At 71.1% G+C, this 57,671-nt stretch carries 44 protein-coding genes and 1 pseudogene (2 of these 45 cut by a window edge); 18 read left to right on the top strand and 27 right to left on the bottom strand.

The features are described from left to right. Nucleotides 1-842, top strand: partial view of an NAD(P)-dependent oxidoreductase gene (locus tag LN251_RS23800; protein ID WP_458246152.1) — the 3' portion only. Its footprint begins 49 nt before the window's first position; 842 of the gene's 891 nt are visible here — the last part of the coding sequence; its start codon lies off the left edge, out of view; it ends in the stop codon at nucleotides 840-842. A gap of 59 nt (nucleotides 843-901) precedes the next feature. Continuing rightward, the gene (locus tag LN251_RS23795) at nucleotides 902-1,273 is read left to right on the top strand and encodes an NTP pyrophosphohydrolase (RefSeq protein WP_458246151.1); all 372 of its coding nucleotides are present in this window, start codon (nucleotides 902-904) and stop codon (nucleotides 1,271-1,273) included. Here the strand turns inward: LN251_RS23795 and LN251_RS23790 are convergent. The 9 genes from LN251_RS23790 to ngcE all read right to left on the bottom strand — a co-directional run bounded on the left by LN251_RS23790 (nucleotide 1,263) and on the right by ngcE (nucleotide 13,506). Then, nucleotides 1,263-2,768, bottom strand: coding sequence for an amino acid permease (locus LN251_RS23790; RefSeq protein WP_458246150.1), 1,506 nt, complete (start codon nucleotides 2,766-2,768; stop codon nucleotides 1,263-1,265). The genes LN251_RS23795 and LN251_RS23790 overlap by 11 nt on opposite strands. Nucleotides 2,769-2,911: 143 nt before the next feature. Next, nucleotides 2,912-4,834 (bottom strand): 1-deoxy-D-xylulose-5-phosphate synthase, encoded by a 1,923-nt coding sequence (gene dxs / locus LN251_RS23785; RefSeq protein ID WP_458246783.1) that lies wholly within the window; start codon nucleotides 4,832-4,834, stop codon nucleotides 2,912-2,914. A gap of 192 nt (nucleotides 4,835-5,026) precedes the next feature. Further along, on the bottom strand, nucleotides 5,027-6,343 hold the full coding sequence (locus LN251_RS23780; protein ID WP_458246149.1) for a sugar ABC transporter permease: 1,317 nt from the start codon (nucleotides 6,341-6,343) through the stop codon (nucleotides 5,027-5,029). After that, nucleotides 6,340-7,131, bottom strand: a complete 792-nt coding sequence (locus LN251_RS23775) for an ATP-binding cassette domain-containing protein (RefSeq protein ID WP_079077881.1) — start codon at nucleotides 7,129-7,131, stop codon at nucleotides 6,340-6,342. The genes LN251_RS23780 and LN251_RS23775 overlap by 4 nt, the downstream gene beginning before the upstream one ends. A gap of 302 nt (nucleotides 7,132-7,433) precedes the next feature. Continuing rightward, a complete protein-coding gene (locus tag LN251_RS23770) occupies nucleotides 7,434-8,528 on the bottom strand; it encodes a sugar ABC transporter substrate-binding protein (RefSeq protein WP_249838521.1) in 1,095 nt (364 codons plus the stop codon). Between the two features lie 133 nt (nucleotides 8,529-8,661). Then, the gene (locus tag LN251_RS23765) at nucleotides 8,662-9,861 is read right to left on the bottom strand and encodes an ROK family transcriptional regulator (protein ID WP_458246148.1); all 1,200 of its coding nucleotides are present in this window, start codon (nucleotides 9,859-9,861) and stop codon (nucleotides 8,662-8,664) included. Nucleotides 9,862-10,055: 194 nt separating this feature from the next. Continuing rightward, entirely contained in the window at nucleotides 10,056-10,979 is a 924-nt protein-coding gene (locus LN251_RS23760) for a carbohydrate ABC transporter permease (RefSeq protein WP_058928088.1), read from the bottom strand. A gap of 15 nt (nucleotides 10,980-10,994) precedes the next feature. Continuing rightward, the gene (locus LN251_RS23755; protein ID WP_458246147.1) at nucleotides 10,995-11,930 is read right to left on the bottom strand and encodes a carbohydrate ABC transporter permease; all 936 of its coding nucleotides are present in this window, start codon (nucleotides 11,928-11,930) and stop codon (nucleotides 10,995-10,997) included. A gap of 121 nt (nucleotides 11,931-12,051) precedes the next feature. Further along, nucleotides 12,052-13,506 (bottom strand): N-acetylglucosamine/diacetylchitobiose ABC transporter substrate-binding protein, encoded by a 1,455-nt coding sequence (gene ngcE, locus LN251_RS23750; RefSeq protein ID WP_458246146.1) that lies wholly within the window; start codon nucleotides 13,504-13,506, stop codon nucleotides 12,052-12,054. Between the two features lie 376 nt (nucleotides 13,507-13,882). On the opposite strand from ngcE, the gene LN251_RS23745 reads away from it, so the two are divergent. The 3 genes and pseudogenes from LN251_RS23745 (at nucleotide 13,883) to LN251_RS23735 (ending at nucleotide 18,155) form a co-directional block, all read left to right on the top strand. After that, nucleotides 13,883-17,686: a GH92 family glycosyl hydrolase gene (locus tag LN251_RS23745; RefSeq protein WP_458246145.1), complete on the top strand. Its 3,804-nt coding sequence runs from the start codon at nucleotides 13,883-13,885 to the stop codon at nucleotides 17,684-17,686. After that, nucleotides 17,575-17,994: pseudogene (locus LN251_RS23740) on the top strand (alpha-glucuronidase); the annotation flags it as partial. The gene LN251_RS23745 and the pseudogene LN251_RS23740, both read left to right, overlap by 112 nt. A 26-nt stretch (nucleotides 17,995-18,020) precedes the next feature. Next, nucleotides 18,021-18,155 (top strand): hypothetical protein, encoded by a 135-nt coding sequence (locus LN251_RS23735; RefSeq protein WP_458246144.1) that lies wholly within the window; start codon nucleotides 18,021-18,023, stop codon nucleotides 18,153-18,155. Here the strand turns inward: LN251_RS23735 and LN251_RS23730 are convergent. The 5 genes from LN251_RS23730 to LN251_RS23710 form a co-directional block, all read right to left on the bottom strand. Continuing rightward, a complete protein-coding gene (locus tag LN251_RS23730) occupies nucleotides 18,136-21,408 on the bottom strand; it encodes a GH92 family glycosyl hydrolase (protein ID WP_458246143.1) in 3,273 nt (1,090 codons plus the stop codon). The two genes, LN251_RS23735 and LN251_RS23730, sit on opposite strands and share 20 nt — an antisense overlap. Nucleotides 21,409-21,750: 342 nt before the next feature. Next, nucleotides 21,751-22,830 (bottom strand): lytic polysaccharide monooxygenase, encoded by a 1,080-nt coding sequence (locus LN251_RS23725; RefSeq protein ID WP_458246142.1) that lies wholly within the window; start codon nucleotides 22,828-22,830, stop codon nucleotides 21,751-21,753. Nucleotides 22,831-23,154: 324 nt separating this feature from the next. Then, nucleotides 23,155-23,757 carry an HD domain-containing protein gene (locus LN251_RS23720; RefSeq protein ID WP_458246141.1) on the bottom strand — a complete coding sequence of 201 codons (603 nt, stop codon included), beginning with the start codon at nucleotides 23,755-23,757 and terminating at the stop codon, nucleotides 23,155-23,157. A gap of 74 nt (nucleotides 23,758-23,831) precedes the next feature. Next, nucleotides 23,832-25,328 carry a sensor histidine kinase gene (locus LN251_RS23715; RefSeq protein ID WP_458246140.1) on the bottom strand — a complete coding sequence of 499 codons (1,497 nt, stop codon included), beginning with the start codon at nucleotides 25,326-25,328 and terminating at the stop codon, nucleotides 23,832-23,834. A gap of 249 nt (nucleotides 25,329-25,577) precedes the next feature. Then, nucleotides 25,578-28,388 carry an aconitate hydratase gene (locus LN251_RS23710; RefSeq protein WP_458246139.1) on the bottom strand — a complete coding sequence of 937 codons (2,811 nt, stop codon included), beginning with the start codon at nucleotides 28,386-28,388 and terminating at the stop codon, nucleotides 25,578-25,580. 276 nt (nucleotides 28,389-28,664) lie between these two features. Between LN251_RS23710 and LN251_RS23705 the strand changes: the two genes are divergently transcribed. The 4 genes from LN251_RS23705 to LN251_RS23690 all read left to right on the top strand — a co-directional run bounded on the left by LN251_RS23705 (nucleotide 28,665) and on the right by LN251_RS23690 (nucleotide 32,380). Next, complete coding sequence (locus tag LN251_RS23705) at nucleotides 28,665-28,862, top strand: DUF4236 domain-containing protein (protein WP_351476984.1); 198 nt, start codon at nucleotides 28,665-28,667, stop codon at nucleotides 28,860-28,862. A gap of 64 nt (nucleotides 28,863-28,926) precedes the next feature. After that, nucleotides 28,927-30,456, top strand: a complete 1,530-nt coding sequence (locus tag LN251_RS23700) for a helix-turn-helix domain-containing protein (protein WP_458246138.1) — start codon at nucleotides 28,927-28,929, stop codon at nucleotides 30,454-30,456. Nucleotides 30,457-30,849: 393 nt separating this feature from the next. Then, the gene (locus LN251_RS23695) at nucleotides 30,850-31,434 is read left to right on the top strand and encodes a lamin tail domain-containing protein (protein ID WP_458246137.1); all 585 of its coding nucleotides are present in this window, start codon (nucleotides 30,850-30,852) and stop codon (nucleotides 31,432-31,434) included. Nucleotides 31,435-31,609: 175 nt separating this feature from the next. Beyond that, complete coding sequence (locus LN251_RS23690; RefSeq protein ID WP_458246136.1) at nucleotides 31,610-32,380, top strand: hypothetical protein; 771 nt, start codon at nucleotides 31,610-31,612, stop codon at nucleotides 32,378-32,380. A gap of 338 nt (nucleotides 32,381-32,718) precedes the next feature. On the opposite strand, the gene LN251_RS23685 is transcribed toward LN251_RS23690, so the two are convergent. Continuing rightward, nucleotides 32,719-34,140 carry a hypothetical protein gene (locus LN251_RS23685; protein WP_458246135.1) on the bottom strand — a complete coding sequence of 474 codons (1,422 nt, stop codon included), beginning with the start codon at nucleotides 34,138-34,140 and terminating at the stop codon, nucleotides 32,719-32,721. A gap of 109 nt (nucleotides 34,141-34,249) precedes the next feature. Next, a complete protein-coding gene (locus LN251_RS23680; RefSeq protein WP_458246134.1) occupies nucleotides 34,250-34,675 on the bottom strand; it encodes a DUF6299 family protein in 426 nt (141 codons plus the stop codon). Between the two features lie 227 nt (nucleotides 34,676-34,902). On the opposite strand from LN251_RS23680, the gene LN251_RS23675 reads away from it, so the two are divergent. Beyond that, on the top strand, nucleotides 34,903-35,097 hold the full coding sequence (locus LN251_RS23675; RefSeq protein WP_058922454.1) for a DUF5999 family protein: 195 nt from the start codon (nucleotides 34,903-34,905) through the stop codon (nucleotides 35,095-35,097). Between the two features lie 24 nt (nucleotides 35,098-35,121). On the opposite strand, the gene LN251_RS23670 is transcribed toward LN251_RS23675, so the two are convergent. Together LN251_RS23670 and LN251_RS23665 are read right to left on the bottom strand one after the other, a co-directional pair. Further along, entirely contained in the window at nucleotides 35,122-35,520 is a 399-nt protein-coding gene (locus LN251_RS23670; RefSeq protein ID WP_458246133.1) for a RidA family protein, read from the bottom strand. Then, a complete protein-coding gene (locus LN251_RS23665) occupies nucleotides 35,517-36,641 on the bottom strand; it encodes an acyl-CoA dehydrogenase family protein (RefSeq protein WP_458246132.1) in 1,125 nt (374 codons plus the stop codon). Before LN251_RS23665 ends, LN251_RS23670 begins: the two co-directional genes overlap by 4 nt. A gap of 127 nt (nucleotides 36,642-36,768) precedes the next feature. Between LN251_RS23665 and LN251_RS23660 the strand changes: the two genes are divergently transcribed. The 5 genes from LN251_RS23660 to LN251_RS23640 all read left to right on the top strand — a co-directional run bounded on the left by LN251_RS23660 (nucleotide 36,769) and on the right by LN251_RS23640 (nucleotide 42,014). After that, nucleotides 36,769-38,361: an AMP-binding protein gene (locus LN251_RS23660; RefSeq protein WP_458246131.1), complete on the top strand. Its 1,593-nt coding sequence runs from the start codon at nucleotides 36,769-36,771 to the stop codon at nucleotides 38,359-38,361. A 15-nt stretch (nucleotides 38,362-38,376) separates the two neighbouring features. Beyond that, nucleotides 38,377-39,189 (top strand): PaaX family transcriptional regulator, encoded by an 813-nt coding sequence (locus LN251_RS23655; RefSeq protein WP_458246130.1) that lies wholly within the window; start codon nucleotides 38,377-38,379, stop codon nucleotides 39,187-39,189. 148 nt (nucleotides 39,190-39,337) lie between these two features. After that, complete coding sequence (cysC, locus tag LN251_RS23650) at nucleotides 39,338-39,895, top strand: adenylyl-sulfate kinase (RefSeq protein ID WP_458246129.1); 558 nt, start codon at nucleotides 39,338-39,340, stop codon at nucleotides 39,893-39,895. Then, nucleotides 39,892-40,791, top strand: coding sequence for a sulfate adenylyltransferase subunit CysD (cysD, locus tag LN251_RS23645; RefSeq protein WP_458246128.1), 900 nt, complete (start codon nucleotides 39,892-39,894; stop codon nucleotides 40,789-40,791). The genes cysC and cysD overlap by 4 nt, the downstream gene beginning before the upstream one ends. 2 nt (nucleotides 40,792-40,793) lie before the next feature. Next, complete coding sequence (locus LN251_RS23640; RefSeq protein ID WP_458246127.1) at nucleotides 40,794-42,014, top strand: sulfate adenylyltransferase subunit 1; 1,221 nt, start codon at nucleotides 40,794-40,796, stop codon at nucleotides 42,012-42,014. Here the strand turns inward: LN251_RS23640 and LN251_RS23635 are convergent. Together LN251_RS23635 and LN251_RS23630 are read right to left on the bottom strand one after the other, a co-directional pair. Beyond that, nucleotides 41,998-44,385: a bifunctional salicylyl-CoA 5-hydroxylase/oxidoreductase gene (locus tag LN251_RS23635; protein ID WP_458246126.1), complete on the bottom strand. Its 2,388-nt coding sequence runs from the start codon at nucleotides 44,383-44,385 to the stop codon at nucleotides 41,998-42,000. The genes LN251_RS23640 and LN251_RS23635 overlap by 17 nt on opposite strands. A gap of 2 nt (nucleotides 44,386-44,387) precedes the next feature. Continuing rightward, complete coding sequence (locus LN251_RS23630; protein WP_458246125.1) at nucleotides 44,388-45,215, bottom strand: enoyl-CoA hydratase family protein; 828 nt, start codon at nucleotides 45,213-45,215, stop codon at nucleotides 44,388-44,390. A gap of 299 nt (nucleotides 45,216-45,514) precedes the next feature. On the opposite strand from LN251_RS23630, the gene LN251_RS23625 reads away from it, so the two are divergent. Beyond that, nucleotides 45,515-45,967, top strand: coding sequence for an ATP-binding protein (locus tag LN251_RS23625; RefSeq protein WP_458246124.1), 453 nt, complete (start codon nucleotides 45,515-45,517; stop codon nucleotides 45,965-45,967). A 48-nt stretch (nucleotides 45,968-46,015) separates the two neighbouring features. On the opposite strand, the gene argF is transcribed toward LN251_RS23625, so the two are convergent. Further along, on the bottom strand, nucleotides 46,016-47,023 hold the full coding sequence (gene argF, locus LN251_RS23620) for an ornithine carbamoyltransferase (protein ID WP_458246123.1): 1,008 nt from the start codon (nucleotides 47,021-47,023) through the stop codon (nucleotides 46,016-46,018). Nucleotides 47,024-47,103: 80 nt separating this feature from the next. Then, a complete protein-coding gene (locus LN251_RS23615; protein ID WP_458246122.1) occupies nucleotides 47,104-48,324 on the bottom strand; it encodes an arginine deiminase in 1,221 nt (406 codons plus the stop codon). Nucleotides 48,325-48,454: 130 nt separating this feature from the next. Between LN251_RS23615 and LN251_RS23610 the strand changes: the two genes are divergently transcribed. Both LN251_RS23610 and LN251_RS23605 read left to right on the top strand, forming a co-directional pair. Further along, nucleotides 48,455-49,564, top strand: a complete 1,110-nt coding sequence (locus tag LN251_RS23610; RefSeq protein WP_458246121.1) for an SPFH domain-containing protein — start codon at nucleotides 48,455-48,457, stop codon at nucleotides 49,562-49,564. Beyond that, the gene (locus LN251_RS23605) at nucleotides 49,561-50,451 is read left to right on the top strand and encodes a hypothetical protein (RefSeq protein ID WP_458246120.1); all 891 of its coding nucleotides are present in this window, start codon (nucleotides 49,561-49,563) and stop codon (nucleotides 50,449-50,451) included. Before LN251_RS23610 ends, LN251_RS23605 begins: the two co-directional genes overlap by 4 nt. Here the strand turns inward: LN251_RS23605 and LN251_RS23600 are convergent. From LN251_RS23600 to LN251_RS23580, 5 genes are all read right to left on the bottom strand, one after another. After that, complete coding sequence (locus LN251_RS23600) at nucleotides 50,431-51,702, bottom strand: MFS transporter (RefSeq protein ID WP_458246119.1); 1,272 nt, start codon at nucleotides 51,700-51,702, stop codon at nucleotides 50,431-50,433. The two genes, LN251_RS23605 and LN251_RS23600, sit on opposite strands and share 21 nt — an antisense overlap. A 4-nt stretch (nucleotides 51,703-51,706) precedes the next feature. Beyond that, on the bottom strand, nucleotides 51,707-53,815 hold the full coding sequence (locus LN251_RS23595) for a RiPP maturation radical SAM C-methyltransferase (RefSeq protein WP_458246782.1): 2,109 nt from the start codon (nucleotides 53,813-53,815) through the stop codon (nucleotides 51,707-51,709). A 20-nt stretch (nucleotides 53,816-53,835) separates the two neighbouring features. Continuing rightward, the gene (locus LN251_RS23590; protein WP_458246118.1) at nucleotides 53,836-53,967 is read right to left on the bottom strand and encodes a hypothetical protein; all 132 of its coding nucleotides are present in this window, start codon (nucleotides 53,965-53,967) and stop codon (nucleotides 53,836-53,838) included. A gap of 68 nt (nucleotides 53,968-54,035) precedes the next feature. Then, on the bottom strand, nucleotides 54,036-56,582 hold the full coding sequence (locus LN251_RS23585) for a polynucleotide kinase-phosphatase (RefSeq protein ID WP_458246117.1): 2,547 nt from the start codon (nucleotides 56,580-56,582) through the stop codon (nucleotides 54,036-54,038). Then, nucleotides 56,579-57,671: the 3' portion of a 3' terminal RNA ribose 2'-O-methyltransferase Hen1 gene (locus LN251_RS23580; RefSeq protein WP_458246116.1), read on the bottom strand. It continues 377 nt past the right edge of the window; 1,093 of the gene's 1,470 nt are visible here — the last part of the coding sequence; its start codon lies beyond the right edge, outside the window; its stop codon occupies nucleotides 56,579-56,581. The genes LN251_RS23585 and LN251_RS23580 overlap by 4 nt, the downstream gene beginning before the upstream one ends.

Raw genomic sequence — 57,671 nt, 5'->3', positions numbered from 1 at the left:
CCGCCATGGCCCGCAACATCGCCCGCGCCGGACACACCGTCCGCGCCTGGAACCGCACCCGCGCGAAGGCCGAGCCGCTGGCCGCCGACGGCGCGCACATCGCCGACACGCCCGCCGAGGCGGTGCGGGGCGCCGATGTCGTCGTCACCATGCTCTACGACGGCCCGGCCGCCCTGGAGGTGATGCGCGAGGCGGCCCCCGCGCTGCGCTCCGGCGCCGCCTGGGTGCAGGCGACCACCGCCGGCATCGAGGCGATCGGTGGACTCGCCGCCTTCGCCGCCGAGCACGGGCTGGTCTTCTACGACGCCCCGGTGCTCGGCACCCGCCAGCCCGCCGAGGCCGGACAGCTGACGGTGCTGGCCGCCGGGCCGGCCGAGGCACGCGCGGTCGTGGAGCCGGTGTTCGACGCGGTCGGCGCCCGCACCCTGTGGACCGGCGAGGACGGCGCGGCCGGCAGCGCCACCCGGCTGAAGCTGGTCGCCAACAGCTGGGTGCTCGCCGCCACCGCGGCGGCCGGCGAGGTCCTCGCCCTGTCGCGGGCGCTCGACGTGGACCCGGCGCAGTTCTTCGACCTCATCGCGGGCGGCCCGCTGGACATGGGCTATCTGAAGGCGAAGGCGGGGATGGTCCTGGAGGACCGCCTCTCCCCCGCCCAGTTCGCGGTGACCACGGCCGCCAAGGACGCCCGCCTCATCGTGGCGGCCGGCCGGGACAACGGGGTCCGCCTCGACGTGGCCACCGCGACCGCCGAGCGGCTGGAACGTGCGGCCGCGCAGGGTCACGGCGACGAGGACATGGCCGCCGCCTACTTCGCCAGCTTCGACGAGAAAACGGCGGACTGAGCGGCTCCTTCGCGGGACTGTGCGAACGCCCTTTCGCGGGACTGTGCGAACCTGGCCGCATGAGTGACAGCGACCCCCTGCTGGTGATCGTCGACGCCGCGAACGTCGTCGGGTCGGTGCCCGACGGATGGTGGCGGGACCGGCGGGGGGCCGCCGAGCGGCTGCGGGACCGGCTGGCGGCGGACGGGCTCCCCGGGCATGCCGGGCCGCTGGAGATCGTGCTGGTGGTCGAGGGGGCCGCGCGGGGGGTGGAGTCCGTCCCCGGGGTCCGGGTGGAGGCGGCTTCGGGGAGCGGGGACGACCGGATGGTGGAACTGGTCGCCGCGGAGGACGGCCGCGCCGTCCTGGTCGTGACGGCGGACCGGGAACTACGGCGCCGGGTGCGGGAGTTGGGCGCCGATGTCACCGGTCCGCGGACGGTCAGGCCCTGACGTCGGGGCTGCCGGCCGGCTGCTCCTGGCGAGCCAGGCGGCTGTGCGTGCGGCCGTAGAAGAAGTACACGGCGAAGCCGATGACCATCCAGATGGCGAACCGCAGCCAGGTCTCGGCCGGCAGGTTCAGCATCAGCCACAGTGAGGCCAGCACCGACACGATCGGCAGCGCCGGGACCCACGGGGTGCGGAAGGAGCGCTCCAGGTCGGGGCGGCTCCTGCGCAGGATGATCACGCTGATCGCGACGACGATGAACGCGAAGAGCGTGCCGATGTTCACCAGTTCGGCGAGTTCGCTGAGGCTGGTGAAGCCGGCGACGATCGCGATGATCACGCCGAGCAGGATCGTGGGCCGGTAGGGCGTGCGGAACTTCGGGTGGGTGTGGGAGAAGAAGCGGGGCAGCAGGCCGTCGCGGCTCATCGCGAAGAAGACCCGGGACTGGCCGAGCAGCAGGATCATGCAGACCGTGGTCAGGCCGATCGCGGCGCCGAAGCTGATCAGGCCCGCGAACCAGGGGTGGCCGGTGGCCTTGAAGGCGTCGGCGAGCGGGGCGTCCACGGACAGCTTGCTGTACTTCTGCATGCCGGTCACCACGATCGACACGGCGACGTACAGCGCGGTGCAGATGATCAGGGAGCCGATGATGCCGCGCGGCACGTCACGCTGCGGGTTGCGGGTCTCCTCGGCGGCGGTGGCGACGACGTCGAAGCCGATGAAGGCGAAGAAGACCACGGACGCGGCGGTGAAGATGCCCATCACGCCGAAGTTGGAGGGCGCCCAGCCGAACATCAGCTGGATCAGCGGGGCCTTGAGGTTCCCGCCCGCCTCCACCGACTGCGCCTTGGGGATGAACGGGTCGTAGTTGCCGCTCTTGATGAAGAAGGCACCCGCGATGATGACGACCAGGACGACGGCGACCTTGATGGCGACGACGACCGAGGTGACGCGCGCGGAGAGCTTCATGCCGACGACGAGGATCGCCGTGAGCAGCAGCACCAGGGCGGCGGCGAGGATGTCGAAGCCGAACCCGGAGGCGCCGTCGCGCCCGCTGAGCGCCTCGGGCAGATGCCAGCCGGCGTTGTCCAGCAGGGAGTGGATGTAGCCGGACCAGCCGACGGCGACCACCGCCGTGCCGAGCGCGAGTTCCAGTACCAGGTCCCAGCCGATGATCCAGGCGGGTAGTTCACCGAGGGAGGCGTAGGAGAAGGTGTACGCGGAGCCCGCCACGGGGACCGTGGAGGCGAACTCGGCGTAGCACAGCGCGGCCAGCGCGCAGACGACACCGGCGACGACGAAGGACAGGGAGACGGCCGGGCCCGCGGTGTTCTTGGCGGCCGTGCCGGTCAGGACGAAGATGCCGGTGCCGATGATGACGCCGACGCCGAAGACCGTCAGGTCGAGCGCGGACAGGGATTTCTTGAGCGCGTGTTCCGGTTCCTCGGTGTCCCGGATGGAGTGTTCGACGTTCTTCGTCCTGAAAAGGGTGCTGCTCACGGCGTACCTCCCACGCTGTCTCGTCCTCGCCATGATCGAGAGGGGGCTCAAGTCGTATGCCCCGACGCGCGCGGATTCACGCGGATGGGCCGCTTCCACCACCCTCGGCGGGGGAAAAGCGGCCCATCCGGTCGTACGGCGTGTCAGTCGCGCGCGGGCTCCACCTCGGAGGCGGCGCTGCGGTCGTAGCGGCCGTCCAGCTTGGAGACCAGGCCGGTGACCTGGCGGGCGATGTCCGGGGCGGTGAGGCCGATCTCCGTCATCACCTCGGCGCGGGAGGCGTGGTCGAGGAAGCGCGGCGGGATGCCGAAGTCGCGCAGCGGCACGTCGACGCCCGCGTCGCGCAGGGCCTGCGCGATCGCCGAGCCGACACCGCCGACGCGGGAGTTGTCCTCGACGGTGACGACCACGCGGTGCCGCTCCGCGAGCGGGGCCATGGCCTCGTCGACGGGCTTGACCCAGCGCGGGTCGACGACGGTGGTGGAGATGCCCTGCCGGTCGAGCAGGGCGGCGATCTCCAGGCACATCGGGGCCAGGGCGCCCACGGAGACCAGCAGCACGTCCGGGCGGTCCGTGCCGGGCTCGCGCAGCACGTCCATGCCGCCGACGCGGCCCACGGCCGGTACGGCGGGGCCGACGGCGCCCTTGGAGAAGCGCACCACGGTCGGCGCGTCCTCGACGGCCACGGCCTCGCGGAGCTGGGCGCGGACCTGGTCGGCGTCGCGCGGGGCGGCGAGCCTGAGGCCCGGCACCACCTGGAGGATCGACATGTCCCACATGCCGTTGTGGGAGGCGCCGTCGGTGCCGGTGACGCCCGCCCGGTCGAGCACGAACGTGACACCGCACTTGTGCAGGGCGACGTCCATCAGCACCTGGTCGAAGGCGCGGTTGAGGAAGGTGGCGTAGACGGCGAAGACGGGGTGCAGACCGCCGTGCGCGAGGCCGGCGGCGGAGACGGCGCCGTGCTGCTCGGCGATGCCGACGTCGTAGATCCGGTCCGGGAAGGTGTCCGCGAACTTCTTCAGGCCGACCGGCTGGAGCATCGCCGCGGTGATCGCCACGATGTCCTCGCGCTCCTTGCCCAGCTCGACCATCTCGTCACCGAAGACGGAGGTCCAGTCGGCGCCGGAAGCCTTGATCGGCAGGCCGGTGTCGGGGTGGATGGGGCCGATGCCGTGGAAGCGGTCGGCCTCGTCCTGGAGGGCGGGCTGGTAGCCGCGGCCCTTCTCGGTGAGGCAGTGGACGATGACGGGGCCGCCGAACCGCTTGGCGCGGGCCAGAGCGGACTCCAGGGCCTCGATGTCGTGGCCGTCGATGGGGCCGACGTACTTCAGGCCCAGGTCCTCGAACATGCCCTGGGGGGCGATGAAGTCCTTCAGGCCCTTCTTGGCGCCGTGCAGGGTCTCGTACAGCGGCCTGCCGACGACCGGGGTGCGGTCGAGGATGTCCTTCGTCCGGGCGAGGAAGCGCTCGTAGCCGTCGGTCGTCCGCAGGGTCGCCAGGTGGTTGGCGAGGCCGCCGATGGTCGGGGCGTAGGAGCGCTCGTTGTCGTTGACGACGATGACGAGCGGGCGGTCCTTGGCCTCGGCGATGTTGTTCAGCGCCTCCCAGGCCATACCGCCGGTGAGCGCGCCGTCACCGATGACCGCGACCACGTGGTCGTCGCGCCTGCGGACCTGGTTGGCCTTCGCGAGGCCGTCGGCCCAGCCCAGCACGGTGGAGGCGTGGCTGTTCTCGATGACGTCGTGCTCGGACTCGGCCTGCGAGGGGTAGCCGGACAGGCCGCCCTTCATCTTCAGCCGGCTGAAGTCCTGGCGGCCGGTGAGCAGCTTGTGCACGTAGGACTGGTGGCCGGTGTCCCACAGCACCTTGTCCTTGGGCGAGTCGAAGACGCGGTGCAGGGCGATGGTGAGCTCGACGACGCCCAGGTTTGGGCCGAGGTGGCCGCCGGTCTTGGAGACGGCGTCGACGAGGAAGGTCCGGATCTCCTCTGCCAGCTGGTCCAGCTCCTCCAGGCTGAGCCGGTCCAGATCGCGCGGTCCCCTGATGCGGGTCAGCAGCGGCACCCGTGCCTCCTTGCAGTAAAAGCTGATCGAGCTGTTGCCGGGCTTGTCGAGTCTAATGTTCCGCCGTTGCGGACGACGCCCGGGCGTCGCGTCGTAGGTCACGCGATCGGCTCTACCCACGATCGCACTTTTCTACGACATGACTGTGCCCGGCACCGCCGTTGGTGCCGGGCACAGGTCTCGGGAGGGGTGTTACGCCCGGCCCGCCGCCTTCTGGCTCCTGCGGGAGACGGAGTCGATGACAACGGCGCCCAGCAGCACCGCACCGGTGATCATGTACTGGATGGACGTGTTCATGTTGAGCAGGTCCAGGCCGGTCTGGATGGACTGGATGACCAGCATGCCCAGGAGGGCGGACCAGACCGAGCCGCGGCCACCGAACAGCGAGGTACCACCGATGACGGCCGCCGCGATGGCGAGCATCAGGGTGTTGCCGCCACCGGCGCTCAACGTGGCGCTCGCGGTCTGGCCGGCGAAGAACATACCGCCGATCGCCGCGAAGCCGCCGGAGATGGCGAACACGGTGATCCGGATCAGCGGCACGTTGATACCGGCACGGCGGGCCGCCTCGATGCCGCCGCCGACCGCGAAGACCTTGCGGCCGTAGGTCGTACGGCGCAGCACGAAGTCCACGATCACCAGGGCGGCGAGGAAGATCACCAGCGCGTTGGAGACACCGGCGGCGTCGTTCAGCACGAAGGCGGCCAGGAAGGACGCCACCGCGAGCACGCCGACGCGCAGCAGGATCTCGGCGGTCGGCCGGAACGGCACGCCCGCGGCCTTGCGGCGGCGCTGCTCACCGAAGTTGCCGACCAGCGCCAGCACGACCCCGAGGCCGGCCAGCAGGTAGGCGCCGATGATGGCCTGGTCCATGAAGAACGAGCTCTGGCCGAGCAGGTGGACCGGGCCGGTGTCGGACGGGATGTTGATGGTGCCGCTGGAGCCCAGCAGCCACAGCATCAGGCCGTTCCAGCCGAGGAAGCCGGCCAGGGTGACCACGAACGCGGGCACGCCGATCTTGGCGAAGAACCAGCCGTGCAGCGCGCCGATGCCGAGGCCGGTGAGGACGGCCAGGACGAGCGACAGCCAGGGATTCATGCCGTGCTGGACGACGAACACGGCGAACAGGGTCGAGGCCAGACCGCTGACCGAACCGACCGACAGGTCGATCTCGCCGAGCAGCAGGACGAACACCAGGCCGATGGCCAGCATGCCGGTGGCCGACATGTAGTAGCTGATGTTCGAGACGTTGTCGGCGCTGAGGAACCGGCTGTTCTGGAACTGGAAGATAGTCCAGATGATGATCAGACCGATCACCACGGGCAGCGAGCCCAGCTCACCGCCCTTGACCTTGCGGGTGAACTCGGTCCAGTAGCCCTTGAGGCCCTCTTCGCGGATCAGCAGACGCGGGTCGACGACCGAGACGGGGGCGGCGGTGGGGTCGTCCGCGGGCGCGACGGTGTCCTGCGCCTCGGGGTCCACCTTGGAAACCTTGGATGTGTCGCTCACTGGGTCGCCTCCGCGCCGCGCCGCCCCGCACGACGGGTCACGGCGTTGTCCGTGGCACCGGTGATCGCGGAGATGATTTCTTCCTGACTGGTGTCCTTCACCGAGAAGGAACCGTTGTTCCTGCCCAGCCGCAGCACGGCGACGGTGTCGGCGACCGCCTTCACGTCGGCCATGTTGTGGCTGATGAGGATGACGGCGAGGTTCTGCTCGCGCAGCCGCTCGACGAGGTCGAGGACCTGGGCGGTCTGCTCGACGCCGAGGGCGGCGGTGGGCTCGTCGAGGATGACGACCTTCGGCTCGCCGATCAGGGCGCGCGCGATGGCGACGACCTGGCGCTGACCACCGGAGAGGCTCGCGATCGGGATGCGAACGCTCGGGATGCGGATGGAGAGCGTGCTCAGCAGCTCGCGGGCCTTCTTCTCCATCGTGACCTCGTCGATGACGCCGCGGTGCAGCAGCTCGCGTCCGAGGTAGAGGTTGCCGACCACGTCGAGGTTGTCGCACAGCGCGAGGTCCTGGTAGACCGTCGCGACGCCGAGTCCCTGGGCGTCGTGCGGCTTGTTGATGCTGACCGGCTTGCCCTCCCACTCGATGACGCCCTCATCGATGGGGTGGACTCCGGCGATCGTCTTGACGAGCGTCGACTTTCCGGCGCCGTTGTCGCCGACCAGGGCGACCACTTCGCCGGCGTGGACCTCCAGTTCGACATCGGTGAGGGCCTGCACCGCACCGAATCGCTTGGAGACTCCGCGCAACGCCAGCACGGGCGTAGCGGACACGTGAACCATCTCCTTCGCCGCCTGACCGGCGGGGATGCCGCGCTTGGGGTAAGGCGCGGAGGGGTGTGCCGTAAGCACTGATTTACAAGGGGGTGTGCCGTTGGCACTGATTTACAAGTCGAACATGCGCGCGGTCCGTGCCTCTTGGCAACGGTTGCGTCCACCATGCTTCCGTCCGGCACCCGCCCCGCAGCGGGGTATGAAGGCGGCGCGGGTGCCGGACAGGTTCGGTGCCTGCCGTCGGGGCGCGTTCCGTTCAGGACCGCGCCCCGGGGCTCGGGCCCGTCCGCCGGACGGGCCCTGGGCGGCTCTTACTGCAGGCCGGCCTTCTTGCACGCGGCGGCGAAGTCGGCGGTGCAGATCTGCGAGACGGTGTAGAGACCGTCCTTGACGACCGTGTCCTTGATGTTCTTGACGGTCACCGAGACCGGGGTCAGCAGCTTGGCCTGGACCTTGTCGCCCGAGCCGCTGGTGACGGTGGTGTCGGCCAGGGACTTGATGTCCTTGCCCTGGAGCAGGTTGACCGCGAGCTCGGCGGCGGTGTCGGCCTCCGGCTTGTAGGCCTTGTAGACCGTGGAGGACTGCGTACCGGCGACGATGCGCTGGATGCCCGCGAGCTCGGCGTCCTGGCCCGTCAGCGGGATGCCGCTGATGCCGGCGCCCTTGAGGGTGTTGGCGATGCCACCGGCCATGCCGTCGTTGGCGGCGTAGACGCCGGCGATGTTCTTGGCGCCGAGCTGGGTGATGGCGGCGGACATCTTCTGCGCGGCGACGGTGTCCTTCCACAGACCCGACTGCTCGTAGGCGATGTTCACCTTGCCGTCGAGGGCCTCGTGCGCGCCCTTCTTGAACTGACCGGCGTTCGGGTCGGCGTCGTCACCGTTGATCATGACGATCTTCGAGGACTTCTTCGCCTTGGAGCCGAGGGCGTCCAGCAGGGCCTGGCCCTGGAGCTGGCCGACCTTGACGTTGTCGAAGGAGACGTACGCGGAGACCGGACCCTGGGCCAGACGGTCGTACGCGACGACCTTGACGCCCTTGTCCACCGCGGACTGGATGGAGGACTTGATGGCGGCGGAGTCCTGGGCGGAGACCACGATGACCTTGACGCCCTTGGTGACCATGCTGCTCATCTGCTGAGCCTGCTTGGCCGGGTCGGCGGCGGCGTTGGCGTAGGAGACGGTGCAGTCGCCGCACAGCTCCTTGACCTTGGCCTCGAAGTACGGCTTGTCGAACTTCTCGTACCGCGCGGTGACGTTGTCGGGCAGGAGCAGGCCGATCGACTTGCCGCCGCCGCCCGAGCTCGAGCTGCTGTTGTCGCTGCTCTTCTTGTCACCGGCCTTGCCACAGGCGGCGACCGAGACGGCGAGCGCCGAGATCGCTACGGTCACGGCTGCACGACGCATGAGCGTGTTCACTTGAGAAACCTCCCTGACGAGGCCGCGTCGTTGCGGCCGAGGTGGCTGGAAGTCAACTCGGCCGCACGTGCGACGTCAAGAAGTAAATACTTAACGAGATGGCAACGACGTCCTGCGTTCTCTAAGTGAAGGCAGGCGCGGTTGCATGCAGCGTGCTGTCCAAAAGGGTCGAATCACCCATCTCGCTGAGGGCGAGGGCGAGCGCTCCGAGCACCTCCGCCCGACCTCCAAGTGCCCCTGGAAGCACGGACAGTTGACGTGCCGCACTGGGGATCGCATAGCGGCCGACGGACTCCCTGATCGGCCCGAGCACCAGCTCACCGGCCTCGGCGAGATCACCACCGAGGACCACCCGGCTCGGGTTCAACAGATTGCAGAGATTGGCGACTCCAGAGCCGATATGACGACCGACGTCGGCGATCACCCGACGGCAGCCCGGGTCTCCGTCCCTGGCCAGCCGCACAACGCCTTCCATCGTCAGATCGGTGCCGTGACTGGACTGGAGCAGCGGCAGCACATAGCGCGCGGCAGCGAAGGTCTCCAGGCAGCCGCGGTTTCCACAGCGGCAGACGGGGCCGGATTCATCAAGAGTAATATGACCGATTTCTCCCGCTGTGCCACCCGGGCCGCGGTAGATCTTGCCGTTGATCACCAATCCGGCGCCGACACCGCTGGCGACCTTGATGTAGGCGAGGTCGCGCACACCCCTGCCGCTGCCCCAGACCAGCTCACCGAGGGCGCCGAGGTTGGCGTCGTTGTCCACGTGCACGGGCACGCCGAGCCGCCCCCGCAGCTCCTCGGCGGGCTTCGTGCCGGTCCAGCCCGGCAGGATGGCGGTGGAGCCGAGGGTGCCGGACTCGACGTCGATCGGACCGGGCACGCCGAGGCCCACTCCGGCGATCTTCGACCGGTCCACGCCCGTTGCGCTGATCAGGCGATTGACCAGCTCCTCCGCCCGGTCGAAGCCCTCCGTCGAGGACGCGTCCACGTCCAGCGGCTCGGACTCCTCCGCCAGCACCTGATGGGCGAGGTTGCCGACCGCCACGCGCAGATGCGTGTGCCCGAAGTCGACGCCGATGACGATGCCGGCGTCCCCGCTCAGGGAGACGCTGCGGGCCCTGCGGCCACCGGCCGAGGTGGGCGTGACCTCGACCGTTCCGCCGTCCTTGAGTTCACGGACGATGTTGGAGACCGTGGCGGCGGACAGCCCCGTGGTCCTCGCGATCTCCGCCTGCGTGAGGGACCCGGCCAGCCGGACGGCCCGGACGACCCGCTCCAGGTTGGCTCGGTGCAGCGACGACTGCGACCCCGGAGTCTCCACGACGACCTCCTGCGCGCGGGACCGCTTCGATGAGGCCCCGTCTATGTCCAACTAGTGAACTCTAAGCTGAGCCGTTAGGGTCGCCTCCCGTCAAGAGGTTGAACCGTTTCCGGGTACGTGGCCGCAGGCACATACACGTTCGCGCGCCATGCCCGAAATGCGGGAACGGCGCGCGATCGGGCGGTTTCGGAGCGCTACTTCAGCGTGGCCGAGGTGAGGCCCGCCTGAACCTGGCGCTGGAACGACAGGTACACCACGAGCATCGGGATCATGGCGATCGTGACGCCCGCGAAGAGCACGGGCAGATCGGAGGCGTACCCCTGCTGCTGCTGCAGCTGGATGAGCCCCTGGGTGAGCACGTAGCGCTCCGGGTCGCCGCCGCTCTGCGGCTGCATCAGGACCGTCGGCAGGATGAACTGGTTCCACTGGCCGAGCGTGTTGAAGATGCCGACGCTGATCAGGCCCGGCTTCGCCATCGGCAGCATCACCTGGAAGAAGGTCCGGGTGTGCGAGGCCCCGTCCAGGACCGCCGCCTCGAAGACGGCCGTGGGCAGGGTGCGGAAGAAGGCGTGCATGAAGAACACCGTGAAGGGCATCGAGTAGGCGATGTAGACCAGGATGAGCCCCTGGTAGGTGTTCAGCATGTCCAGCCGTTTGACCATGAAGAACAGCGGGACGAGGGCGAGGAAGACCGGGAACATCGCGCCGGCGACGAAGAAGTAGTACAGCAGCCGGTTGCCCCAGAACTGGTACCGGGCCAGGACGTAGGCGGCCATGGAGCCGAACAGCATGGTCAGCGGCACCGAGAAGACCAGCACGATGACCGTGTTGAGGAAGTAGTCGCCGATGCCCTTGTTCCAGGCCCGGTGGAAGACGTCCAGGGACCAGTTGTGCGGCCAGCCGAAGGCGGAGCCGCCGATCTGGGCGTCGGTCTTGAAGGAGCTGATCACCAGCCACAGCAGCGGCAGCACGATCAGCAGGGCCCACAGGGCGAGGAAGCCGTGGGAGAAGACGTTCAGCACGACGCCCTCGCCGCGCTGCTCGTCGGGGCGGTCGGGCCGCGGGGCGACGGGCCGCGGGGCGGGGGCGGCGGGGGTTTCCTTGATGGGGGCGCTCATCGTCATGTCTCCCGCTCAGAACTCGATGCGCTCGCGGCGGGTGACGCGCAGCGTGAAGACGGACAGGATCAGGGTGAGCAGCAGCATGATCACGCCCATGGCGCAGGCGTAGCCGCTCTTGCCGTAGTAGAGGAAGTTGCGCATCATCACGGTCGCCATGACGTCGCTGTGGTGGTCGGGTCCGCCGCCGTAGGCACCCATGTTCTGGGTCATCGAGGAGACCAGGACGAACATGTCCATCGCGATGATGCCGAGGTACACCCAGGCCGTCTGCACGGTGTCCCACAGCAGCGGCAGGGTGATGCGGAAGAACGACTGGTTGCGGTTCGCGCCGTCGATGAGCGCGGCCTCGTAGATGTCCTTCGGAATGGACTGCATGGCCGCCGAGAACAGCACCAGATAGAAGCCGACACCCTGCCAGACGACGGCGACCATCAGCGCCCACAGCACCACGTTCGGCTCATTGAGCCATTCGATGGGATTGTTGGGGTCGACGAGATGGATTTTGATCAGGACGCCGTTGAGCAGGCCGCCGCCGTCACTGCGGTACACCGCGTTGAACAGCACGGCGAGAATCGCCAGCGACAGCACCTGCGGGAAGAAGTAGACCACCTTGTAGAACTTCGATCCGGCGACGCCCTGGACCCCGCCGGCCCTGCTGCGTCCGCCCGCGTTCAGCATGAAGGCGAAGAACAGGGCGAGCAGGATCGTGATCACCGGGATGAAGACCAGGAACTGCAGGTTGTGCCAGATGGCCGCCATGAAGACGTCGTCCTGGAACAACGTCTTGTAGTTGTCCAGCCCGACGAAGTTGAAGGTCTGCGACTGCCCCTTCCAGTCGGTCAGCGAATAGCCGAACGTCTGGATGTACGGCCAGATCACGAAGACCACGTAGAGCAACACGGGAATGAAGAGAAACCCCGCTACGAACCTGTACTGCCCTTTGCGCATACCTGCCCCTGACATTCCGGTCTGTGCGGCGCCCCGAAAAGGGGCGCGGGGAACTGCGCGACAAGCCACGGACGATCCGCGGCCACCCTACGACGCGCAGTCCCCACGGCGTCCCCGTGAACTACTCGTGCCGGTTCTTCTTGGAGGCCGGGTCCTTCGCCTGCTTGTCGACGGCCGCCTGACAGCGCTTCAGCCATTCCTTCGGCTGGATGCGCTTGGCCATGAGCTCGTTGGAGGCGTTCTGGATGGCGGTGTCCATCTCGCTGTACCAGTCCGGGTACAGGTAGCGGAAGGTGTTGTCACCGGCCGCCTTCGACGCCTCGACCGTGGACTGCGTGCCGGGCCGCAGCTTCACGCTCGCGTCGACGCCGTCCTTGAGGATGGTGAGCGAGTTGGCCTCCTTGGCGAAGAGCGTCGACCACTCCTTGGAGAGCATGTGGCGCATGAACTCCTTGGCGCCGGGGAGGTTCTTGGCCTTGGCCGGGATGATGAAGGGCTCGCCGGAGCCGGCCCGGATCGCCTCGAAGGGCATCTTGCTGCCGGGCAGCAGGGGCATCGGCAGGAACTTCATGTCGAAGTCGGAGGGCGTCTGCTTCAGCTGCTCGTTCTCCAGCCAGGAGCCGCAGGTGATGAAGGCGGCCTTGTACTGGTTCCAGCGGGTCTGCGACTCGGTGTGGGTCAGGCCGTTGGTGCCCGGCATCAGCAGGCCCTTCTCCACGACCTCGTAGATCGCCTCGACGCCCGCCTGGGCCGCGTCGGAGCCGACGAACGCCTTCGGGTCGAGGTTGTCGATCGCCTTGACGGCGTCCAGGCCGCCCTTCTTGGCGATCATGTCCATGATGGCGACATTGATGTAGTACGGGTACTTGCCCTGGTGGGCGAGGCCCCCGATGCCGTCCTTCTTGGCCGCCTGGCAGACCTTGATGAAGTCGTCCCAGGTCTTGGGCGGCTCCCAGCCCTTGTCCTTGAAGAGCTTGCCGGAGTACCACAGGCCCCACACCGTGTAGATGTAGTTGAGGGCGACGACCTTGCCCTCCTGGATGCCCGGGTCGAGGGTGCCGGGGATGAGCATGTCCCGGACCTTCTTGCCCGGGTCGTCCACGGACGGCGCGTCGAGGACCGGGGCGAGGTCGAGGAGCTGGCCGTTCTTGTACAGGACGTCGACCTTGATCTGCTGGGCGCCGGAGTCGTCGACGATGTCCGGCGGGTTCCCGGCGTTGAAGCGGGGCTGGAGCTTGCCAGTGATCTCCTGGGTGCCGGTGTGGGTGGAGGTGACGCCGAGCTTCTGCTTGAAGTTCGCCTCCCACGCCTTGGCGTAGTCGTCGCCGTAACCACCCTTGAAGATGACGACGTCGAGCTTGCCGTTCTTCTCGACGCCGAAGGGGTTCGACTTGGAGGTCTTGCCCTGGTTGTTGTCGTTCGAGTTGTCGTCGCTCCCGCCACCGCTCGCGCACGCCGACAGAAAGCCCATCGCCGGTACGGAGATCAGGCCGAGCGCGGCCGAACGCTTGATCAGATCGCGGCGGCCGACGTCCGCGGTGCCGTTGTGCTCGTTCTCGCCGGAAGTGGATCCCATGCTCAAGTCCTCGCCTTCTCCAGGACTCAGGCGGTGAACCGGATCCTCCCCGGCACCGCGGTCAGGTCAAGCAGGGTCGTGCAGGAAGTGCGGACAGCAAAGTACGGATCGTGTGAATCGCCGACAGGTATAGTCCACTTCCCGCCAACGGAGCAAGATCGAATGCAAGGTTGGCCATGGGTCTTTTCCGAGTTGAGACCTCGCGGAAATATGAGCGCCCTGTGTGCCGCATGCCGGAAAAGTCCGCGACATAGGCCCCGAATGCCGCAGGCAACACCCTTGACATCACTGGCCACTTGACCCACTACTGGTCCTTGCGCGTCGAAGTTGACAACGTTGTCCAGTGCGAGCCACAAGACAGGGAGGGTGCTGGCGTATGCGGCACAGAGCTCGGCACAGATACGGACCGGCGGTCGTGATCACGACCGCCTTTGTCATGGCGGTGGGCTCGCAGGGGGCGGCGGTCGCGCTGCCCGGCGCTCCCGCCAAGGCCGACCAGGAGTTCGCGTCGTCGTTCGAGACCGGCGATCCGGCCCCGGACTGGCTGAACACGGTCGACACCGGTGCGGACGGCGCCAAGCGGGCCTCGGGCGTCGACGGGGGCTACAGCAGCGGCATTCCGGGCAATGTCAACGACCATGTCACGGACGTCCGCGCGAGCGCCGAGAACACCGGCGGCGGCGAGGTGAAGGAGAACCTCGCCGACGGCGAGGCGGTCACCAAGTGGCTGACGTTCGAACCGGCCGGCTGGGCCGAGTTCGACCTCGACAAGCCCATGAAGATCGTGACGTACGCCCTCACCTCGGCCAACGACTACGACGAGCGCGACCCGCGGGACTGGACCCTGCAGGGCTCCACGGACGGCAAGGACTGGAAGACCCTCGACTCCCGCGCCGGTGAGACCTTCTCCGAACGGTTCCAGACGAAGTCCTACGACCTCGCGGAGCCGGCCGAATACCAGCACTACCGGCTGGACATCACCAAGAACAACGGCGCCGACATCCTGCAGCTCGCCGACCTTCAGCTGTCCACGGGCGGGGGCGGCGGCCCGGTGCCGCAGGACATGCTGTCACTGGTCGACCACGGGCCCAGCGGTTCGCCCACGGCCAAGGCGGCGGCCGGGTTCACCGGAAGAAGGGCCCTGCGTTACGCCGGGCGACACACGGCCGACGGCCGGGCGTACTCGTACAACAAGGTCTTCGACGTGAACGTGGCCGTCGGCCGGGACACCGAGCTGTCGTACCGGATCTACCCGTCGATGGCGGACGGCGACCGTGACTACGACGCCACGAACGTGTCGGTGGACCTGGCGTTCACCGACGGCACCTACCTCAGCGACCTCGGCGCGAGGGACCGGCACGGGTTCGCGCTCTCGCCGCAGGGGCAGGGTGCCGCGAAGGTGCTGTACGTCAACCAGTGGAACGACGTCGCCTCCCGGATCGGGTCGGTCGCGGCCGGCAAGACGGTCGACCGGATACTGGTGGCGTACGACTCCGCGAAGGGCCCGGCGAAGTTCCGGGGCTGGCTGGACGACATCGCACTGCGGCGGGTGGCGCCCGAGAAGCCGAAGGCGCACCTCGCCGACTACGCCCTCACCACGCGCGGCACCAACTCCAGCGGCAGCTTCTCGCGCGGCAACGACTTCCCCGCGACCGCGCTGCCGCACGGCTTCAACTTCTGGACGCCGGTGACCAACGCGTCCTCGCTGAGCTGGCTGTACGACTACGCGCGGGCCAACAACGACGACAACCTGCCCACGATCCAGGCGTTCAGCGCGAGCCACGAGCCGAGCCCGTGGATGGGCGACCGGCAGACCTTCCAGCTGATGCCGTCCGCCCAGTCGGGCACCCCGGACACCGGGCGGGAGGCGCGTGAGCTGGCGTTCCGGCACGAGAACGAGACCGCGCGGCCGTACTACTACGGGGTGCGGTTCGAGAACGGGCTGAAGGCCGAGATGGCCCCGACCGACCACGCGGCGGCGCTGCGCTTCACCTATCCCGGCGACGACGCGAGCGTGGTCTTCGACAACGTCACCGAGCAGGCGGGGCTGACGCTGGACAAGGACAACGGGATCGTCACCGGCTACTCGGACGTGAAGTCGGGGCTGTCGACGGGGGCCACCCGGCTGTTCGTCTACGGCGTGTTCGACAAGAAGGCCATCGACGGCTCCTCCAGCGGCGTCAAGGGCTACCTGCGGTTCGACGCCGGCGACGACCACACCGTCACCCTGCGCCTGGCCACCTCGCTCATCAGCGTCGACCAGGCCAAGGACAACCTCCGTCAGGAGATCCCGGACGGCACCTCCTTCGACACGGTGAAGAACCGCGCCCGGCAGGTCTGGGACCGGCTGCTGGGCAAGGTGGAGGTCGAGGGGGCGACGCCCGACCAGCTCACCACCCTGTACTCCAGCATGTACCGGCTCTACCTGTACCCCAACTCCGGCTTCGAAAAGGTGGGTTCGACCTACCAGTACGCCTCGCCGTTCTCGCCGATGCCCGGGCCGGACACCCCGACCCACACCGGCGCGAAGATCGTGGACGGCAAGGTGTACGTCAACAACGGCTTCTGGGACACCTACCGGACCACCTGGCCGGCGTACTCCTTCCTCACGCCCTCCCAGGCGGGCGAGATGGTCGACGGGTTCGTGCAGCAGTACAAGGACGGCGGCTGGACCTCCCGTTGGTCCTCGCCCGGTTACGCGGACCTGATGACCGGCACCTCCTCGGACGTGGCCTTCGCCGACGCGTACGTCAAGGGCGTGAAGTTCGACGCGAAGGCGGCCTACGACGCGGCCGTGAAGAACGCCACCGTGGTGCCCCCGGCCTCGGGCGTGGGCCGCAAGGGCATGGCGACCTCACCGTTCCTCGGCTACACGAGCACCGACACGCACGAGGGCCTGTCGTGGGCGATGGAGGGCTACGTCAACGACTACGGCATCGCGCGGATGGGCCGGGCCCTTTACGAGAAGACGGGCGAGAAGCACTACAAGGAGGAGTCGCAGTACTTCCTCAACCGCGCCCAGGACTACGTGAACCTCTTCGACTCCAAGGCCGGGTTCTTCCAGGGCAGGGACGCCAAGGGCGACTGGCGCGTGGACTCCGCGAAGTACGACCCGCGCGTGTGGGGTTACGACTACACGGAGACCAACGGCTGGGGCTACGCCTTCACCGCCCCGCAGGACAGCCGGGGCCTGGCCAACCTCTACGGCGGCCGCGGCAAACTCGCGGACAAGCTCGACGAGTACTTCTCCACCCCGGAGACGGCGGCCCCCGAGTACGTCGGCTCCTACGGCGGCGTCATCCACGAGATGACCGAGGCGCGGGACGTCCGGATGGGCATGTACGGCCACTCCAACCAGGTCGCCCACCACGTCATCTACATGTACGACGCGGCCGGGCAGCCCTGGAAGGCGCAGAGGAACGTCCGCGAGGCGCTGTCGCGGCTGTACGTCGGCAGCGAGATCGGGCAGGGCTACCACGGCGACGAGGACAACGGCGAGCAGTCGGCCTGGTACCTGTTCTCCGCGCTCGGCTTCTACCCGCTGGTGATGGGCGGCGGCGAGTACGCCGTCGGCTCCCCGCTGTTCAAGAAGGCGACCGTCCATCTGGAGAACGGCCGGGACCTGGTCGTGAAGGCACCCAGGAACAGCACGGCCAACGTCTACGTCCAGGGTCTGAAGGTCAACGGCCGTTCCTGGAGGTCGACTTCGCTGCCCCACTCGCTGCTGGCCAAGGGCGGGGTGCTGGAGTTCGCCATGGGCGCGAAGCCGTCGTCGTGGGGCACGGGCAAGAGCGCCGCGCCCGTGTCGATCACCCAGGACGACAAGGTGCCGACGCCGCGGGCGGACGTGCTGAAGGGTGACGGTGCGCTGTTCGACAACACGTCGGCCACGGACGCCACCGTGACTAGCGTCGATCTGCCGGTCTCCGGACCGGTCAAGGGGGTCCAGTACACGGTGACCTCGTCGGCCGACCACACCAAGGCGCCGACCGGCTGGACCCTCCAGGCCTCGGACGACGACGGGACCACCTGGAAGACGATCGACAAGCGGTCGGACGACCCCTTCCGATGGGACCGCCAGACACGCGCGTTCACCGTGGACTCCCCCGGTACGTACGGGAAGTACCGTCTGGTGTTCGACGGCGAGGCGACCGTCTCGGAGGTCGAACTGCTCGCCTGAGCAGTCGCGTTGAGGGTCTCATGCCGCTTCCCGTGCCCGTCCTGCCCGAGGACGTCGATCCGGCCTGGCTGCCCGAGGAGGCGTTCCGGCCGGTCGGCGGCCGGCGGGTGCCGGTCCGAGGACCGGGCCCGCTGGTGGAGACGGTGCACGGGGAGGTGGCGGAGGCCTGCGCCCGCTTCGGCGGCGCTCTCGTGGAGGACGACCCCGAACCCGTCCTGGAGGCCACGGGCGACGACGGAAGCGAGGCGTTCACCCTCGGACGCCGTGACGGACGCACGACCGTCACGGCGTCCGGCGGGCGCGGGCTCGGATCTCCTTCGCGCGCCGCGCACAAGTGAGCGGCGCGGACCCCCGCAAGGAGATCCGCGCCTATCCCTGCAACGGCCGCGAGGGCGGCGACGCGGTACGTGTGCGCCGCCGGCTCGACTGGCCGGCCGCCCTGCCGGAGGTCAGCCCGTCGCGACGGTGAACACGTGCAGGTCCGCGTTCCGCGGCAGCTTCACGCTCGCGATCGTCTTCCCCTCCGGTGCCGTGAAGGGCTTGGTGGCGAAGACGTACGTCGCCACCGGGTCCTTGTCGGCGCCTGCGACATTGCGGTACGCGGTCCTGGCGACGACCTCGTTGCCGTACTGGACGGTGCCGCCGCCTCCGCCGACGGTCCAGTCGGTGAAGGACAGGTCGACGGTGTCGGTGCCGCCGTCGGAGTAGGTGACGGTGGCCTGGGTCTGCTGGTTGCCGTTGACGGCACTGCCGACGAAGGACAACGTGTGGACGCCGTCGCTCAGTCGGATGGTCTGCCCGTCGGCGGCGACGTTGTCCGGGCGGCCGCTCGGCGAGGCGGGCCAGGTGAAGGCGAGACCCTGCGCCGTGCCCTGCCCGCCCGGGGTGAGCCCGGCCGCCGCGAGGGCCTGGCGGGAGTAGCTCCAGCCGCCACCGTCGTAGTCGGCCTCGTCGTGGTCGCCCTGGTCGTCGGAGACGCCGGTGTTGTCGTAGGCGGCGAGCAGGGTGCCGGGGGCCGCGACGGTCAGGGCGACGGGCTGCTCGTAGGAGGTGCCCTGCGAGGTCACGGTGACCTTGACGTCGTAGAAGCCCTGCTCGGTGTCCTCCGCCGCGGCGAGGGTGATCTCCTGCTTTCCGTCGGCGACCGTCCCTTGCGCGGGCGTGGCGGTGATCCCGTCCGGTGTCTCGACCCTGAACCGCACCTCGGGGCCCGCGCCGCCACTCATCGACAGCGCGCGGATGCCGACCTTCGCGCTCCCGCCCGGTGCGAAGGTCGCCGTGGTCGGACCGACACCGATCTGGTACGGCTGCTCGCCCGCGCGGAAGGAGGGCGGCGCGTCGGACGGGTCACCGCCCCAGGCCTTGTCCGGCGTACCGGAGAGCGTGAAGTCCAGCCGCCCGCCGTCCCGGACGAAGGACGCCGGGAGCCAGGGCCGACCGCTGGCGCGGCCGTCGACCTTCAGCGAGGTGACGTACGGCGCGTCGGCGGCGGCACCCGTCGCACGGACCGAGATGTCGTTGCCGTGCGGGCGGTCGATCTCGATGCGCGGGAACAGCGGTGAGGCCAGGACGAGTTCGGCACGCGAGGGGACCTGGGGGTACATGCCGAGGGCGGAGAAGACGTACCAGGCGGACATCGCGCCGAGGTCGTCGTTGCCGGGGATGCCACCGGGCTCGGTGGACCACAGCTGCCTCATCGCCGCGCGGACGGTCTCCTGCGCCTTGTACGGGGCACCCGCGTAGTCGTACAGGTAGGGCACGTTGATCGACGGTTCGTTGTCCAGCTCGGACTTGTCGCCGCCGCTGCCGGTGAAGGCCCAACTGCCGTCGCTGTCGTGGAAGAAGGCGTCGAGCCGGGCCCGCGCCTCGTCCCTGCCGCCCATCGCCGCGAAGAGCCCGGCCGGGTCGTGCTGGACCATCCAGGTGTACTGGGCGGCCGTCCCCTCGACGAAGCCGTTGCCGGTGGCCGGGGTGAAGCCGGTGACCCAGCTGCCGTCCGCCTTGCGGTTGGCGATGTAGCCGCCGGTGGGGTCGGCGGCGACGTTGAAGTTGTTCTGCCACCACTGCGCCCGCCCGGCGAAGGCCGCCGCCATGTCCTTCTCCCCTGCCGCGGCGGCGAGTTGGGAGAGCGAGAAGTCGGCGCCGGACATCTCCAGGGTCTCCGCGGCGCCGCCCCAGGCGTTGGACACGGACGGCATGTAGTGCAGCTTCAGGTACTTGTCGAGCGAAGGCCGCTGGCCGACCGACAGGACGGGCTTGCCGGCCGCGGACAGGTCCTGCGCGGTCGGCACGGTGGCCGCCCGGACCAGGGACGTCAGCGCGCCGCGCAGGTCGAAGTCCGTGCCGCCGAAGGCGCGGATGCCGGCGAGGGCGGTCGGGGACGGATCGCCGTTCATGACGTGGGTGCCGCTCGCGCCGTGCAGCCAGCGGTCCCAGACGCCGCCGTTCTGCCCGGCGAGCTCGTACAGCGACTGGGCGATGTCGGAGCCGGTCCGCGGGTCGAGGAGGGTGAGCAGCTGCACCTGGTCGCGGTAGACGTCCCAGCCGGAGAAGGTGCCGTACTGCGCCCGGTGGCCGCCGCCGACCCTGTGCACCTTGCCGTCGCTGCCGCGGTAGCGGCGGTCGGCGTCGCTGATGACGTTCGGGTGCAGGAGGGAGTGGTAGAGCGCGGTGTAGAAGGTGGTGCGCTCCTCGTCGGTGCCGCCGCCGACGCGGACGGCGTCGAGCCGGTCGCGCCAGGCCCGGCGGGCCGCGCCCCGCACGGCGTCGAAGGAGCGGTGCGGCGGGTTCTCGGCGGCGAGGTTCGCCTCGGCGCCCGCCCGGCTGACGTAGGAGATGCCGACCTTGACGCCTACGGGGCCGTCGCCGGGGGCGAACTCGACGTAGCCGCCCGCGCCCTTGCCGGCGACGGGCCGCCCACCGTGGGAGAAGCCGCCGGTGCCGCCGGAGGCCGAGGTCGAGCCCGGGGTCAGTGTGTCGTCCTGCCAGGTGCCGGTCGCCTTGAAGGCGCGGTCGAAGCGGGCGGTGAAGTACAGCGTGTAGTAGGAGCGTTGGCCTTCGGGGTCGAGATAGCCGCAGAAGTTCCCGGAGGTCACCGAGCCGGACACGGTACGGGTCTTCGGGTCGATGGTGACCGAGGAATCGGCGGAGCCCACCTCGGAGTTGGCGGTGCGGATGAGCAGCGAGGCCGGTTTGTCCGCGGGGTAGGTGAAGCGGGCCGAGCCGGTGCGGGCCGTGGCCGTGAGGTCGGCGGTGACGCCCGACGCGAGGCCGACCTTGTAGTGGCCGGGCTCGGCCGTCTCGTCGGCGTGGCGGAAGTCGGAGGCGTAGACGGTGTCCTTGGTGTCGCTCGCGGGCGACGAGGTGACCTCACCGGCGTAGGGGAAGAACGGGATGTCGCCGCTGCCGCCCGCGCAGCCCGTGCCCGACATGTGGGTGAGGCTGAAGCCTCTGATACGGGTGGCGTCGTACTGGTAGCCGCCCGGCGCCGCCGTCCGGGTGGCGTCGCCTCTGGTGTTCTCGGGGCTGAAGGAGAACATGCCGAACGGGGTGACGGCGCCCGGGAAGACGTCGCCGCCGTTCTTGGTGCCGATGAGGGGATCGACGTACGGGGTGGGGTCCTTGAGCAGGTCGGGGGGTGCCGCGGTGGCCGCCAGGGCGGGCGTGGCACCGGTGACCGCCAGGACGGCGGCCAGCAGCAGGGACGTAGGACGCAAACGCATGACGCGGCCCCTCCTCCTTCGGACGGGTCGCGCACCACAGGTCGCACAAGCCGCAGGGACAGTAGCGTGCGTCACGCGTACCACGGAAGAGCGCGTCCGCGGGCGGGGGCACACCGCGAAGGCATCCGTACGGGACAACCGGGCAGGCCAACTCGATTGACAGCGTTGTCGGTTGACGCGGTAAAGTCATGTGCAGACCAATAGACAACGTTGTCGTCGCACCGCGGCGTCGCCACAAGCCAGCACCACCCGGACAGGTACTCCCCCGGCCTGCCCGGCTCGCGGACCCGGTGGAGCGCCATGCCGCCACCGGGTCCGCCCCGAGCCCGAGCGCGGGCCGGGTCAGCCGACCTGGCAGGGAAGGGTCGTCGTCGTATCCCCACCGTCGCCCTGGACGACATAGCCGAAGGTCGTGCTATGCCCCGGGCTCAGCGATCCGTTCCAGTCGGCGTTGTGGACCATCACGTCCTGGCCGGTGTAGGTCGCGTTGCCGTTCCACAGGCTCGCCACCGACTGACCGCCGGGCAGCGTGAAGTCGACCATCCAGCCCAGCATGGGGACGTCGCCGGTGTTGGTGACGGTGACCTCGGACTGGTAGCCGCCGCTCCAACTCCCCGTGGTCTTACGGGTGGCGGAGCAGGCGCCCGGGACGGGGTCGGTGGGGTTGCCCGGGTCGTGGATGCCGGTCACCTCCCCGTGGCCGCCGTCGAAGACGACGTCGGAGCAGGAGTAGAAGGTCTCCGCGCTGTCCGAGCGCTGCCAGACCATGTAGACGATATGGCGCCCGGACTTGTTGTCGGGCAGCTTGCCGGACCAGGAGTAGTTGGCCTCGACCGTGCCCGGAGTGCCGTTCAGGGGCGGGTGGTCGATCGTGAGGAAGGGCTTGTCCTCGAGGTCGTTCCAGGTGAGCGGCTTGGTCGGGTCGAAGCCGTCCTTGGTGACGTAGACGTAGAACCAACCCGGGTGCGCCGCCCAGGCGTTGTAGGAGAAGTCGACGGTCGCACCCGAGGTGAGGTGGGTGAGGGGCCAGTCGTTCCGCGGGAGGTCGAAGCCGGTGAAGTTGGGGTTGCCGCCGCTGCACAGCTCGCCGTCCGGCACGAAGCCGCGGGTGCGGCCGGCGCCGTCGGAGCGCAGCACGGAGAACCAGTTGTAGAACGGCGTGGTCCCGCTGACCTGTTGGGCCGCCTTGCACGCCGGGTTGACGGGCTTGATCTCACCGGTGTCGGTGAGGGCGTCCCGCCAGCACAGGAAGGTGCGGCTGCCGGGTTTCATGGGCGTGCCGTGGGCCTCGGCCCTCCCGCCCGCCGTGACGACGAGGGCGAGGGCCGGGAGCGTGGCGAGCAGGGAGACCAGGACGAGGAAGAGGGCCCGGGTGCGGGACGAGGACGCTAATCGACCCGATCTGGTGAGTGACAGGATCATGACAGGCAACATCCTTCGGGTACGGCCGTACGGCGCGAGGTGCGGTGCGAGTGCCGGTGGTGTGGGGGGTGGCGCGAGTGCGGGGTGCGGAGTGCGGCGCAGGGGCGAGGTGCGCGCACGTATGGAGGGTGCGCGTGAGCTGCCGAGCGGGGTGGGAGCGGCCCGAGGGCGACGGGTTCCGGTCCGCCGCTCTCATGGGAGCGCTCCCACCCTGCCTGTGGGGGAAGTTAGCGCTGCGGGGCCGTCTTGTAAACGGCTGACGCGGCACGCCACTCGAATACGGCACTGTCCCAGCCGACGCCGCCTGCGGCTCTCCTGGGCGTCTCAGCGCGGCTGCCGCACCGGATAGGCCGCCTGGAAGGCCAGTCGGCCGTCGGCGTCCCGGCCGAGGGCGGTGAGCACGTCGTCGAAGGCCAGGAACTCCTCCCACACCGCCCGTCCGCTCGCTGCCGCGAGCCGCGCGACGACCAGGTCCTCCAGGTCCTGGACCCGCCTGCCCTTCCAGATCTTGTCGGCGACGCTCACCAGCAGGTCCTCGAGGGTGGTGTCCGGCCTGTTCCAGTCCGCGTGGCCGGCGGCGAAACGAGCCCGGGCGGGATCGACGCCACGCGCGAGGAGCAGTGCGCGACCCGCGGCCTCGTGGGCGGAACCGGGACCGGACAGTTCGTCGGGGTGCAGGGTCTTGCCGATGTCGTGCGTCGCGGCTCCGAACAGCACGGCGTCGGCGTCGAGCGGCACCGACGGATGCTCGCGCGCCATCCAGTCGACGAGCCGGCACGCGACGTCGTGCACGGCCCGCAGATGAGCCGCGAGACGAGGTGGTGCGTCCAACTCCCGCAGCAATCCCTCTACTTGATCACCGAGAGGACGCAGCGGCGGATCACCGTCGTCGTGCAGGGCGCGGTGGAGGAGGTCGATGGCCGTCACGACGCCAGGGTAGGGCCGAGGGCTCTTCCGGGACCTGTCTTCCGTCCCGGCGGAGCCCCGCCGTGCGGACGCGCTCAGTGCAGGGCGTGGCCGGAGGTGGAGGGGTGCCTCGCCAAAACGGTGTCGACCGCCGGGAGTTGGACGGTGAACTCCGTTCGGCCCGGGGTGCTCTCCACGTCGATCCCCCCTCTGTGTGCCGAGACGACGGCTGCCGTGACCGTCAGGCCCAGGCCGGAGCCGCCCTTCGTTCCCGGGGGGCGGGTTCGGGAGGGGCCGGCTCGGGTGAAGGGGTCGAAGACCGTGGGCAGCAGTTCGGGCGGGATTCCCGGCCCGTCGTCCCGTACGCGCACCACGCACCGCTCGCCCGTCGCCTCGACCTCGACCACCACCGTGGTGCCGGCGGGCGTGTGCACACGGGCGTTGGCCAGCAGGTTGGCCAACGCCTGCTGGAGCCTGGCCCGGTCGCCGACGACGAGGGCGGGCACCTCGTCGAGGTGCAGCGCGAGCCGCCAGTGGCGGTGGCCGTCGTCCGACGCCCGGGCCTGCCACACCGCCTCGGCGACGACGGCCGCGAGATCGACCTCGGCCTGCTCCAGGGGGCGCCCGCCGTCCAGCCGGGCCAGCAGCAGCAGGTCCTCCACCAGTCCCGTCATCCGCGCCGACTCCGCCGACACCGTCCGCCAGGCCAGCACCGGCTCGACCCGGTCCGTGCCGCGGTTCATCAGCTCCGCGTACCCGGCGATGGAGGCGAGCGGCGTGCGCAGTTCGTGGCTGGCGTCGGTCAGGAAGCGCCGCATGCGTTCCTCGCTGCGCTGCCGCTCGGCGAGGGAGGTCTCCACATGGTCGATCATCCGGTTGAGGGCCGCGGCGACCTGGCCGGCCTCGCTGCCGGAGTCGGCGTCCCGGACGGGGACCCGGGTCAGGCCGGTGACCTCACCGTGGTCCAGCGGGATGCGGGTGACCGCGGCGGCGGTGGCGGCGACCCGGCCCAGGGGGCGCAGTTGCCGCCGTATGACCACCGCGCAGACGCCGCCCGCGACCACCAGACCGGCCGCCGCCACCGCGGCCTCGGCCGCCACGAGTGCGCCGATCGTGTCCCGGACGTCGCCCATCGGCAGTCCCGCCAGGACACGTATGTCGCCCGACCGCGCGGCGGCGATCCGGTAGACGCCGAGTCCGGGCACCGCACGGGTGTGCTCGGACCCGTCGGTCGCGATGCCCCGCAGGGCGGCGCGCTGGTCCGCGGTGAGGTTCAGCGGTGAGGCGTCCCGGCGGACGACGGCCGCCAAGACGACGCCGCCGTCCGCGTCCAGCCGGGCGGCGAGCATCCCTGCGGGGTGGCCGTTCTCGGTGAGGAAGGACAGCCCCGCCCGGTCGTCCGGGTGCAGCTCGGCCCCGCCCAGGCTGCGGGCGACCTCGTCGCCGACCCGCTCGTCCAGCTCGCCCATGAGGGAGGCACGCTGGAGGAGCGCCGTGGTGCCGGCCATCGCGGCGCACACGGCGACCAGGGTGGCGGTGACGAAGAGCAGCAGGCGCGTGCGCAGGGAGCGGCCGCACGGGCGGGCGGTCATCTGCGCCCCTCGGACGGCCAGGTGACGGCCGCGTCGGTGCGGGCGGGCGCGTCGACGACGGGCCCGCGGACGCGGCCGGTGTGGAACCCCAGGGTGCCTGACATGTCTCGATGCTGTCCCGGTCCACTGTCGGAACCCTGTGTTCAGCCTGAGGGTGGGTGATGACATCGGGCGGACACGGCGGAAGGGCCGCACCCCCGACATACGGGGATACGGCCCTTCCTGTGCTCAACTGCCCTGCCGTACCGCTTACTTGCGGATCAGGCTGCGCAGCACGTACTGCATGATGCCGCCGTTGCGGTAGTAGTCGGCCTCACCGGGGGTGTCGATGCGGACGACCGCGTCGAACTCGACGCCCGTGTCGGTGGTGACCTTCACCGTGCGCGGGGTGGTGCCCTCGTTCAGCTCGGTGACGCCGGTGATGGAGAAGGTCTCCTCGCCGGTCAGGCCGAGGGACTGCGCCGAGGCGCCCTCGGGGTACTGCAGCGGCAGGACGCCCATGCCGATGAGGTTCGAGCGGTGGATGCGCTCGTAGGACTCGGCGATGACGGCCTTGACGCCGAGGAGGGCCGTGCCCTTGGCCGCCCAGTCGCGGGACGAGCCGGAGCCGTACTCCTTGCCGGCCAGGACGACCAGCGGGATGCCCTGGTCGATGTAGTTGCGGGAGGCGTCGTAGATGAACGACACCGGCGCGTCGGCCTGGGTGAAGTCGCGGGTGTAGCCGCCCTCGGTGTCCGGCGCGATCTGGTTGCGCAGGCGGATGTTGGCGAACGTGCCGCGGATCATGACCTCGTGGTTGCCTCGGCGGGAGCCGTAGGAGTTGAAGTCACGACGCTCCACACCGTGCTCGGTGAGGTACTGACCGGCCGGGGTGTCGGCCTTGATGGCACCGGCGGGCGAGATGTGGTCGGTGGTCACCGAGTCGCCCAGCTTGGCCAGGACCCGGGCGCCGGTGATGTCGGAGACCGGGGTGGTCTCCATCGTCATGCCCTCGAAGTACGGGGGCTTGCGCACGTAGGTCGACTCGGCATCCCACTCGAAGGTGTTGCCGGTCGGGATCGGCAGCGCCTGCCACTGGGCGTCGCCCGCGAAGACGTCGGAGTAGGACTTGCTGAACATGTCCTCGCCGATGGCGTTCGCCACGACGTCGTTGACCTCGGCCTCGGAGGGCCAGATGTCCTTCAGGAAGACCGGGTTGCCGTCCTGGTCGACACCGAGCGCGTCCTTGGTGATGTCCACCTTCATGGAGCCCGCGATGGCGTACGCGACGACCAGCGGCGGGGAGGCCAGGTAGTTCATCTTGACGTCGGGGTTGATCCGGCCCTCGAAGTTGCGGTTGCCGGAGAGGACCGAGGTGACCGCGAGGTCGTGGTCGTTGACCGCCTTGGAGACCTCCTCCGGCAGCGGGCCGGAGTTGCCGATGCAGGTGGTGCAGCCGTAGCCGACGAGGTTGAAGCCGACCTTGTCGAGGTAGGGAGTCAGACCCGCCTTGTCGAAGTAGTCGGTGACGACCTTGGAGCCCGGGGCGAGGGTGGTCTTGACCCACGGCTTGCGGGTCAGGCCCTTCTCGACCGCCTTCTTGGCCACCAGGGCGGCGGCGACCATGACGTACGGGTTCGAAGTGTTGGTGCAGGAGGTGATGGCCGCGACCGTCACCGCGCCGTGGTCGATCTCGTACGTCGAGCCGTCGGGGGCGGTCACGGTGACCGGGTTGGACGGGACGGCACCGGTGCCCTGGCCGTGCTGCGGGGCGCCGGCACCGTTCTCCTCGTGGCCGTAGGCCGGGGCGTCGGAGGCCGGGAAGGACTCGGCGCTCGCCTCGTCGACCACGGAGGAGGCGGCGGCCGGCGTCTGGGCGACGGGGGCCTCGACGTAGTTGAGGACGTCCTTGGCGAACTGCTGGGCGGCCTCGGCGAGGACGATGCGGTCCTGCGGGCGCTTCGGGCCGGCGATGGAGGGGACGACCGTGGACAGGTCGAGCTCCAGCTTCTCGGAGAAGTCCGGCTCGGCCTTCGGGTCCAGCCACAGGCCCTGCTGCTTGGCGTACGCCTCGACGAGCGCGAGCTGCTGCTCGGAGCGGCCCGTGAGCTTGAGGTACTTGATGGTCTCGTCGTCGATCGGGAAGATCGCGGCGGTGGAGCCGAACTCCGGCGACATGTTGCCGATGGTGGCGCGGTTGGCCAGCGAGGTGGCGGCGACGCCCTCGCCGTAGAACTCGACGAACTTGCCGACCACACCGTGCTTGCGGAGCATCTCGGTGATGGTGAGCACCAGGTCGGTGGCGGTGGTGCCGGTGGGCAGCTCGCCGGTCAGCTTGAAGCCGACCACGCGCGGGATGAGCATGGAGACCGGCTGGCCGAGCATCGCGGCCTCGGCCTCGATGCCGCCGACGCCCCAGCCGAGCACACCGAGGCCGTTGACCATGGTGGTGTGGGAGTCGGTGCCGACCAGGGTGTCGGGGTAGGCCTGACCGTTGCGGACCATGACGGTGCGGGCCAGGTGCTCGATGTTCACCTGGTGGACGATGCCGGTGCCCGGCGGGACGACCTTGAAGTCGTCGAACGCGGTCTGGCCCCAGCGCAGGAACTGGTAGCGCTCGCGGTTGCGGCCGTACTCCAGCTCGACGTTCTGCGCGAACGCGTCGTTCGTGCCGAACTTGTCGGCGATGACGGAGTGGTCGATGACCAGCTCGGCCGGGGAGAGCGGGTTGACCTTCGCGGGGTCGCCGCCCAGTTCCTTGACGGCCTCACGCATGGTCGCGAGGTCCACGACACAGGGAACGCCGGTGAAGTCCTGCATGATCACGCGGGCCGGCGTGAACTGGATCTCCTGGCTGGGCTGGGCCTGCGAGTCCCAGCCGCCGAGGGCGCGGATGTGGTCGGCGGTGATGTTCGCGCCGTCCTCCGTGCGGAGCAGGTTCTCCAGCAGGACCTTGAGGCTGTACGGCAGCCGGGCCGAGCCCTCCACCTTGTCCAGCCGGAAGATCTCGTACGACTCGTCGCCCACCTGCAGCGTGCTGCGGGCGTCGAAGCTGTTCGCCGACACGACAGTCTCCTTCATTGATGTGCGCGTACCACCACGATCCTGCCGCCTCGGCATCTCGGCCGATCCGCTAAGGCAATGCTAAGTTAGGTAACCCTTAGTGCCAGACTCGACGGCGGCTGCGGCTGCGGTGCTCCTCGGCAGATATCTCGATGTCGAGATAACTCTAGTACATGGGGGCGGGATGGTCATGCCCGGGCCCGGCCCGTCGTGCCGCGATCCGGCGAGGCGAGCCATCAGCGCGCCGACTCGGGGTAGCCGGGAGATGTCATGCACCCAGTGAAAGGAGGCGCGATGCCCCTCACGTTCCGCAAGAGTTTCCGGATCCTCCCCGGAGTGCGGCTGAACATCAACCGGCACTCGTGGTCCATCACCACCGGCGGCAAGAACGGGCCGCGGCACACGCACAGCAGCACCGGACGTCGTACGACATCGATGGATTTGCCCGGACCTTTCGGGTGGCGGCGGACCCGTACGGAGAGGCGGGGTTGACGGGTCATCACCCGAACGGGCCCCCCGGGATGCCCCATCTCATATCTGAGATAGCCTCAACCTCATGTCAGACGACTACCTCGTACGCATCGGCAAGCTCATCCGTGACGCCCGGCAACACCGAGGCTGGACACAGGCGCAACTCGCGGAGGCGCTCGGCACCAGTCAGAGCGCGGTCAACCGCATCGAGCGCGGAAACCAGAACATCAGCCTTGAGATGATCGCCCGAATCGGTGAAGCCCTGGAGAGTGAAATCGTCTCTCTGGGCTACGCGGGCCCGATGCATCTGCGGGTGGTCGGCGGCCGTCGGCTGTCCGGGGCCATCGACGTCAAGACGAGCAAGAACGCGTGCGTGGCGCTGCTCTGTGCGTCCCTGCTCAACAAGGGACGCACGGTGCTGCGCCGCGTCGCGCGGATCGAGGAGGTCTACCGGCTCCTCGAGGTTCTCAACTCCATCGGCGTCAAGACCCGCTGGGTCAACGGCGGGGTCGACCTGGAGATCGTGCCGCCGGCCGACCTGGACATGGGGGCGATCGACGCCGACGCGGCGGTGCGGACGCGGTCCATCATCATGTTCCTCGGTCCGCTGCTGCACCGGATGGACCGCTTCAAGCTGCCCTACGCCGGCGGCTGCGACCTCGGCACCCGGACCATCGAGCCGCACATGATCGCGCTGCGCCGGTTCGGTCTGGACGTCGCCGCCACCGAGGGCCAGTACCACGCCCAGGTGGACCGGGGCGTGCGGCCCGACCGCCCGATCGTGCTGACCGAGCGCGGGGACACCGTCACCGAGAACGCGCTGCTGGCCGCCGCCCGGCACGACGGCGTCACGGTCATCCGCAACGCGTCCTCCAACTACATGGTCCAGGACCTGTGTTTCTTCCTGGAGACGCTCGGCGTCCGGGTCGAGGGCATCGGCACGACGACCCTCACCGTGCACGGGGTGCCCGACATCGACGTCGACGTCGACTACTCCCCCTCCGAGGACCCGGTCGAGGCGATGAGCCTGCTGGCCGCGGCCGTCGTCACGGAGTCGGAGCTGACGGTGCGCCGGGTGCCGATCGAGTTCCTGGAGATCGAGCTCGCGGTCCTGGAGGAGATGGGCCTCGACCACGACCGCACGCCGGAGTACTTCGCCGACAACGGCCGTACCCGCCTGGTGGACCTGACCGTCCGGCCCTCCAAGCTCGAAGCCCCGATCGACAAGATCCACCCCATGCCCTTCCCGGGCCTGAACATCGACAACGTCCCGTTCTTCGCGGCGATCGCGGCCGTCGCCCAGGGCAAGACCCTGATCCACGACTGGGTCTACGACAACCGGGCGATCTACCTGACGGACCTCAACCGCCTCGGCGGCCGGCTGCAGTTGCTCGACCCGCACCGGGTACTGGTCGAGGGCCCGACGCGCTGGCGGGCCGCCGAGATGATGTGCCCGCCGGCCCTGCGGCCCGCCGTGGTCGTCCTGCTGGCGATGATGGCGGCCGAGGGCACGTCCGTCCTGCGCAACGTCTACGTCATCAACCGCGGCTACGAGGACCTCGCCGAGCGCCTGAACACCATCGGGGCGCAGATCGAGATCTTCCGGGACATCTGACGGGCCACCGGGACATCCGACGGACCATGGGGCGCCGCCGATCGGGGGCGCCCCTTCGCGTCGGGCTGTTACTCACTTTCGGATGACGGCGTCCTCGCCGGTGGGGTGGCGAAGCCTGGCGGACAGATGCCGTATTCCCGTGTTTTCAGGCATCTTGCGCCCGATACGCCGTCAACATGACGCATTCGGCTGGTAAGTGGTCGATACATCCGACAGTTATGGATGTCTGTCGGATCTGTAATAAACCCATGTATGTCCCTCATCGGACGTGGGGGTTCGGTGCAGGGTGTGGATGTGCGGCCGACCGGTCGCCACCCGCACAACGCACCTCGCCGGCCTGCGGTTTCATCACCGTGCCGGGGTGTGCACACACCCTTGCGAAGGGGGACACCCGTGTCCGTTTCTGCTTCCGTCCGTCGTCTGACCGCCGCTGCGGCCGTCGCCGCCGCAGTCGTCGGTGGCGCCGCGCTGCCCGCCGCTGCCGCCGACGCCCACCCCGGCGGCGCGTACCACGGTTCGGTGTTCATCAGCGCCGTGCATCACGCCTCCCCGTGGCGTGACGGCCGGTCCAACCGGTCGCTGAACCAGGAGTGGGCGGACGTCACCAACGACTCCCGCCGGGCGGTGAACCTGGACCACTGGACGCTGTCCGACCGGGACGGTCACACCTACACCTTCCACCACGTCCTGCTGCAGGGCCGCTCGACCGTCCGTGTCCACACCGGTGTGGGCCGGGACTCCAGGAGCGACGTCTACCAGGACCGCCGCGGCTTCGTGTGGGACAGGAACTTCGACACGGCGACGCTGCGCGACGAGCGCGGCCGGCTGGTCGACGAGACCTCCTGGGGCCGTCACGACCGCGACGGCGGGCGGCGCGACGGGGACCGCCGCCAGGACCGCGACGGGTGGGACGGGCGTCACGACCGCGACGGCGACCGCCACGACCGCGACGGGCGGCACGGCGACTTCCGCCGCTGAGCGACCGGCGCGCCGGCCTCACCGGCCGGCTGAATGACCGATTGCGCGCCGCCCCTCGGCTCGGGGCGGCGCGCACTCATCAGGAGAGTGTCGTCAGGGGGCGTTCAACACGTGCAACACACTCGGCCGGGCGGGGCGTGCGCCGGAGCGTCCCGGAGCACCGACCATTGCCTGCATGACGCAGGTGCTGGACCGGGATGGTCAACGACAAGCGGTTCTTCGGCATTTGACGGCACCGTACTTCGCACCGGCCGGTCTCGACGTCTGGGCGGAGGCGGTCGACCGGTGCGTGAGGGAGGGGCTGGAGATACTGGGCGGGCGCGAACGCGCCGATCTCATGGGCGACTTCGCGCTGCCGCTGACCGCGACCGTCGGCGCGCACGTCTTCGGACTGCCGCCCGCCCACGCGCCGCACATGATGGAGCTCGCCGGGCGGCTGTTCGGCCATGAAGACGCGCGGACTCCCGGTATGCGGGCCGCGCAACGGGAGTTCGGTCTGCTGGTCGAGGAGGCGCTGCGGACCAAGGCCGAGCTGCCCGCCGACGACGTGATCGGCGCCCTCGTCCGCGCCCGGCACGGCGGCGCGATCTCCGGGCGCGAACTGCGGGAGCAGGCGGGCGAGCTGCTGATCGGCGCGTCGGGCACCACCGCGATCCGTCTCGCCTACGGCGCCGCCCTGCTGCTGCGGCACCCGCAGACCCTCGGCCGTGTGCCGGCCGTGGACCTCGTGCCGGTCCTGGAGGAGCTGCTCGGGCCGCGGCTGACGGCCCCGTCCGCCGTCGGCGCCCCGCTCGCCCGCCGCGTCGCCGCTGCCGCGCTGCCCGCGCTGTTCGCCCGGTTCCCCGGCATGCGGCTGGTCGGCGAGCTCACCGACATCGTGTGGCGGGGCGCGATCGGGGACCGGCGGCCGGTGGCCGTACGGGTGCTGCTGGACGTACGCGCGTGACCGCGGCCGCGGGAGGAGCGTGAAGGACGGCCGACGCCCCGGCCACGGGAAGCACCTGAAGGACGGCCGACGCCCCGACCGCGGCAAGGGCCGGAAGGACGGCGGGGGCGGCGGCCGCGGGAGCCACGTGAAGGTCAGGCGGGGCGGCGGCCGCGGAAGCCGCGTGAAGGTCGGCCCAGGCACCGGCCGGGGCAGGCACGTGAAGGGCGGCCGGGGCGGCGGCCGCGGCAGGCGCGTGAACGTCGGCCGGGACAGCGGCCGCGGCAGGCGCGTGCAGGTCGGCCGGGGCGGCGGCCGTGGGAGCCGGATGAAGCTCGGTCGCGGCGGCGGCTTCTTCGTCACGCAGGGCTGCCAGTACGTCGGCCGTCGTCAGAGGGTCGGTCATGGGACCACTGTGGCCGCCCGGAGCGGCCGCCGTCCGCACCGGTACTCCGTTCGGCCCCGGATATCACCCTCGCCCACAACTCCGCCACCGCGGGACTGCGCCGGTAGGGGCGAAGCTCCTGCCGGATCCCGGCGAGACGCTGGGTGACCTGCTGGGAATGAACCCGGGGAGCCTCGTCGAGGCAGCGGTGCCACAGCGCGCAGGCCTCCTCCAGCCGACCCTGCGCGAGGAGCAGTTCGGCGGTGCCGGCCAGGGTGAGCACCCGCGTCCGGTTGCGGTGTGCCTCGCGTTCGCGCAGGGAGAGCTCGTAGGCGCGCAGCGCCGGGGCGGACTCGCCCAGCGCGCGCAGCACTTGGGCCTGCTGGTAGGCGAAGTCGGCGTGGGCGTAGTGCGTGAACGGGCCCGCGACGCTGTCGGCCCGCTCCAGCCACCGCTCGGCCCGCAGCAGGGTGCGTACCGCCGTGCGCGGCAGCCCACTCATCGCCTGGCCGAGCGCGCACTGGGTCAGCACGTAGGCGTGGGTGCCGGGCGAGGCCGTGCTCGGCACCGTCTCCGCGGCGGTCTCCGCCAGCCGCAGGGCCGAGGCCGGGGCGCCCAGGCGCAGCGCCTGCCCGCTCAGCGCCCGCAGCCCGATGGCGTACAGCCGCCTGTCGCCGGCGTGGGCGGCCAGCGCCAGGGAGATTTCGTGGGCCTGCTGGGCCTGGCCCTCGGCGCCCATGTCGGCGGCGGACTGGGCGAGGAGGTGGGCGAGTTGGGCCGCGCCGGCGAACAGCGCACGGTGGCCCGGTTCCTCTCCCCGTCGGCGCAGCCACGGGGTGACGACGTCGGAGAGGTAGCCGGCCAGCACCGTGCGGGTGTAGCCGCCGCCGAAGGCGTCGAGGTGGAAGGCGCAGAAGGCGGCGGTGTCCCGCATGGACCTGATCTCCAGGGCGAGGTCCGCCGGTTCGTGCGGGCCGTCGGCGGCGGCGCGGTCGGCGGGGCCGCCGGGCAGGGGCGCGCCGGGCCGGAAGGGGACCGCGCGGGCCGCGGCCCGCAGACGCGGGTCCGCCTCGGCGCCGGCCAGGTCGCCGAGGCGGGCGACGGCGTCCGGGGCGGTGTCGAAACCACGTACCGGAGTGGTCTGGAAACCCGCGTCGAAGGGCGTGACCGGCCGGCCCAGCCGCTCGCTCAGCGCGTGGCAGAGCAGTTCCACGGTGAACGAGCGGGGCCGGGTGCCGGCCAGCCAGTGCGCGACCGAGGTCCGGTCGTACCGGGTCGGCTGCCCGCGCAGGGCAGCCAGCCGGTTGACGTGCCGGGCGAGTGCCTCGTGCGTCAGCCGGGCCTCGGTGACGAGCAGTCGTAAACGGTGGTTCGGAGAGCGACGGTGCGAGGCCACGGGCATCTCCACGGGTCCGACCAGGTAACCGTCCGGGCTGCTGCGTGTACAGCGCAATGGTAAGCGGGGGCGGTTCGCCCGGTGCCCCCGAGGTACCGGCCGGCCGCTCTCAGTCGCGGGTCAAGGTGACGTCCTGCCGCTGGACCGCGTGGAAGCGCGGCAGGGGCAAGCCGCTCAAGGGGCGCAGCTCCATGACCGTGGCCTCGACGCTCGCGGTGCCGGCGTCGAGGGCTTCCGTGGGCTTGCCCGAGTTCTGCCAGCGGTGGTCCTGGCCGTCGCACACCGCGCTGGTGCCGCCGATGCCCTGGCGGACGTCCGGCTTCGCCTGGCTGACGGAGGAGCTGACGAAGGCCGGGCCGGTGTTGCCGAGGCAGCGGTAGGTGCCGGAGAGCGTCACGGTGCCGTCTGCGGCGACGGTGCCGGTGGGGTCGACGGTCACCGTCTCGTACGGGTCCGCGGCGGCCGGCGTGGTGGGGGCGGTGAGCAGGAGCAGCGCGGCACCGGCCGCGAGGCCCAGGGCGGGGCGGACGAACATGGAGACCTCCTGAAGGTGGGGCTTCCACTAGGTACCGGCCGGGGCCTTCCGGGGCGGTGACCGTCACCCCTTCGGCGGCGAGTCCGCGTCGAGGGTCGTGGAACCGTCCGGGAGTTGTCCGGGTGTTGTCACGCTTCCCGCCGGGGCGTTCCGGTGGGTTCGCGTCCGCGGGATGGTCTGTGCAACGGGTCCGTACGCAGCGGTCCCGGCCGATGTGGAGGTGCGCCATGTGTTCCCACCAGCCTTCGTGCCCTTCCTCCGACAGCCGCGCCGCGCACATCGTGGCGGCCCACCCCGAGCAGGGCTGGAGCCTGCGGTGCGACGGCGCGATCGTCTTCGACGACTCGGGCGAGCTGACGGCCGACGGCCGCGTCGTCGACCCGCACCGCGTACCGGCCGAGCGCCTGGCCGTGGCCGCCTGACCGCCGCCTGAACCCGGCCGTGGCCTACGGCAGTACGGCGAAGCCGTCGAGTTCCACCAGCGCCTTCTCGTCCCACAGCCGTACGACCTCGACGACCGCCATCGCGGGGTAGTCCCGGCCCGCCAGGTCCCGCCACACGCGGCCGAGCCGGCCGGCGTGCTCGCGGTAGGCGGCGACGTCCGTGGCGTAGACGGTGACGCGGGCCAGGTCGGACGGGGTGCCGCCGGCGGCCGCGAGAGCCGCGAGCAGGTTGCCCAGGGCCCGTTCGAACTGTTCGGGGAGGGTGTCGCCGACCACCTTGCCGTCGGTGTCCAGGGCGGTCTGGCCGGCCAGGAAGACGACCCTGCTGCCGGTGGCGACGACCGCGTGGGAGAAGCCGGCCGGCGGGGACAGCTCACTGGGGTTGATGCGTTCCGCGGTCACCGCGCCTCCCGGTTCCGGTACAGCTCCTTGGCGATGATGTCCCGCTGGACCTCGCTGGCGCCCTCGTAGATGCGTGGCGCGCGGACCTCGCGGTAGAGGTGTTCGAGCAGGTGGCCGCGGCGCAGGGCGCGGGCGCCGTGCAACTGGACCGCGGCGTCGACGACGTACTGCGCGGTCTCGGTGGCGAGCAGCTTCGCCATCGCCGCGCGCCGGGGGACGTCCGGGGCCCCTTCGTCGTACGCGGACGCCGCCGCGTACACCATGAGCCGGGCCGCGTCCGTGCGCAGGGCCATCTCGGCGACCCGGTGGGCGACCGTCTGCAGGTCGCGCAGCTTGCCTCCGAAGGCGTCCCGGCGGGAGGTGTGGGCGAGGGTCGCGTCCAGCGCCGCCTGGGCCATGCCGACGGCGAAGGCGCCGACGCTGGGCCGGAAGAGGTTGAGGGTGCCCATCGCGACCCGGAACCCCCCGTCCGCCTCGCCGATCACGTCGTCCGCGGTGACCGGCACCGCGTCGAAGTCGAGGGCGCCGATGGGGTGCGGGGAGAGCATGTCGAGGGCGGTGCCGGTGAGGCCGGGGCGGTCGGCGGGCACCAGGAAGGCGGTCACGCCGCGTGACCCGGCGCCGGGGGTGGTGCGGGCGAAGACGGTGTAGAAGTCGGCCTCGGGGGCGTTGGAGATCCAGCACTTCTCGCCGACGAGACGCCAGCCGCCGCTCCCGTCGGGCTGTGCGGTCAGTGTCAGGGCCGCCGCGTCCGAGCCGGCCCCCGGCTCGCTCAGCGCGAACGCCGCCACCGCCGTGCCGTCGGACACCCGGGGCAGCCAGCGCTCGCGCTGGGCCGGGGTGCCGTACGCGTGCACGGGGTGGGCGCCCAGGCCCTGGAGCGCGAGCGCCGTCTCGGCCTCGGTGCAGGTGTGGGCGAGGGACTCGCGCATCAGGCACAGGTCGAGCGCGCCCGAGGTGAACAGCCGGTCCAGGAGCCCGAGTCTGCCGAGTTCGGCGACGAGCGGGCGGTTGACGTGCCCCGGTTCGCCCTTCTCGGCCAGCGGGCGCAGCCGCTCGGCGGCCGTGCGCAGCTCCGCGCACCAGGCGATCTGTGCCGGTTCGAGCGAGAATGCGGGCATCGCCGGTCCCCTCTCTGCCGTTTCCACCTCGACCGTATCGCGCTCCATTGACTGTCGTCACCAACACGATACGCTCCATTCACGAGCCCGCCAGGACGCCGAACCCGGCATAAGGGGGCGCACCTCCATGACCGACTCCGCCCACGTCGACACCTTCGCGCGCGACAACCTTCCGCCCCGCGAGGAATGGCCCGAGCTCCGCTTCGACCTGCCGGAGCTGCGGTACCCCGATCGGCTGAACTGCGCCGCCGAACTGCTGACGGGCCCCGATCCGGGCCGCCCGGCGTTCCACACCCCCGCCGGCCCGTCCTGGACGTACGGCGACCTGCGCGCCCGCGTCGACCGGATCGCGCACCTGCTCACCGACGACCTCGGGGTGGTCCCCGGCAACCGCGTCCTGCTGCGCGGCCCGACCACGCCGTGGCTGGCCGCCTGCTGGCTGGCGGTGCTGAAGGCGGGCGGGGTGGCGGTCACGGTGCTGGCGCAGCAGCGGCCGCACGAGCTCGCGGTGATCTGCGACATGGCACAGGTCAGGCACGCCCTGTGCGACGTCCGCTCCGTCGACGACCTGGTCAAGGCCGAGATACCCGGCCTGAGGATCACCACGTACGGCGGCGACACCCCGGACGACCTCCTGCGCCGTCCGGCGCCCGACACCCCGTACCCGGCCGTCGCCACGGCCGCCGACGACGTGGCGCTGATCGCGTTCACCTCGGGCACGACCGGCCGCCCGAAGGGGTGCATGCACTTCCACCGGGACGTCCTGGCGATAGCGGACACCTTCTCCCGGCACGTGCTGCGCCCTACCGGGGACGACGTCTTCGCCGGCAGTCCGCCCCTCGGCTTCACCTTCGGGCTCGGCGGGCTGGTGGTCTTCCCGCTGCGCGCCGGTGCCAGCGCCCTGCTGCTGGAACAGGCCCATCCGCGGCAGCTGCTGGAGGCCGTCGCCGCGCACCGCGTCTCGGTGCTGTTCACCGCGCCGACCGCCTACCGCGCGATGCTCGCGGAGATCGACGCCCACGACGTCTCCTCCCTGCGCCGCTGCGTGTCCGCCGGCGAGAACCTGCCCGCCGCCACCTGGCGGGCGTGGCGGGAGCGCACGGGGCTGCGCATCATCAACGGCATCGGCGCGACCGAGCTGTTGCACATCTTCGTCTCCGCCGCCGACGAGGACATCCGGCCCGGGACGACCGGCGTGCCCGTGCCGGGATGGCAGGCACGCGTCCAGGACGAGGCCGGACATCCCGTGCCCGACGGGGAGCCGGGTCTGCTCGCCGTGCGCGGTCCGGTCGGCTGCCGCTACCTCGCCGATCCACGGCAGCGGGCGTACGTGCGCGGCGGCTGGAACATCACGGGCGACACCTACGTCCGCGACGGCGACGGCTACCTCCGTTACGTCGCCCGCGCCGACGACATGATCATCTCGGCCGGGTACAACATCGCCGGGCCGGAGGTCGAGGACGCCCTGCTGCGCCACCCGGACGTGGTGGAGGCCGCGGTCGTCGGGCGCCCCGACGAGGCCCGCGGGCAGGTCGCCGTCGCCCACGTCGTCCTCAAGGAGGGCGCCGCCCGGGACGCCGAGGCGCTGCGCGCCTTCGTCAAGTCCGAACTGGCGCCCTACAAATGCCCGCGCGAGATCCACTTCGCGGACGCCCTGCCACGCACCGCGACCGGAAAGCTCCAGCGGTTCAAACTGCGCACCGAAGGTGACCAGCAGTGATGCCGACGACCTAAGATGATCAACGTGTCCGACCAGCATGCACCACGGTCTCTCATCGTCACGCTCTACGGCGCCTACGGCCGCTTCGTGCCGGGCCCCGTGCCCGTCGCCGAGCTGATCCGGCTGCTGGCCGCGGTCGGCGTGGACGCACCCTCCGTACGGTCGTCGGTGTCCCGCCTCAAACGCCGCGGTCTGCTGCTGCCCGCACGCACGGCGCAGGGCGCGGCCGGGTACGAACTGTCGCCGGACGCACGCCAGTTGCTCGACGACGGCGACCGGCGTGTGTACGCCACCGCCGCGCCCGAGGGCGAGGGCTGGGTGCTCGCGGTGTTCTCCGTGCCGGAGTCGGAGCGGCAGAAGCGGCACGTGCTGCGCTCCCGGCTGGCCGCGCTCGGCTTCGGGACGGCGGCGCCCGGCGTGTGGATCGCGCCCGCGCGGCTGTACGAGGAGACCGAGCACACCCTGCGCCGGCTGCACCTCGACCCGTACGTCGACCTCTTCCGCGGCGAGCACCTCGGCTTCGCCCCCACCGTCGAGGCGGTCGCCCGCTGGTGGGACCTGGCCGCCATCGCCAAGGAGCACGAGGTCTTCCTGGACCGCCACGAGCCGGTGCTCCAGGAGTGGCGCCAGCGCGCGGACACCCCGCCCGAGGACGCCTACCGCGACTACCTCCTGGTTCTCGACTCCTGGCGCCATCTGCCCTACGTCGACCCCGGTCTCCCGGCCCGGCTGCTGCCTCGGGACTGGCCGGGGGCGCGGTCGGCCGCGGTGTTCCGGGAGCTGCACGAGCGGCTCAGGGACGCGGGGGCGGTGTTCGCGCGGGTGTGAGGCCGCACTGGCCGCCCGCGGCCTGCTGTGACCTCAGCCATACCTTCCGCCCCTCACGGAACCCTCAGCTTCCTCTGTCCCTCTTCTCAAGTTTCTTACCTAGCGTTCGGCGAGCCGACCGCCGGGCCGAGGAAGAGGACTGTTGCGCATGACCACCACGCCAGGACCCAGGGCTCGGGGAGCCACCGTCTGGCTCACCGGACTGCCGAGCGCGGGCAAGACGACCATCGCCCGCCACCTCGGGGCACGCCTGGCGGCCGAGGGTCATCGCGTGGAGATCCTCGACGGCGACGAGATACGCCGCTTCCTCTCGGCGGGCCTCGGCTTCTCCAGAGCGGACCGCAACACGAACGTGCAGCGCATCGGCCTGGTCTCGGAGGTCCTGGCCCGCAACGGGGTGCTGTCCGTGGTCCCGGTGATCGCCCCGTACGCCGACAGCCGGGAGGCCGTCCGCAAGCGGCACGCGGCCAGCGCGACGCCGTACGTCGAGGTGCATGTCGCCACGCCGGTCGAGGTGTGCGGCGAGCGGGACGTGAAGGGGCTGTACGCCCGGCAGGCCGCGGGCCGGCTGACGGGGCTCACCGGCGTCGACGACCCGTACGAGCCGCCGGCCGACCCGGACCTGGTGCTGGCGACGCAGGCCCAGACGCCCGAGGAGTCGGCGGACGCGGTTTACGCGGTGCTGGCGGAGCGGGGGCTGGTGTGAGCGGCGCGCTGTCCCATCTGGACGCCCTGGAATCGGAGGCGGTGCACATCTTCCGTGAGGTGGCGGGTGAGTTCGAGCGGCCGGTGATCCTGTTCTCCGGCGGCAAGGACTCCATCGTCATGCTCCACCTGGCGCTGAAGGCCTTCGCCCCGGCCGCGGTGCCGTTGTCGCTGCTGCACGTGGACACCGGGCACAACTTCCCCGAGGTCCTCGACTACCGCGACCGTGTAGTCGCCGCACATGGGCTGCGACTCCATGTGGCCTCCGTGCAGGACTACATCGACCGCGGTGTGCTGCGCGAACGTCCCGACGGCACCCGCAACCCGCTGCAGACCCTGCCGCTGACCGAGAAGATCCAGGCCGAACGGTTCGACGCCGTCTTCGGCGGCGGGCGGCGCGACGAGGAGAAGGCCCGCGCCAAGGAACGGGTGTTCTCGCTGCGGGACGAGTTCTCCCAGTGGGACCCGCGCCGCCAGCGCCCCGAGCTGTGGAACCTGTACAACGGCCGCCACTCCCCCGGCGAACACGTCCGCGTCTTCCCGCTGTCCAACTGGACCGAGCTGGACGTGTGGCAGTACATCGCCCGCGAAGCCATCGACCTCCCGCAGATCTACTACGCCCACGAACGCGAGGTCTTCCGGCGGGCCGGGATGTGGCTGACGGCGGGCGAGTGGGGCGGGCCCAGGGACGGCGAGAGCGTCGAGAAGCGGCGGGTGCGCTACCGCACGGTCGGCGACATGTCCTGCACCGGCGCGGTCGACTCCGACGCCGACACCATCGCCAAGGTGATCGCCGAGATCGCCGCCTCCCGGCTGACCGAGCGCGGCGCGACGCGTGCCGACGACAAGATGTCCGAGGCCGCGATGGAAGACCGCAAGCGCGAGGGGTACTTCTAGCCATGACCGGTACGACCATCGACACGCTGCGGTTCGCCACCGCCGGCTCCGTCGACGACGGCAAGTCCACCCTGGTGGGACGGCTGCTGCACGACTCCAAGTCGGTGCTGGCCGACCAACTGGAGGCCGTCGAGCACGCCTCACTGAGCCGGGGCCAGGACGCGCCCGACCTTGCGCTGCTCACCGACGGTCTGCGGGCCGAGCGGGAGCAGGGCATCACCATCGACGTCGCCTACCGCTATTTCGCCACCCCGCGCAGGCGGTTCATCCTCGCCGACACCCCGGGCCATGTGCAGTACACGCGCAACATGGTCACCGGCGCCTCCACGGCCGAGCTGGCGATCATCCTGGTCGACGCGCGCCACGGGGTGGTCGAGCAGACCCGCCGCCACGCCGCCGTGGCCGGGCTGCTGCGGGTCCCGCACGTCGTTCTCGCGGTCAACAAGATGGACCTCGTCGGGTACGGGCAGGACGGGTTCGAGCGGATCGTCGAGGACTTCGCGGGGCACGCGGCGGAGGCGGGACTGCCCGGCTTCACCCCGATTCCCGTCTCGGCGCTGGCCGGCGACAACGTCGTGGACCGTTCGGCGCACATGGGCTGGTACGAGGGGGCAGCCCTGCTGGAGTTCCTGGAGCACGTGCCGGTGGGTGCCGAGGCGGCCGGCGCACCGGCCCGCTTCCCGGTGCAGTACGTGATCCGGCACGGTGAACAGCGTCACTACGCCGGGCAGTTGGTGTCGGGTTCGCTGCGTGTCGGCGACCGGGTCACCGTGCACCCGTCCGGCGGGACCTCGGAGATCGCCGGGATCGACGTGCTGGGCACGGCGGCCGAGGCGGCGTACGCGCCGCAGTCCGTGAGCGTGCGGCTCACCGGCCAACGGGACGTCGCACGCGGCGACATGATCACGACGGGAACGGACGTCCCGGTGCTCACCCGGGACCTCCGGGCGGCCGTGTGCCATCTCGCCGACCGGCCGCTGCGGGTCGGCGACCGCGTGCTGGTGCGGCACACGACCCGTACCGTCAGGGCCGTCGTCGAGGACCTGGCCGGGGCCGCCGAGCTGTCGGTCAACGACCTGGGCCGGATCAGGCTGCGCACCGCCGAGCCCCTGGCGCTGGACGACTACGCGGTCTCCCGGCGCACCGGCGCGTTCCTGCTGATCGATCCGGCGGACGGCGCGACACTGACCGCCGGCATGGTGGACCTCAACCACCCAGGCTGAGGCGGGGTTTGGGGGCGTCCGTCCGTCCGGTCTGCGGACGGCGGCTGCCCGCCCGGTAGGGCGCCGGCCAGACGGCGCCCGGACCGTCGTACCCCTGCTCGGCGGCGGCGTGCAGTGTCCAGTGCGGGTCGTACAGGTGCGGGCGGGCCAGGGCGCACAGGTCGGTGCGGCCGGCCAGGATCAGGGAGTTGACGTCGTCCCAGGAGGAGATCGCGCCGACCGCGATCACCGGGACGCCGATCCGGTGCCGGATGCGGTCGGCGAACGGCGTCTGGTACGACCGCCCGAACTCCGGGCGTTCGTCGGCCACGACCTGCCCGGTCGACACGTCGATCGCGTCGGCGCCGTGCGCGGCGAAGGCGCGGGCGATCTCCACGGCGTCCTCGGCGGTGTTGCCGCCCTCGGCCCAGTCGGTGGCCGAGATGCGGACCGTCATGGGCTTGTCCTCCGGCCACACCTCCCGGACGGCGTCGAAGACCTCCAGCGGGAAGCGGAGCCGGTTCTCCAGGCAGCCGCCGTAGGCGTCGGTACGGCGGTTGGCCAGCGGGGAGAGGAAGCCGGAGAGCAGATAGCCGTGGGCGCAGTGCAGTTCGAGCAGGTCGAATCCGGCGCGGGCGGCCCGCCGGGCGGCGGAGGTGAACTGCTCCCGGAGATCGGCGAGTTGCGCGGGCGTCAGCTCGCTCGGGACCTGGCCTGCGGGTTTGTACGGCAGTGGGGAGGCGGCCACGAGCGGCCAGTTGCCCTCGGGCAGCGGCTCGTCCATGCCCTCCCACATCAGCCGCGTGGAGCCCTTGCGGCCGGAGTGGCCCAGCTGCACGCCGATCGCCGTGCCGGGCGCCTGGGCGTGCACGAAGTCGGTGATCCGCCGCCAGGAGTCGGCCTGTTCGCCGGTGTAGAGGCCGGTGCAGCCGGGGGTGATCCGGCCCTCCGCGCTGACGCAGACCATCTCGGTCATCACCAGCCCGGCGCCGCCGAGGGCGCGCGCGCCGAGGTGCACGAGGTGGAAGTCGCCGGGGACGCCGTCGACCGCCGAGTACATGTCCATCGGGGAGACGACGACCCGGTTGCGCAGGGTCAGGCCGCGCAGGCGGAACGGCGTGAACATCGGGGGTGTGCCGGGCGGGCAGCCGAACTCCTCCTCCACGGAGGTGGTGAAGCCGGCGTCGCGCAGCCGCAGGTTGTCGTGGGTGACGCGGCGGCTGCGGGTGAGGAGGTTGAAGGCGAACTGGCGGGGCGGCTGGTCGACGTAGAGGCCGAGGTTCTCGAACCACTCCAGGCTGGCCCGGGCGGCGCGCTGGGTGGAGGCGACGACCGGCTTGCGCTCCTCCTCGTAGGCCGCCAGCGCCCGCTCAAGCGACGGTTGTTCCTCCAGGCAGGCGGCGAGGGCGAGGGCGTCCTCGACGGCGAGCTTGGTGCCGGAGCCGATGGAGAAGTGGGCGGTGTGGGCGGCGTCGCCCAGGAGGACGACGTTGCCGTCAGACCAGTGCGCGTTGGTGACGGTGCGGAACGTGGTCCAGGCCGACTTGTTGCTCCGCAGGGGCCTGCCCTTGAGGGTGTCGGCGAAGATCTTGGCACAGGCCTCGACGGACTCGTCGGTGTCGAGGTCGGCGAAGCCGGCCGCCCGCCAGACGTCCTCGTGCATCTCGACGATCACGGTGGACGCGTCGGCCGCGTACGGGTAGCCGTGGAGCTGCATCACGCCGTGTCCGGTCTCGGCGATGTCGAAGCGGAAGGCGTCGAAGGCGAAGTCCGCGGCGAGCCAGATGTAGCGGCAGTGGTGGCTGACCACATGGGGTCCGAACACAGGGGCGTGGGCCTCACGGGTGGTGCTGTTGACGCCGTCGGCGGCGATGACGAGGTCGTGGGTCTCGGCCAGGCCGGCCGGGGCCTCGGTACGGAAGCGGAGGTCCACGCCCAGGTCGCGGCAGCGCTCGTGCAGGATCTCCAGCAGGCGTTTCCTGCCCAGCGCGGCGAAGCCGTGGCCGCCGGAGGTGTGCCGTACGCCCCGGTGCACGATGTCGATGTCGTCCCAGCGCACGAAGTCCCGCTGGAGGGCCTCGTAGACGACCGGGTCGGCGTGTTCGATGCCGCCGAGGGTCTCGTCGGAGAGGACCACGCCGAAGCCGAAGGTGTCGTCGGGGGCGTTGCGCTCCCAGACGGTGACCTCGCGCCGCGGGTCGAGGCGTTTGAGGAGGGCTGCCGCGTAGAGGCCGCCGGGGCCGCCGCCGATGACCGCTACGCGGAGGGGGTGGTCGGGCTTCGTCGGCGGCTGCGGGGACGTCGTGGTTTCTCGCGCCCGCGCGGCGGTAGCCGCAGATTCGGCAGGGCCCCGCGCCCCTGAGGTCGGCACAGTCCCCTTGGACGAAATCATCCCTACCTCCCTCGCCATTTCGGCGGGCGCTTCTCCGTGAAGGCCGCGTGGAACTCGGCGTAGTCCTCGCCGTTCATGAGGAGGGCCTGGGTGGAGGCGTCGAGTTCGACCGAGGCGGCGAGCGGCATGTCCAGTTCGGCGGTCAGCAGCGCCTTCGTCTGGGCGTACGCCAGGGCCGGGCCGTCGGCCAGGCGGCGGGCGAGGGCCTGCGCGGCCTCGTCGGCCCGGCCTTCCTCGGTCAGCTCGCTGATCAGCCCGATGCGCTCGGCCTCCGGTGCGCGCACCGGTTCGCCCAGCATCAGCAGCCGGGTCGCGTGACCGAGCCCGACGACCCTCGGCAGCAGGTAGGCCGCGCCCATGTCGCCGCCCGACAGGCCCACCCGGGTGAACAGGAAAGCGAACCGCGCGCTGGGGTCGGCGATCCGGAAGTCGGCCGCCAGGGCCAGGACCGCGCCGGCGCCCGCCGCCACCCCGTGCACCGCCGCGATCACCGGGAACGGGCACTCCCGGATCGCCCGGACGGTCTGGCCGGTCATGCGGTTGAAGTCGAGGAGCTGGGCGGTGTCCATGGCGAGGGTCGCGCCGATGATCTCGTCGACGTCACCGCCGGAACAGAAACCGCGGCCCTCGCCGGCCAGCACCAGGGCCCGCACGGACCGCTCCCGGGACAGCTCGGCGAGCAGGTCGCGCAGGTCGGCGTAGGCGCCGAAGGTGAGCGCGTTGAGCTTGTCGGGGCGGGCGAGGGTGACGGTGGCGACCGTGTCGGCGACATCGACGCGCAGGTGCTCCCAGCGGGAGGTGCGGGCGGCCGAGCCGGTGAAGGGACTCATGACGTGCGGCCTCCTGGGGGACGGGGCGCTGCCGTACTGAGCTCTGCCCTTCGAAGCTATCACCTATCCGTGACTGTCGTCATGAGGGCGCGATAAGCGGGCTCGCTTGTGACCCGGTGCCGTCACATCCGTCACGGCTCGTCGACGAAGAGGCAACGACGGGAGCTGCCGCGCGAGGCAAGCCGTTGTTACGGGTAAGCCGCCCGGCAACGGGGCCGAAGGTCCCGTACGGCGCCCGCCCAACGCCTCTGTGGACGGGCCCGTAGGATTCATACGGTTGAAAGCAGGACTGCCTGCTGATGAACGGACCCATCGTGCAAGAACGCCCCGCCTCCTCCGCCTCCTGGCGCGTCGCGCTGCCGCACTCCGCCGCGGCCGTGCCGGTGGCCCGCGCGCTCGTGCGTACGGCGCTGGCCGAGCTGGAGCACGGGGCGGACAGCGAAACCGCGGAGCTGCTGACCGCGGAGCTGGTCGCGAACGCCGTGGAGCACACCACGGGGGACGCGCCGATAGAGCTGGTCGTGGAGCTGCTGCCGTCGGGCTGCCGGGTGGAGGTCCACGATCCCGACCCGGCGCCGCCGGGCGATCTGACGACGCCGCACCGGGGAGCGCCCGACCCGTGGCAGGAGCACGGGCGCGGGCTGCTGCTGATCCGCGCGCTCAGCTCCTCCTGCGGGCACCGGGCGTCGGGTTCCGGCAAGGCGGTGTGGTTCCGGCTGCCCTCGGTGCCCCCGCAGCGCCGGGCGATGTGACGGCCGGGCGCAGCGCACAGGAGGGCCGTCCCGGGGCGGCCCGGCGGGTCAGGCCAGCGTCGCGACCAGGATCGCCTTGATGGTGTGCAGCCGGTTCTCGGCCTCGTCGAAGACGACCGAGTGGGCCGACTCGAAGACCTCGTCGGTGACCTCCAGCGACTGAAGGCCGTGACTGTCGTAGATCTCCTGCCCCACCTTCGTGCCCAGGTCGTGGAAGGCCGGCAGGCAGTGCAGGAACTTGACGTCGGGGTTGCCGGTGGCGCGCAGGACGTCCATGGTCACGGCGTACGGGGCGAGCGCGGCGATCCGCTCGCCCCAGACCTCCTTGGGCTCACCCATGGAGACCCAGACGTCGGTGGCGACGAAGTCGGCACCCCGGACGCCGTCGGCCAGGGACTCGGTCAGCGTGATCCGCGCGCCGCTCGCCCCGGCGAGTTCGTGCGCCCGGTCGATGACCTCCTGCACCGGCCAGTAGTGCTTCGGGGCCACGATCCGGACGTCCATGCCGAGCAGGGCGCCGGTGATCAGATAGGAGTTGCCCATGTTGAAGCGGGCGTCGCCGAGGTAGGCGAAGGCGATCCGGTCGACCGGCTTGGCGGTGTGCTCGGTCATGGTGAGCACGTCGGCGAGCATCTGGGTGGGGTGCCAGTCGTCGGTGAGGCCGTTGTAGACGGGCACGCCCGCGTGGGCGGCCAGCTCCTCGACCTTCTGCTGGCTGTCACCCCGGTACTCGATCCCGTCGTACATCCGGCCGAGCACGCGCGCGGTGTCCCTCACCGACTCCTTGTGCCCGATCTGCGAGCCGGACGGGTCGAGATAGGTGGTGGAGGCGCCCTGGTCGGCGGCGGCGACCTCGAACGCGCAGCGTGTGCGCGTCGAGGTCTTCTCGAAGATCAGCGCGATGTTCCGGCCGGTGAGGTACCGCGTCTCCGTCCCGGCCTTCTTTGCGGCCTTCAGCTCCGCTGCCAGCCCGACCAGGCCGAGGAACTCCTCCGCGGTGAAGTCGAGCTCCTTGAGGAAGTGGCGCCCGGCGAGGGCGGTCGGGACGGTCGCCATGGGGCGCTCCTGAGATGCGGGAACAACTGACCGTGGAAGTCTATACGACCGTCAGCATTACTATGCACATAGGTGTACGCCTATACGGCCTCGCGTTCGACCGGGCAGCTCATGCAGCGCGGCCCGCCCCTCCCTCTGCCCAGCTCGCTGCCGGGGATCTCGATGACCTCGATGCCCTGCTTGCGCAGGTGGGTGTTGGTGGTGGCGTTGCGCTCGTACGCGACGACGACGCCCGGTTCGACGGCGAGGACGTTGCAGCCGTCGTCCCACTGCTCGCGCTCGGCGGCGTGCACGTCCTGGGTGGCGGTCAGGACGCGGATCTCGCTCAGGCCGAGGGCGGCGGCGATGGCCCGGTGCATGTGCTCCGGCGGGTGGTCGGTGACCTTCAGCTCCTCGCCGACGCCCGGCTCGATGGTGTACGAGCGGAGCATGCCGAGGCCCGCGTACTGGGTGAAGGTGTCGCCGTCGACCATCGTCATCACGGTGTCCAGGTGCATGAAGGCGCGCCGCTTCGGCATGTCGAGGGCGACGATGGTCCGGGCCGAGCCGGCCGCGAAGAGCTTGTGCGCGAGCATCTCGACGGCCTGCGGTGTGGTCCGCTCGCTCATGCCGATGAGGACGGCGCCGTTGCCGATGACCAGGACGTCCCCGCCCTCGATGGTGGACGGGTAGTCGACCTGCCCCTCCGACCAGACATGGAACGTCTCGTCGCGGAAGAGGGGGTGGTGCCGGTAGATCGCCTCGAAGTGGACGGTCTCGCGCTGCCGGGCCGGCCAGCGCATGGCGTTGACGGAGACACCGTCGTAGATCCAGGCGGAGGTGTCGCGGGTGAAGAGGTGGTTGGGCAGCGGGGCGAGGAGGAAGTCGTCGAGGTCCATGACGTGGAAGCGGACCGAGGTCGGCTCCGGGTGCACGTCCAGGAACTCGCGTTTGGTCATGCCGCCGACGAGGGCCTCCGCCAGCTCGGCCGGGTGCATGGTCTCGAAGGCGGCTCTGAGGTGGTCGGTGGCGAGGACGCCGTACTCCTTCTCGTCGAAGACGCGGTCCAGGACGAGGGTGCGGGCCGCCGGGATCGCCAGGGCCTCGGTGAGCAGGTCGCCGAAGAGGTGGACGGTGACCCCGCGGTCGCGCAGCACGTCGGCGAACCCGTCGTGCTCGGCGCGCGCCCGGCGCACCCACAGCACGTCGTCGAAGAGCAGTGCGTCCTTGTTGCTGGGGGTGAGCCTTTTGAGCTCGAGATCGGGCCGGTGCAGGATGACGCGGCGCAGCCGCCCGGCCTCGGAGTCGACGTGGAATCCCATGCCTCCATCCTGACCACCGGGGGGCCACTTGACCCGCGGCTCGTGGGTTTCTTCCGTTCCCAATTCTCGTCCCCTTGACGATAACGACCGCTTCCGTTTATCGTCGGCAAGACGAGAACGAGGGGGTCCGATGGCCGACATCACCCGGCGCCTGGGCTGGCGCCATCTCCGAGGCGCGCCGACCGCGCACATCCGGCACCACCGGGACGGAAAGCTGCTGCACGACGGGCCGGGGCTCAGCTTCTGGTTCCGCGCGCTGACCGCGGCGCTGTCCGAAGTCCCGGTGGACGACCGGGAGTTGGCGATGACCTTCCACGCCCGTACGTCCGACTTCCAGGACGTGGCGGTGCAGGCGACGGTGACGTACCGGATCGGCAACCCGGCCCTCGCCGCGGCCCGCCTCGACTTCTCGGTCGACCCGGACACCGGGGTCTGGCGGGGCGCGCCGCTGGAGCAGCTCGGCACCCTGCTGACGGAGACGGCGCAGCAGCACGCGCTGGACGTCCTCGCTCGTACGTCCCTGTCGTCGGCGCTGGTCGACGGGGTGACGGCGGTACGGGAACGGGTCGCGGCGGGCCTGGCGGCCGAACCCCGGCTGCCGGCGACCGGGATCGAGGTGGTCGCGGTGCGCGTGGTCGCCCTGCGCCCGGAGCCGGAGGTCGAACGGGCGCTGCGCACCCCGGCCCGTGAGCAGATCCAGCAGGAGGCCGACCGGGCGACGTACGAGCGCCGGGCCGTGGCCGTCGAGCGGGAGCGCGCCATCGCCGAGAACGAACTGGCCAGCCAGATCGAACTCGCGCGCCGCGAGGAGCAGTTGGTGGAGCAGCGGGGCACGAACGCGCGGCGCGAGGCGGAGGAGCACGCGGCGGCCGACGCGGTCCGGGCCGAGTCCGAGGCGGCCCGCACGGTGCGGCTCGCGGAGGCGGAGGCGACGCGGTCGGTGCGGCTGATGGACGCCGAGGCACAGCGCACCGAGCGGCTCGCCCAGGCCGAGGCCGCGAAGACGGTACGGCTCGCGCGGGCGGAGGCCGAGGCGGCGCGCGAGGTCGGCGAGGCGCGGGCCCAGGCCCAGGCCGCCTGGCTGCGGGTGCACGGCGAGGTCGACGTGGCGACGCTGCACGCCCTCACCGGGACGCGGCTGGCGGAGAACCTGCCGCGCATCGACAGCGTGACCGTCTCGCCGGACGTGCTGACGGGCCTGCTGGCACGGCTCGGCGGCAGCGGCGGGGAGACGGCGTGAGCCTCGCGCCCCGTGCCGTCCTGGTCCACCGCACCACCGAGTACGAGGAGTTGCTGGCCCACCACGGCACCCATGGGCAGGCCGCGTTCTTCCTCTCCTCCCGGGGGCGGGACATCGAGGAGGTCGCCGAGCGGCACCGGCGGGTACGGCGGGCGCTCGCCGAGGTGACCGCGGCCGTCCCTCTGACGTGGCGGCAGGCACGGGTGGAGCGCGCCGACCTGGACCGCTTCCTGTTCGGGCCGGAGGACGTGGTGGTGGTCGTGGGCCAGGACGGGCTGGTGGCGAACGTCGCCAAGTACCTCGCCGGGCAGCCGGTGCTGGGCATCGACGCGGATCCCGGCCGCAACCCGGGCGTGCTGGTCCGGCACCGGCCGCGGGACGCGGCGAAGCTGCTGACGGCGGTCGGGACGAGCGTGGAGGAGCTGACGATGGTCGAGGCCGTCGCCGACGACACGCAGCGGCTGGTCGCGCTGAACGAGATCTACCTGGGCGCCGCCGGACACCAGACGGCCAGATACCGCCTGGGCCTCGAGGACGACGGGGGTGTCGTCGAGGCCCAGGCCTCCTCCGGGGTGCTGGTGGGCACCGGGACCGGCGCGACGGGCTGGATCCGCTCGGTGTGGCAGGAGCGGGGCGCCGCGGTGCAGCTGCCGCGCCCCACCGAGCACCGCCTGCTGTGGTTCGTCCGGGAGGCGTGGCCCTCTCCCGCCACGGGCACGTCCCTGGTGGCCGGGGAACTCGCCGCCACCGCCCGCCTGAAGGTCACCGTCGAGTCGGAGCGGCTCGTCGCCTTCGGTGACGGGATGGAGACGGACGCGCTGGAGCTGACCTGGGGGCAGTCGGTACGGGTCGGGGTGGCGGACACGTCACTGCGTCTGGTCGGCTAGCCGCGCCTCCTCCCCCGCCGCCCGCTCCGCGCGCACCGGCGCCCAGAGGGTGGCGGCCGACACCAGCGCGACGGCCGCCGACGCCGTCAGCACCGTCACATCGCCGAGCGCGGCCGCGAGCATGCCGCCGCCCAGCGCGCCGACGGGCACGGTCACCAGGAGCACCGCCTGGGTGAGACCGGCGACGCGGCCCTGCAGACCGGACGGCGCCGCCAGTTGCTGCAGGGTGGTCATGGAGACGGACCACACGGTGGCGGCCAGACCGTATCCGAGCTGGTAGGCGAGCAGCAGCGGGAACGCGCCGCCCAGGGCCGCCGCCGGGACCAGGAAGATCGCGGCGCCGGCCAGCAGCCCGCAGATCCGCGTAGCGCGCCACACTCGCAGACCCTCGCCGAACCGTCCGGCGACCACGACGCCGAGCACGGTGGCCGCGCTGAACGCGGCATAGGTCGTCCCCAACTGCCAGGGCGCGAGACGCAGTTCGTCGGTCGCGTAGAGGACGTACAGCGCGGCGACCGCGCCGGCGCCGAGGTTGAGGCCGGCGCCCGCCAGCACCATCCGGTACAGCCGGCGGTCGGTGCGCACGATGTCGAGTCCCGCCCGCAGGGCGGAGGCCGGTCCGGAGCGGGCGGCGTCGCGGTGTCCGGCCGGGGTGTTCAGGGCTGCCGGGAGGGCGAGCAGCAGCAGCGCCTCCACGGCGTACGCGGCGCCGCCCACGGCCAGCGCGGGACCGGTGCCGGCGAGGCCGACGAGGACGCCGCCGAACGCGGGACCGCCGATCTGGCCGGCCGTGCGGGCGCCGGTGAGCACGGAGTTGGCGGCGAGCAGGCGCCGGGGGCCGACGACGCGGGGCAGGGCGGCCTGCAGGCCCACGGAGAGGGTGAAGGTCAGGGTGCCGGAGACGGCGGCGACGGCGTAGACCTGCGGCCAGGTGACGTGCCCGGCGGCGCGGGCGAGCGGGACCGAGCCGACGACCAGGGCTTGCAGGGCGGTCGCCGCGACCAGCAGGCGGCGCAGGCACACGCGGTCGACGAGCAGCCCGGCGAACGGGCTCAGCACCGCGCCGGGCAGGTACGTCAGGGCCAGGATCACGGACGCGGCGAACGGCCCGGCGTGCAGCTCCGTGACGGCGAGCAGGGTCAGCGCGAGTGCGGTGACCTGGCGGCCGACGGACCCGGCGGTCTGTTCGGCGCAGAGCAGCACGAAGGGGCGGTGCCGCCTGAGGGGGCGGTCGTCCGACGGGAGGGTCACCCGTTCAGATCCCGGTGCAGGGGACGGGCCAGCGCCCGATGCGGGGCGGCAGGGCGACGGCGTGGCCGTCGGTCACCCGGGCCAGCCCCTCCCCGGCCAGCAGCGCCACCGCTTCCCGCTGCAGGTCGCTCAATTCGGTCAGGAGGATGGGCTTGTGCAGCAGGTCGAAGGTGGCGAGCAGGTCGGGGTCGTCGAGCGTGTAGCGGGCCGACGCCTCCTTGTCCCTGCGGTCCATGACGGTGACGAAATCGGGTCCGCGCCGGTGGTAGAGCATGCCGTATGCATGCCCAGGCGCGTCCACGCGTACCGGCTCGCCCCAGGTGGGCAGGGACACGTAGGTCCGCCCGTCCCGGAACAACAGGCCGAGTTCGACGGCGTGTTGCAGCCACTGGGCGAGTTCGCCGGGCGAGCAGTCGTGCCCGGCTCCGGTCAGCAGGCGGTGCAGGGCCGTCTCGTTCCGCCCGGCCTCCAGGTGCCGCAGCGCGTCCGCCTGCCACCCGCCGAACCGGTGCCCGCGCCGCGGCCAGCCCTCCCGGCGGTCGTGTACGAGGAGGTCGTCGCCGTCCTTTGCGAAGGTCAGCCGGGACGTGGCGTGCCCGAGCAGCCAGCGCTCCACACCTGCCTTCAGCCGCGCCTCGACGTCCCCGGAAATACCTGCGTCCTCGGTGTCGAAGAGGTAGACCAGGTCGGCGAGTTCGTCCTCGGGGAGGTCGTAGACGTGGCGGTACATCTCGGCCGGGCGGCGCTCGCCGAAGCCGAGGGCGGGGTCGTTGAAGTGCGGGCTGAAGCGTTCGAGCTGGATGCGGTGGGCGCCGCCCGGGGGCTGGAGGTGGACGAGGGCGGGGAGCTGGTCGACGACCGCGGTGTAGTCGTCGGCGCTCTCGCCGGGGAAGCCGTAGAGGAGGTTCCAGGAGCAGGTCAGGGAGTGGTTCTCGCACTCGCGCAGCGTGCGGACGTTGCGGGCGCCGGTGACGCCCTTGTCCATGAGGTCCAGGACGCGGCTGCCCAGGCTCTCGATGCCGGGCTGGATGTGGACGGTGCCGGAGTCGGCGAGCAGGGCGAGCTGGTCCGGAGTGAGGTTGGACTTCACCTCGTAGTGCATCCGCAGGTCCCAGCCGCTGGCCGCCGCACGGGGCAGGAAGTCCCGGAAGTAGGCCATGTCGATGATGTTGTCCACGGTGACGACGTCGAGGATGCGGTGCCGGCGCACCAGCCGGTCGACCTCGGACCAGAGGCGTTCGCCGGGCTTGGCGCGGAAGGCCATCGCCGAGCCGTTGAGCCCGCAGAAGGTGCAGTGGTGCTTCTCGCCCCACCAGCAGCCGCGCGCCCCCTCGACGACCAGTTTGGGGTGCACGTACTCGGCGACCGGGGAGGCGTCCAGGGCCCGCTGCCAGTCGTCGTAGTCGGGTGAGGGGATGTCGGCGGGCGCGACCGTGCGCCGTGACTCCGGGTTGGCGCGCGAGACCTCGCCGTCCCACCAGCACAGGCCGGGGACGTCGGAGGGCGGGGTGCCCGCGTCGAGGTGGCGCAGGAGTGCCGGGAAGGCGTGCTCGCCCTCGCCGCGCACCACGTGGTCGACGAAGGGGTGGTTGCGGTGCAGGGCGTGCCCCATCGGGCCCTCGCAGTTGCTGCCGCCGAAGACCACCGTCAACTCCGGTCGCCGCGCCTTGAGTTCGCGGGCGAGGGCGAGTGAGGAGACGTTCTGCATGAAGGTGGTCGTGAAGCCGACCACGTCCGGCTCCTCGGCGAGCACGGCGGCCGCGCACTCGGCGACGAACTCGCCCGCGTACCGGCGCATCTCGACGGCGGTGTCGATCGCGACCCCGCGCCGCCCGGCGTAGTCGCGCAGCGTCGCGGACCCCCAGTCCGGGTCGTCGTACAGCACGCCGGAGAACACCCAGTCGCCCAGGCCGTGGAAGATCGAGTCGCTGCCGACGCGGACGTAGTCGCCGGGTCTGAGCCGGCCGCCGGAGTGCTTCAGCAGGAACTCCGCCCAGCGCAGCGAGCCGTGGAACTCGCGCACCTCGTCGCCCGGACGGGTGCGCGAGACCAGCGTGTGCAACAGGCCCACCTGCAGGGACGGCAGGTCGATCGGATGCCAGGGCATCGTCACCAGGTGGACGCGCAACCCGTTCAGCGCGTCGGCCGTTTCTCCAGGACGCGCGGCTGCCGGTTGGTCTTCTCCTCTTCGCGGACGACCACCTTCTTGATCTCCACCTGTGCCCCCGCCTTCCTCGAACTCGGCTGATTCGCAAGCCTGTTCACGTTAGGCGGGGGACCTGTGGGACACAAGGGCGACGTGGGCCGTGAGGTGAGCAGGGCTCACGAATGGCTCAAAGCCGCGGGTCCACCGGCTCCGACTCCAGGGCCAGCACCCCGAACACGGCCTCGTGGACCCGCCACAGCGGCTCCCCCTCCGCGAGCCGGTCCAGGGCCTCCAGGCCCAGGGCGTACTCGCGGATCGCCAGCGACCGCTTGTGGCCCAGGAAGCGGGTGCGCAGCCGGGTCAGGTGGTCCGGGCGCGTGTACTCGGGACCGTAGATGATCCGCAGGTACTCGCGGCCCCGGCACTTGATGCCGGGCTGCACCAGCCGTCCCTCCGGGCTGCGCACCAGGGCGCCGACCGGCTTGACGACCATGCCCTCGCCGCCGCGGCCGGTCATCTCCAGCCACCAGTCCACACCCGCCCGCACCGACTCCGGGTCGCCGGTGTCGACGTGGAGCCGCCGGGTGGTCTGCAGCAGGCCGCTGCCGTCGTGCTCCACCAGCCGGTCGAGCAGGGCGAGTTGCTCGTCGTGCGGCAGCGCGGCGAGGCTGCGCCCCTGGACCGCCAGGATCTGGAACGGGGCCAGGCGTACGCCGTCCAGGCCGTCCGTCGTCCAGCAGTAGCGGCGGTAGGCCTGCGTGAACGCGGCCGCGTCCGCGGCCCGTTCGCGCTGCCGGTCCAGCAGGCCGGCCACGTCGACGCCCCGCTCGGCGGCGCCCTCCAGCGCGCTGAGCGCACCCGGGAACACCGCCCCGGAGGCCGCGCCGACGGCCGCGTACTGCGAGCGCAGCAGCCCGGACGCCTTCAGCGACCAGGGCATCAGCTCGGCGTCCAGCAGCAGCCAGTCGGTGTCGAGTTCGGCCCACAGACCGGCCTCGGTGACGGCCGCGCGGACACGGCCCAGGACCTCCTCCGTGACCGACTCGTCGTCGAAGAACGGCCGCCCGGTGCGGGTGTACAGCGAGCCCGTAGGGCCGTCCACGCCGAACCGCTTGCGGGCCGCCTCCGCGTCCCGGCACACCAGAGCCACCGCCCGGGAGCCCATGTGCTTCTCCTCGCACACGACCCGGGCGACCCCGTCCGCCGCGTACTGGGCGAACGCCTCGGCCGGGTGCTCCAGGTAGCCCTCGACACGGCTGGTCGCCGTCGGCGCCATGGTCGGCGGCAGGTACGGCAGCAGGCGCGGGTCCACGGCGAACCGGCTCATGACCTCGAGCGCCGCGGCCGCGTTCTCCTCACGGACGGCGACCCGGCCGGAGTGCCGTGTCTCCACGACCCGCCGCCCGTGCACGTCGCCCAGGTCCAGCGGCCGCCCGTCGTGCCCGCCCGGCGCCTCGGTGCGCAGCGGGCGCGCCGGCTCGTACCAGACCCGCTCGGCCGGTACGTCGACCAGCTCGCGCTCCGGCCAGCGCAGCGCCGTGAGCTTGCCGCCGAAGACCGCACCGGTGTCCAGGCAGATGGTGTTGTTCAGCCAGGTGGCCTCCGGTACCGGGGTGTGGCCGTAGACCACGGCCGCCCGGCCGCGGTAGTCCTCGGCCCACGGGTAACGCACCGGCAGCCCGAACTCGTCGGTCTCGCCGGTCGTCTCGCCGTACAGGGCGTGGCTGCGGACCCGGCCGGAGGTGCGGCCGTGGTACTTCTCGGGCAGACCGGCGTGGCAGACCACGAGCCGGCCGCCGTCGAGGACGTAGTGGCTGACGAGCCCGTCGATGAACTGGCGTACCTCGGCGGCGAACTCCTCGCTCTCCCCCGCCATCTGCTCGATGGTCTCGGCGAGTCCGTGGGTGTGCTGGACCTTGCGGCCCTTGAGGTACCGGCCGTACTTGTTCTCGTGGTTGCCCGGCACGCACAGGGCGTTGCCCGACTTCACCATCGACATCACGCGGCGCAGCACGCCCGGGCTGTCCGGGCCACGGTCGACGAGGTCGCCGACGAAGACGGCCGTACGTCCCTCCGGGTGGACGCCGTCGGTGTAGCCCAGCTTCCCCAGCAGGGTCTCCAGCTCCGCGGCGCAGCCGTGGATGTCGCCGACGATGTCGAAGGGTCCGGTGAGGTGGGTCAGGTCGTTGAAGCGCCTCTCGGTGACGACGGTGGCGTTCTCGACGTCCTCGACGCCGCGCAGGACGTGCACCTTGCGGAAGCCCTCGCGCTCCAGGTGGCGTATGGAGCGGCGCAGTTCGCGGATGTGCCGCTGGATGACCCGGCGGGGCATGTCGGCCCGGTCGGTGCGCGCGGCGTTGCGTTCGGCGCACACCTCCTCGGGCACGTCGAGGACGATCGCGATGGGCAGCACGTCGTGCTGCCTGGCCAGCTCGATCAGCTGGCGGCGGGAGTCCTGCTGCACGCTGGTGGCGTCGACGACCGTGCGGCGGCCGGCGGCCAGGCGCTTGCCGGCGATGTAGTGCAGGACGTCGAAGGCGTCCCGGGTCGCGCTCTGGTCGTTCTCGTCGTCCGAGACCAGACCCCGGCAGAAGTCGGAGGAGATCACCTCGGTCGGCTTGAAGTGCCGGTGGGCGAAGGTCGACTTGCCGGAGCCGGAGGCGCCGACGAGGACGACGAGGGAGAGGTCGGTGACGGGCAGGACCCGTCCCCTGTGCTGTGTCGTCTCGGTCATGCCGCCTTCGCCTCCTTCTCGTTGCCGGTGAGCATGTGGAACACGGCCATCTGGGTGGGCGGTCCGACCTCGGGGTCGTCCGGCCCGACGGCGGTGAACTCGACGCCGTAGCCGTGCCGTTCGGCCACCGTGTGCGCCCAGGCGCGGAACTCCTCCCGGGTCCACTCGAAGCGGTGGTCGCCGTGCCGGACGTGACCGGCCGGGAGAGACTCCCAGCGGACGTTGTACTCGACGTTCGGGGTGGTGACGAGGACCGTGCGCGGGCGGGCCGCGCCGAACACCGCGTACTCCAGCGCCGGGAGCCGGGGCAGGTCGAGGTGCTCGATCACTTCGCTGAGCACGGCGGCGTCGTACCCCTTGAGCCGCTTGTCGGTGTACGCGAGCGAGCCCTGGACGAGCGTGACCCGCGCGGCCTGGCGCTCGCCCATGCGGTCCAGCTTGAGCCTGCGGGAGGCGATGGTCAGGGCGCGCATCGACACGTCGACGCCGACGATCTCGGTGAACCGCGGGTCCTTGAGCAGCGCCTGCACCAACTGGCCCTGGCCGCAGCCGAGGTCGAGGACGCGGGAGGCACCGGCGGCGCAGAGGGCCTCGACGATCGCGTCCCGTCGCTGCACGGCGAGCGGGGTCGGCTTCTCCTCCGCCTCGCTCTCCTCCTCGACGGCGTTGTCGATGTCCTCGACCTCGCTGTCGTCGGCCTCCGCAAGCCGGACCAGTTCCAGCCGCTCCATCGCCTCCCGGGTCAGCGACCAGCGGCGCGAGAGATAGCGGCTGGTGATCAGCTTCTGCTCGGGGTGGCCGGGCAGCCAGCCCTCGCCGGCCCGCAGCAGCTTGTCGACCTCGTCCGGCGACACCCAGTAGTGCTTGGCGTCGTCGAGGACGGGGAGCAGGACGTACAGGTGGCGCAGGGCCTCGGCGAGGGTCAGCGTCTCGGACTCCAGCAGCAGCCGCACATAGCGCGAGTCGCCCCACTCGGGGAACTCGGTGTCCAGGGCTACCGGCTCGGCGGTGACCGTCCAGCCCAGCGGCTCGAACAGCCGCTGGACGAGTCCCGGACCGCCGCGCGCGGGCACCGCGGGTATCTCGACG

Source organism: Streptomyces sp. MAI_2237, from assembly GCF_054189285.1.
Note: the sequence above shows the minus strand (reverse complement) of the source record. Positions and strands in the feature narration are given on the sequence as shown.

Excerpts from the sequence above, each read along its gene's own strand:
- LN251_RS23795 (WP_458246151.1), top strand. The coding sequence starts at position 902 with ATGAGTGACAGCGACCCCCTGCTGGTGATCGTCGACGCCGCGAACGTC.
- LN251_RS23775 (WP_079077881.1), bottom strand. The coding sequence starts at position 7,131 with ATGGTTCACGTGTCCGCTACGCCCGTGCTGGCGTTGCGCGGAGTCTCC.
- LN251_RS23770 (WP_249838521.1), bottom strand. The coding sequence starts at position 8,528 with ATGCGTCGTGCAGCCGTGACCGTAGCGATCTCGGCGCTCGCCGTCTCG.
- LN251_RS23760 (WP_058928088.1), bottom strand. The coding sequence starts at position 10,979 with ATGAGCGCCCCCATCAAGGAAACCCCCGCCGCCCCCGCCCCGCGGCCC.
- LN251_RS23755 (WP_458246147.1), bottom strand. The coding sequence starts at position 11,930 with ATGCGCAAAGGGCAGTACAGGTTCGTAGCGGGGTTTCTCTTCATTCCC.
- ngcE (WP_458246146.1), bottom strand. The coding sequence starts at position 13,506 with ATGGGATCCACTTCCGGCGAGAACGAGCACAACGGCACCGCGGACGTC.
- LN251_RS23745 (WP_458246145.1), top strand. The coding sequence starts at position 13,883 with ATGCGGCACAGAGCTCGGCACAGATACGGACCGGCGGTCGTGATCACG.
- LN251_RS23730 (WP_458246143.1), bottom strand. The coding sequence starts at position 21,408 with ATGCGTTTGCGTCCTACGTCCCTGCTGCTGGCCGCCGTCCTGGCGGTC.
- LN251_RS23725 (WP_458246142.1), bottom strand. The coding sequence starts at position 22,830 with ATGATCCTGTCACTCACCAGATCGGGTCGATTAGCGTCCTCGTCCCGC.
- LN251_RS23715 (WP_458246140.1), bottom strand. The coding sequence starts at position 25,328 with ATGACCGCCCGCCCGTGCGGCCGCTCCCTGCGCACGCGCCTGCTGCTC.
- LN251_RS23710 (WP_458246139.1), bottom strand. The coding sequence starts at position 28,388 with ATGAAGGAGACTGTCGTGTCGGCGAACAGCTTCGACGCCCGCAGCACG.
- LN251_RS23705 (WP_351476984.1), top strand. The coding sequence starts at position 28,665 with ATGCCCCTCACGTTCCGCAAGAGTTTCCGGATCCTCCCCGGAGTGCGG.
- LN251_RS23700 (WP_458246138.1), top strand. The coding sequence starts at position 28,927 with ATGTCAGACGACTACCTCGTACGCATCGGCAAGCTCATCCGTGACGCC.
- LN251_RS23690 (WP_458246136.1), top strand. The coding sequence starts at position 31,610 with ATGACGCAGGTGCTGGACCGGGATGGTCAACGACAAGCGGTTCTTCGG.
- LN251_RS23680 (WP_458246134.1), bottom strand. The coding sequence starts at position 34,675 with ATGTTCGTCCGCCCCGCCCTGGGCCTCGCGGCCGGTGCCGCGCTGCTC.
- LN251_RS23675 (WP_058922454.1), top strand. The coding sequence starts at position 34,903 with ATGTGTTCCCACCAGCCTTCGTGCCCTTCCTCCGACAGCCGCGCCGCG.
- LN251_RS23665 (WP_458246132.1), bottom strand. The coding sequence starts at position 36,641 with ATGCCCGCATTCTCGCTCGAACCGGCACAGATCGCCTGGTGCGCGGAG.
- LN251_RS23660 (WP_458246131.1), top strand. The coding sequence starts at position 36,769 with ATGACCGACTCCGCCCACGTCGACACCTTCGCGCGCGACAACCTTCCG.
- LN251_RS23655 (WP_458246130.1), top strand. The coding sequence starts at position 38,377 with ATGATCAACGTGTCCGACCAGCATGCACCACGGTCTCTCATCGTCACG.
- cysC (WP_458246129.1), top strand. The coding sequence starts at position 39,338 with ATGACCACCACGCCAGGACCCAGGGCTCGGGGAGCCACCGTCTGGCTC.
- LN251_RS23640 (WP_458246127.1), top strand. The coding sequence starts at position 40,794 with ATGACCGGTACGACCATCGACACGCTGCGGTTCGCCACCGCCGGCTCC.
- LN251_RS23635 (WP_458246126.1), bottom strand. The coding sequence starts at position 44,385 with ATGATTTCGTCCAAGGGGACTGTGCCGACCTCAGGGGCGCGGGGCCCT.
- LN251_RS23630 (WP_458246125.1), bottom strand. The coding sequence starts at position 45,215 with ATGAGTCCCTTCACCGGCTCGGCCGCCCGCACCTCCCGCTGGGAGCAC.
- LN251_RS23625 (WP_458246124.1), top strand. The coding sequence starts at position 45,515 with ATGAACGGACCCATCGTGCAAGAACGCCCCGCCTCCTCCGCCTCCTGG.
- argF (WP_458246123.1), bottom strand. The coding sequence starts at position 47,023 with ATGGCGACCGTCCCGACCGCCCTCGCCGGGCGCCACTTCCTCAAGGAG.
- LN251_RS23615 (WP_458246122.1), bottom strand. The coding sequence starts at position 48,324 with ATGGGATTCCACGTCGACTCCGAGGCCGGGCGGCTGCGCCGCGTCATC.
- LN251_RS23610 (WP_458246121.1), top strand. The coding sequence starts at position 48,455 with ATGGCCGACATCACCCGGCGCCTGGGCTGGCGCCATCTCCGAGGCGCG.
- LN251_RS23585 (WP_458246117.1), bottom strand. The coding sequence starts at position 56,582 with ATGACCGAGACGACACAGCACAGGGGACGGGTCCTGCCCGTCACCGAC.